62 protein-coding genes, 1 riboswitch and 1 other annotated feature (1 of these 64 running past the window's edge) are annotated in these 57,671 nt (G+C 29.2%); of the genes, 15 read left to right on the top strand and 47 right to left on the bottom strand.

Annotated elements, in window-relative coordinates; all coding sequences use genetic code 11:
* From asnB to J2Z42_RS02905, 5 genes are all read right to left on the bottom strand, one after another.
* Positions 1-265, bottom strand: partial view of an asparagine synthase B gene (gene asnB, locus J2Z42_RS02925; RefSeq protein ID WP_209700876.1) — the beginning only. It extends 1,325 nt beyond the left edge of the window; the window shows 265 of its 1,590 coding nt (coding positions 1-265); its start codon is at positions 263-265; its stop codon lies beyond the left edge, outside the window.
* A 47-nt stretch (positions 266-312) separates the two neighbouring features.
* Positions 313-598 (bottom strand) — a binding site (T-box leader).
* A gap of 126 nt (positions 599-724) precedes the next feature.
* Complete coding sequence (locus J2Z42_RS02920) at positions 725-1,528, bottom strand: MBL fold metallo-hydrolase (protein WP_209700875.1); 804 nt, start codon at positions 1,526-1,528, stop codon at positions 725-727.
* 142 nt (positions 1,529-1,670) lie between these two features.
* Entirely contained in the window at positions 1,671-1,991 is a 321-nt protein-coding gene (locus J2Z42_RS02915) for a DUF960 family protein (protein ID WP_209700874.1), read from the bottom strand.
* Between the two features lie 262 nt (positions 1,992-2,253).
* Positions 2,254-2,589 carry a branched-chain amino acid transporter permease gene (locus J2Z42_RS02910; RefSeq protein WP_209700873.1) on the bottom strand — a complete coding sequence of 112 codons (336 nt, stop codon included), beginning with the start codon at positions 2,587-2,589 and terminating at the stop codon, positions 2,254-2,256.
* The gene (locus J2Z42_RS02905) at positions 2,579-3,298 is read right to left on the bottom strand and encodes an AzlC family ABC transporter permease (protein WP_209700872.1); all 720 of its coding nucleotides are present in this window, start codon (positions 3,296-3,298) and stop codon (positions 2,579-2,581) included. The genes J2Z42_RS02910 and J2Z42_RS02905 overlap by 11 nt, the downstream gene beginning before the upstream one ends.
* Before the next feature lie 164 nt (positions 3,299-3,462).
* Between J2Z42_RS02905 and J2Z42_RS02900 the strand changes: the two genes are divergently transcribed.
* Together J2Z42_RS02900 and J2Z42_RS02895 are read left to right on the top strand one after the other, a co-directional pair.
* On the top strand, positions 3,463-3,963 hold the full coding sequence (locus J2Z42_RS02900; RefSeq protein WP_209700871.1) for a GNAT family N-acetyltransferase: 501 nt from the start codon (positions 3,463-3,465) through the stop codon (positions 3,961-3,963).
* A 236-nt stretch (positions 3,964-4,199) separates the two neighbouring features.
* Positions 4,200-6,701 carry a Ryanodine receptor Ryr gene (locus J2Z42_RS02895; RefSeq protein WP_209701042.1) on the top strand — a complete coding sequence of 834 codons (2,502 nt, stop codon included), beginning with the start codon at positions 4,200-4,202 and terminating at the stop codon, positions 6,699-6,701.
* Between the two features lie 123 nt (positions 6,702-6,824).
* Here the strand turns inward: J2Z42_RS02895 and J2Z42_RS02890 are convergent, their stop codons facing one another.
* From J2Z42_RS02890 to J2Z42_RS02835, 13 genes are all read right to left on the bottom strand, one after another.
* Positions 6,825-7,235: an arsenate reductase/protein-tyrosine-phosphatase family protein gene (locus J2Z42_RS02890; RefSeq protein WP_209700870.1), complete on the bottom strand. Its 411-nt coding sequence runs from the start codon at positions 7,233-7,235 to the stop codon at positions 6,825-6,827.
* Positions 7,232-8,287: an ACR3 family arsenite efflux transporter gene (arsB, locus tag J2Z42_RS02885; protein WP_281063516.1), complete on the bottom strand. Its 1,056-nt coding sequence runs from the start codon at positions 8,285-8,287 to the stop codon at positions 7,232-7,234. Before arsB ends, J2Z42_RS02890 begins: the two co-directional genes overlap by 4 nt.
* 12 nt (positions 8,288-8,299) lie before the next feature.
* Complete coding sequence (locus J2Z42_RS02880; protein ID WP_342589990.1) at positions 8,300-8,680, bottom strand: ArsR/SmtB family transcription factor; 381 nt, start codon at positions 8,678-8,680, stop codon at positions 8,300-8,302.
* A 209-nt stretch (positions 8,681-8,889) separates the two neighbouring features.
* The gene (locus tag J2Z42_RS02875; protein WP_209700868.1) at positions 8,890-9,129 is read right to left on the bottom strand and encodes an ATP-binding protein; all 240 of its coding nucleotides are present in this window, start codon (positions 9,127-9,129) and stop codon (positions 8,890-8,892) included.
* Between the two features lie 51 nt (positions 9,130-9,180).
* The gene (locus J2Z42_RS02870; RefSeq protein WP_209700867.1) at positions 9,181-10,149 is read right to left on the bottom strand and encodes a permease; all 969 of its coding nucleotides are present in this window, start codon (positions 10,147-10,149) and stop codon (positions 9,181-9,183) included.
* Between the two features lie 111 nt (positions 10,150-10,260).
* A complete protein-coding gene (locus J2Z42_RS02865; RefSeq protein ID WP_209700866.1) occupies positions 10,261-10,500 on the bottom strand; it encodes a thioredoxin family protein in 240 nt (79 codons plus the stop codon).
* 30 nt (positions 10,501-10,530) lie between these two features.
* A complete protein-coding gene (locus tag J2Z42_RS02860; RefSeq protein ID WP_209700865.1) occupies positions 10,531-10,824 on the bottom strand; it encodes an ArsR/SmtB family transcription factor in 294 nt (97 codons plus the stop codon).
* Positions 10,825-11,137: 313 nt separating this feature from the next.
* Positions 11,138-12,994, bottom strand: a complete 1,857-nt coding sequence (locus tag J2Z42_RS02855; RefSeq protein ID WP_209700864.1) for an ABC transporter ATP-binding protein — start codon at positions 12,992-12,994, stop codon at positions 11,138-11,140.
* Positions 12,991-15,216 carry an ABC transporter ATP-binding protein gene (locus tag J2Z42_RS02850; RefSeq protein WP_209700863.1) on the bottom strand — a complete coding sequence of 742 codons (2,226 nt, stop codon included), beginning with the start codon at positions 15,214-15,216 and terminating at the stop codon, positions 12,991-12,993. Before J2Z42_RS02850 ends, J2Z42_RS02855 begins: the two co-directional genes overlap by 4 nt.
* 150 nt (positions 15,217-15,366) lie before the next feature.
* Positions 15,367-15,501, bottom strand: coding sequence for a hypothetical protein (locus tag J2Z42_RS14610; RefSeq protein ID WP_281063515.1), 135 nt, complete (start codon positions 15,499-15,501; stop codon positions 15,367-15,369).
* Positions 15,502-16,584: 1,083 nt separating this feature from the next.
* Entirely contained in the window at positions 16,585-17,937 is a 1,353-nt protein-coding gene (locus tag J2Z42_RS02845) for a gluconate:H+ symporter (protein ID WP_209700862.1), read from the bottom strand.
* A 56-nt stretch (positions 17,938-17,993) separates the two neighbouring features.
* Positions 17,994-19,964, bottom strand: a complete 1,971-nt coding sequence (locus J2Z42_RS02840) for a YjhG/YagF family D-xylonate dehydratase (RefSeq protein WP_209700861.1) — start codon at positions 19,962-19,964, stop codon at positions 17,994-17,996.
* 169 nt (positions 19,965-20,133) lie between these two features.
* Entirely contained in the window at positions 20,134-21,039 is a 906-nt protein-coding gene (locus tag J2Z42_RS02835; RefSeq protein WP_209700860.1) for a dihydrodipicolinate synthase family protein, read from the bottom strand.
* Positions 21,040-21,297: 258 nt separating this feature from the next.
* On the opposite strand from J2Z42_RS02835, the gene J2Z42_RS02830 reads away from it, so the two are divergent.
* Positions 21,298-22,047, top strand: coding sequence for an IclR family transcriptional regulator (locus J2Z42_RS02830; RefSeq protein WP_209700859.1), 750 nt, complete (start codon positions 21,298-21,300; stop codon positions 22,045-22,047).
* A gap of 149 nt (positions 22,048-22,196) precedes the next feature.
* Here the strand turns inward: J2Z42_RS02830 and J2Z42_RS14390 are convergent, their stop codons facing one another.
* On the bottom strand, positions 22,197-22,391 hold the full coding sequence (locus J2Z42_RS14390) for a hypothetical protein (RefSeq protein ID WP_245331464.1): 195 nt from the start codon (positions 22,389-22,391) through the stop codon (positions 22,197-22,199).
* 3 nt (positions 22,392-22,394) lie between these two features.
* Positions 22,395-22,595 (bottom strand): hypothetical protein, encoded by a 201-nt coding sequence (locus tag J2Z42_RS14385; RefSeq protein WP_245331463.1) that lies wholly within the window; start codon positions 22,593-22,595, stop codon positions 22,395-22,397.
* A 207-nt stretch (positions 22,596-22,802) separates the two neighbouring features.
* Between J2Z42_RS14385 and J2Z42_RS02820 the strand changes: the two genes are divergently transcribed.
* Positions 22,803-22,901, top strand: a complete 99-nt coding sequence (locus J2Z42_RS02820) for a putative holin-like toxin (protein ID WP_017752159.1) — start codon at positions 22,803-22,805, stop codon at positions 22,899-22,901.
* Positions 22,902-23,206: 305 nt separating this feature from the next.
* On the opposite strand, the gene J2Z42_RS02815 is transcribed toward J2Z42_RS02820, so the two are convergent.
* From J2Z42_RS02815 to J2Z42_RS02750, 13 genes are all read right to left on the bottom strand, one after another.
* Positions 23,207-24,262 carry a hypothetical protein gene (locus J2Z42_RS02815; protein ID WP_209700858.1) on the bottom strand — a complete coding sequence of 352 codons (1,056 nt, stop codon included), beginning with the start codon at positions 24,260-24,262 and terminating at the stop codon, positions 23,207-23,209.
* Positions 24,263-24,349: 87 nt separating this feature from the next.
* On the bottom strand, positions 24,350-24,622 hold the full coding sequence (locus J2Z42_RS02810; RefSeq protein ID WP_245331462.1) for a hypothetical protein: 273 nt from the start codon (positions 24,620-24,622) through the stop codon (positions 24,350-24,352).
* A 148-nt stretch (positions 24,623-24,770) separates the two neighbouring features.
* Complete coding sequence (locus J2Z42_RS02800; protein ID WP_209700856.1) at positions 24,771-25,265, bottom strand: JAB domain-containing protein; 495 nt, start codon at positions 25,263-25,265, stop codon at positions 24,771-24,773.
* 7 nt (positions 25,266-25,272) lie between these two features.
* Positions 25,273-25,590 carry a dynein light chain family protein gene (locus tag J2Z42_RS02795; RefSeq protein ID WP_209700855.1) on the bottom strand — a complete coding sequence of 106 codons (318 nt, stop codon included), beginning with the start codon at positions 25,588-25,590 and terminating at the stop codon, positions 25,273-25,275.
* Between the two features lie 134 nt (positions 25,591-25,724).
* Entirely contained in the window at positions 25,725-26,126 is a 402-nt protein-coding gene (locus J2Z42_RS02790; RefSeq protein WP_209700854.1) for a hypothetical protein, read from the bottom strand.
* Positions 26,127-26,269: 143 nt separating this feature from the next.
* Positions 26,270-27,049: a hypothetical protein gene (locus tag J2Z42_RS02785; RefSeq protein WP_209700853.1), complete on the bottom strand. Its 780-nt coding sequence runs from the start codon at positions 27,047-27,049 to the stop codon at positions 26,270-26,272.
* Positions 27,050-27,141: 92 nt separating this feature from the next.
* The gene (locus J2Z42_RS14380; RefSeq protein ID WP_245331461.1) at positions 27,142-27,624 is read right to left on the bottom strand and encodes a hypothetical protein; all 483 of its coding nucleotides are present in this window, start codon (positions 27,622-27,624) and stop codon (positions 27,142-27,144) included.
* 815 nt (positions 27,625-28,439) lie between these two features.
* Entirely contained in the window at positions 28,440-28,919 is a 480-nt protein-coding gene (gene rlmH, locus J2Z42_RS02775) for a 23S rRNA (pseudouridine(1915)-N(3))-methyltransferase RlmH (protein ID WP_209700852.1), read from the bottom strand.
* Between the two features lie 93 nt (positions 28,920-29,012).
* Positions 29,013-29,339, bottom strand: a complete 327-nt coding sequence (locus tag J2Z42_RS02770; RefSeq protein WP_209700851.1) for a hypothetical protein — start codon at positions 29,337-29,339, stop codon at positions 29,013-29,015.
* A gap of 98 nt (positions 29,340-29,437) precedes the next feature.
* Positions 29,438-30,610: a YibE/F family protein gene (locus J2Z42_RS02765; protein ID WP_245331460.1), complete on the bottom strand. Its 1,173-nt coding sequence runs from the start codon at positions 30,608-30,610 to the stop codon at positions 29,438-29,440.
* Between the two features lie 217 nt (positions 30,611-30,827).
* Entirely contained in the window at positions 30,828-33,056 is a 2,229-nt protein-coding gene (gene clpA / locus J2Z42_RS02760) for an ATP-dependent Clp protease ATP-binding subunit ClpA (RefSeq protein ID WP_209700850.1), read from the bottom strand.
* 2 nt (positions 33,057-33,058) lie between these two features.
* On the bottom strand, positions 33,059-33,358 hold the full coding sequence (locus J2Z42_RS02755) for an ATP-dependent Clp protease adaptor ClpS (RefSeq protein ID WP_209700849.1): 300 nt from the start codon (positions 33,356-33,358) through the stop codon (positions 33,059-33,061).
* Positions 33,359-33,489: 131 nt separating this feature from the next.
* A complete protein-coding gene (locus J2Z42_RS02750; RefSeq protein ID WP_342589989.1) occupies positions 33,490-35,208 on the bottom strand; it encodes a methyl-accepting chemotaxis protein in 1,719 nt (572 codons plus the stop codon).
* A 390-nt stretch (positions 35,209-35,598) separates the two neighbouring features.
* Positions 35,599-35,677, top strand: a riboswitch (ZMP/ZTP riboswitch).
* Between the two features lie 52 nt (positions 35,678-35,729).
* On the opposite strand from J2Z42_RS02750, the gene J2Z42_RS02745 reads away from it, so the two are divergent.
* Positions 35,730-36,902 (top strand): phosphoribosylaminoimidazolecarboxamide formyltransferase, encoded by a 1,173-nt coding sequence (locus J2Z42_RS02745; RefSeq protein ID WP_209700847.1) that lies wholly within the window; start codon positions 35,730-35,732, stop codon positions 36,900-36,902.
* 191 nt (positions 36,903-37,093) lie between these two features.
* On the opposite strand, the gene J2Z42_RS02740 is transcribed toward J2Z42_RS02745, so the two are convergent.
* Positions 37,094-37,399 (bottom strand): hypothetical protein, encoded by a 306-nt coding sequence (locus tag J2Z42_RS02740; protein WP_209700846.1) that lies wholly within the window; start codon positions 37,397-37,399, stop codon positions 37,094-37,096.
* A 291-nt stretch (positions 37,400-37,690) separates the two neighbouring features.
* Here J2Z42_RS02740 and J2Z42_RS02735 point away from each other — a divergent pair, with 291 nt between their 5' ends.
* The 5 genes from J2Z42_RS02735 (at position 37,691) to J2Z42_RS02715 (ending at position 40,531) form a co-directional block, all read left to right on the top strand.
* Positions 37,691-37,837, top strand: a complete 147-nt coding sequence (locus J2Z42_RS02735) for an aspartyl-phosphate phosphatase Spo0E family protein (RefSeq protein WP_209700845.1) — start codon at positions 37,691-37,693, stop codon at positions 37,835-37,837.
* 148 nt (positions 37,838-37,985) lie between these two features.
* Complete coding sequence (locus tag J2Z42_RS02730; protein WP_209700844.1) at positions 37,986-38,129, top strand: AgrD family cyclic lactone autoinducer peptide; 144 nt, start codon at positions 37,986-37,988, stop codon at positions 38,127-38,129.
* A gap of 114 nt (positions 38,130-38,243) precedes the next feature.
* Complete coding sequence (locus tag J2Z42_RS02725) at positions 38,244-39,572, top strand: sensor histidine kinase (RefSeq protein WP_209700843.1); 1,329 nt, start codon at positions 38,244-38,246, stop codon at positions 39,570-39,572.
* Positions 39,569-40,120: an accessory gene regulator B family protein gene (locus J2Z42_RS02720; RefSeq protein ID WP_209700842.1), complete on the top strand. Its 552-nt coding sequence runs from the start codon at positions 39,569-39,571 to the stop codon at positions 40,118-40,120. Before J2Z42_RS02725 ends, J2Z42_RS02720 begins: the two co-directional genes overlap by 4 nt.
* A gap of 273 nt (positions 40,121-40,393) precedes the next feature.
* Positions 40,394-40,531 carry an NADPH-dependent FMN reductase family protein gene (locus tag J2Z42_RS02715; protein WP_209700841.1) on the top strand — a complete coding sequence of 46 codons (138 nt, stop codon included), beginning with the start codon at positions 40,394-40,396 and terminating at the stop codon, positions 40,529-40,531.
* 36 nt (positions 40,532-40,567) lie between these two features.
* On the opposite strand, the gene J2Z42_RS14375 is transcribed toward J2Z42_RS02715, so the two are convergent.
* Positions 40,568-40,846, bottom strand: a complete 279-nt coding sequence (locus J2Z42_RS14375; protein ID WP_342589988.1) for an integrase core domain-containing protein — start codon at positions 40,844-40,846, stop codon at positions 40,568-40,570.
* A gap of 334 nt (positions 40,847-41,180) precedes the next feature.
* A complete protein-coding gene (locus J2Z42_RS02705; protein ID WP_209700840.1) occupies positions 41,181-41,465 on the bottom strand; it encodes a transposase in 285 nt (94 codons plus the stop codon).
* A 493-nt stretch (positions 41,466-41,958) separates the two neighbouring features.
* On the opposite strand from J2Z42_RS02705, the gene J2Z42_RS02700 reads away from it, so the two are divergent.
* Positions 41,959-42,675, top strand: coding sequence for a TerC family protein (locus J2Z42_RS02700; protein WP_209700839.1), 717 nt, complete (start codon positions 41,959-41,961; stop codon positions 42,673-42,675).
* Between the two features lie 100 nt (positions 42,676-42,775).
* Here the strand turns inward: J2Z42_RS02700 and J2Z42_RS02695 are convergent, their stop codons facing one another.
* From J2Z42_RS02695 to J2Z42_RS02680, 4 genes are all read right to left on the bottom strand, one after another.
* Complete coding sequence (locus tag J2Z42_RS02695; RefSeq protein ID WP_209700838.1) at positions 42,776-43,630, bottom strand: DegV family protein; 855 nt, start codon at positions 43,628-43,630, stop codon at positions 42,776-42,778.
* A gap of 159 nt (positions 43,631-43,789) precedes the next feature.
* Positions 43,790-44,563 carry a hypothetical protein gene (locus tag J2Z42_RS02690; protein ID WP_209700837.1) on the bottom strand — a complete coding sequence of 258 codons (774 nt, stop codon included), beginning with the start codon at positions 44,561-44,563 and terminating at the stop codon, positions 43,790-43,792.
* Positions 44,563-45,258: an ABC transporter ATP-binding protein gene (locus J2Z42_RS02685; protein WP_209700836.1), complete on the bottom strand. Its 696-nt coding sequence runs from the start codon at positions 45,256-45,258 to the stop codon at positions 44,563-44,565. Before J2Z42_RS02685 ends, J2Z42_RS02690 begins: the two co-directional genes overlap by 1 nt.
* Positions 45,259-45,648: a GntR family transcriptional regulator gene (locus tag J2Z42_RS02680; RefSeq protein ID WP_209700835.1), complete on the bottom strand. Its 390-nt coding sequence runs from the start codon at positions 45,646-45,648 to the stop codon at positions 45,259-45,261.
* A 230-nt stretch (positions 45,649-45,878) separates the two neighbouring features.
* Between J2Z42_RS02680 and J2Z42_RS02675 the strand changes: the two genes are divergently transcribed.
* The gene (locus J2Z42_RS02675) at positions 45,879-46,898 is read left to right on the top strand and encodes an AI-2E family transporter (RefSeq protein WP_209700834.1); all 1,020 of its coding nucleotides are present in this window, start codon (positions 45,879-45,881) and stop codon (positions 46,896-46,898) included.
* A gap of 58 nt (positions 46,899-46,956) precedes the next feature.
* On the opposite strand, the gene J2Z42_RS02670 is transcribed toward J2Z42_RS02675, so the two are convergent.
* Complete coding sequence (locus J2Z42_RS02670) at positions 46,957-47,217, bottom strand: hypothetical protein (RefSeq protein ID WP_209700833.1); 261 nt, start codon at positions 47,215-47,217, stop codon at positions 46,957-46,959.
* A 211-nt stretch (positions 47,218-47,428) separates the two neighbouring features.
* Between J2Z42_RS02670 and J2Z42_RS02665 the strand changes: the two genes are divergently transcribed.
* Positions 47,429-48,616, top strand: a complete 1,188-nt coding sequence (locus J2Z42_RS02665) for a pyridoxal phosphate-dependent aminotransferase (protein ID WP_209700832.1) — start codon at positions 47,429-47,431, stop codon at positions 48,614-48,616.
* Between the two features lie 70 nt (positions 48,617-48,686).
* Here the strand turns inward: J2Z42_RS02665 and J2Z42_RS02660 are convergent, their stop codons facing one another.
* From J2Z42_RS02660 to J2Z42_RS02640, 5 genes are all read right to left on the bottom strand, one after another.
* On the bottom strand, positions 48,687-50,567 hold the full coding sequence (locus J2Z42_RS02660; RefSeq protein WP_209701038.1) for an LTA synthase family protein: 1,881 nt from the start codon (positions 50,565-50,567) through the stop codon (positions 48,687-48,689).
* Between the two features lie 143 nt (positions 50,568-50,710).
* Entirely contained in the window at positions 50,711-52,231 is a 1,521-nt protein-coding gene (locus J2Z42_RS02655) for a HAMP domain-containing sensor histidine kinase (RefSeq protein WP_245331459.1), read from the bottom strand.
* Positions 52,232-52,262: 31 nt separating this feature from the next.
* A complete protein-coding gene (locus J2Z42_RS02650; protein WP_209700831.1) occupies positions 52,263-52,943 on the bottom strand; it encodes a response regulator transcription factor in 681 nt (226 codons plus the stop codon).
* Positions 52,944-53,077: 134 nt separating this feature from the next.
* On the bottom strand, positions 53,078-53,530 hold the full coding sequence (locus J2Z42_RS02645) for an MBL fold metallo-hydrolase (RefSeq protein ID WP_209700830.1): 453 nt from the start codon (positions 53,528-53,530) through the stop codon (positions 53,078-53,080).
* A gap of 120 nt (positions 53,531-53,650) precedes the next feature.
* Positions 53,651-55,837 carry a methyl-accepting chemotaxis protein gene (locus J2Z42_RS02640; protein WP_209700829.1) on the bottom strand — a complete coding sequence of 729 codons (2,187 nt, stop codon included), beginning with the start codon at positions 55,835-55,837 and terminating at the stop codon, positions 53,651-53,653.
* A gap of 240 nt (positions 55,838-56,077) precedes the next feature.
* Between J2Z42_RS02640 and J2Z42_RS02635 the strand changes: the two genes are divergently transcribed.
* Both J2Z42_RS02635 and J2Z42_RS02630 read left to right on the top strand, forming a co-directional pair.
* Positions 56,078-56,461: a NusG domain II-containing protein gene (locus tag J2Z42_RS02635; protein WP_209700828.1), complete on the top strand. Its 384-nt coding sequence runs from the start codon at positions 56,078-56,080 to the stop codon at positions 56,459-56,461.
* A gap of 13 nt (positions 56,462-56,474) precedes the next feature.
* A complete protein-coding gene (locus tag J2Z42_RS02630; protein WP_209700827.1) occupies positions 56,475-56,987 on the top strand; it encodes a Gx transporter family protein in 513 nt (170 codons plus the stop codon).
* A gap of 83 nt (positions 56,988-57,070) precedes the next feature.
* Here J2Z42_RS02630 and J2Z42_RS02625 read toward each other — a convergent pair whose 3' ends face one another.
* Positions 57,071-57,562, bottom strand: coding sequence for a 4Fe-4S binding protein (locus J2Z42_RS02625; protein ID WP_439897307.1), 492 nt, complete (start codon positions 57,560-57,562; stop codon positions 57,071-57,073).
* Positions 57,563-57,671: the final 109 nt, after the last annotated feature.

Here is a 57,671-nt window from a genome sequence, read left to right as displayed (position 1 = left end):
TATGTCCTTTTTTTATTAGTTCTTTTTTTATTTCACGAAAGCCATAAATTTCACCATTACAGATGGCTGCATCTGTTTTCCTTGTAAATGGCTGCATTCCGCTAAAACTTAAATCCATAATGGAAAGTCTTTGAAATCCCAAAATACCAGATGGCAAAGTAAGAATTTCAGTCATATCCGGTCCTCTAGACTCAGTTCTCTGAAGTGCCCCTGCAAATTTTTCATGTTTCATATCTGTTCCTGTATAACACATAATTGTACACATATTAATATTCCTCCTTAGGCATAAAAGCAGCGTCAATTCATCTTTAATAATAGGACGAATTGACGCTTTTATCCGTGGTGCCACCTAATTTACCATATCATAATCATATTGGTCTCTTTCCAGCTACTACTGGTATCCAAATAACGCATGGAATACGACGCTCCTACTTTACCTGAGCCTGTCTCAAACAATTAGTTTAAATTACAGATCTGCAAATATTTCAGTTTGCAACTCCGGAGTGTTATTCAAAAAAACTCTGCCGTCGGGTTCACACTGTCCCCAGCTCACTTTTGGTGAAATATTTTTTTTACTTGTCTCCATTATCGCTTTTCTTTGATGAATTTAATTCTAAACTGTATATGTGTATTTGTCAAGAATTTTTTATTCTTTTTATTAAATTTTCACTAACTGCATACTCATATTGGCAATTTTAAAATATTTGTGCATAATTGCAGCAGCTTATAACTTTATAATATCCAGGTCGTCAGGGACAATAATATTTCCTTTGAAAGATTTTCTGCCTTCCTCTGTATACAATTTTTTCCTATTTGATATATTTTTATCTTCAGTATGATACATAATTATATTTTTTACATTTAATTTAGATGCATTTTCGCATGCGTCCTTGACTGTAGCATGGTGTTTTTCATATGGTTTAAAAATATCTTTTTGTGAATATAAGCAAAAAGCTTCATGAAGAAGGTAGTCTGCATTGCTAGCATACTTAAATAATTCATCTCTATATGGCTCGTCACCTAAAAAAGTCAGCTTTTTCCCATTTGTAAGAGTCATGCTAAAACCAAATTGAAGCTGTTTTGTACTCTTAATATCAAAAGTCTCTATATTCCAGTCTAATACAGTAAACTTACCTCCATCATAAATTTCATTAAACATTATTCTATTTCCAATATATTTTGTAAATTTTTTTTGTAATAGTAAATTTGCTATAGTATTTATTACCTCAATATTTTCCTTATTGCAATAAATTGTTAGGTTGTCATTGTATTTCCCATCTATGATTCGCTGTGCAACCGCACGAATAATCCATACAATACCAGTAATATGATCATTATGTCTATGAGATATAAAAACATTGTGAATTTCACTAATACTTATATGTAATTTTTCAAGATTTGAAAGTATAGTATTTCCTCCGCCTGTATCTACTAAAAAATGTTCCTGGCCATTTGAAATGGTAAAACAAGTATTATAGCATTTTGTAACCATAGCGCAGCCTGTACCTAAAATATTAATTGTCTCCATAGTAACCCTCCAAATATATGCAGTATATTATTTTAATGACTAAGTTGTCTTTATTTTATCACATATTGCCATTCTATAATAACTCTACTATTATAAACAAGACATGATAGCCGTATTATCAGCCATCATGTTCTGTGCTTTTTTAGTATTCAGAAGCTTCCATCATTATGGTGTGCTTTGAGTCATCTATGACATATATCTTTGAATTGACTGGATTATTTACTTTTATAAATATTTTTTCTTTATATTCATGCTGTTCTTGAAAATGAACTATCTTCTGGTTATAAAATTCATTAAGTTCTCTAGTATTTTCTATTTCCTTTAATTCAAATACCTGTAGATAATCCAAATGGAAATTATCTTTTGATTTTAATCTATCAATTATATTCCATATTTCCATCTGTATTTTTTTATTTATATTTTTCCGTATTCCTATTGTTATATATCTTTTATTATCAAACATATATAATAACCCCTTTTCCTTAAAACTGAACTAGAGGAATATTTTTTAGTCTATCTATATAAATATATTCTTATAAATTTTATTTGATATCTTTTAATTCTACTTTAATTTAATTTATTTTTAGATTGTTTTTGTTTCATTAATTCAACAGGCAAAGCCTATAGTATTCTAAATACAAAAATGCCGTAAAATTCAAGTGAATAATACGACATTTTACAAACTATTCAATTTAGATTATTTTTCCATATAGCCATCATAGTAATTACACAAATATCAACTGTACTTCAATCATGTATACAATTGTTCCACCTATTATGCTGATCAGATTATTATGCTTCCATATATGCAAGACCGCTACTGTTATAATTCCAATTGCTTCAGGGATTCCAAATGGAAATGAATATAATTTAACATTTCTTAAGCAATAAATTATGAGCATAGCCATTACTGCAGGAGGCAAATAATTACCTATGTACACTACATATTTAGGCGTGGCTTTTTTATTTCCAAATAAAATAAATGGTGCTACTCTTATACCAAATGTAACAGCTCCCATAACTAGAATAGCAATTAGAGTATAACTATTATTAACATGCATTATTAACATCTCCCTTACTTTCCCTGCAATTTTTCCTTTCTATTTGTTTCGAAAAAATCATCAAATTTATAACTATAAGTACCATTGATGGCAAAACTAAATTATTAGGTCCAAAAATTGAAAGAGAGACAATAGTTGATAAAATGCCAATTATAACAGGAATATGAGTTTTATATGAAGACCACTGCTCAATAAAAATAACTACAAACAAGGCTGTCATTGCAAAATCAATTCCTTTTGTGTTGAATTTAATAAGCGAACCAAGAGCAGATCCAATGATTGTTCCAATTATCCAATACATCTGATTCAAAAATGATATACAAAATAGAAATAATTTATTATTAACTCCTTCAGGTGCTTTTACAGAACATAATAACGAGTAAGTTTCATCAGTAAGAGAATAGATCATGTATGTTTTCTTCTTCCCCATACTTTTAAACTTATCTATGAAAGATAGACCATAAAATAAATGTCTAATGTTTACAAACAAAGTCATAAGTGCTATTTCAATAAGACCTGCCCCACCTGTTAATAAATTAATAGCTATAAACTGCATGGAACCTGCGTATACAACTATACTTATTAAAATTGCCCATAACAAATTGTATCCTGATTTTTCAAATAGCAGCCCAAAAGCCATACCAACTGAAATATACCCCAGCATAACTGGTATTGTATTTGGGAATGCTGCTTTAATAGCTTTTTCCATATGAATGCCCCCTTTATTACTTGTAAAAATTTATTTAAAGTTGTAAATATACAAATCTTTATTATAATTAAGATAAAGTTTTTAATTTCAATTCAATCTATTTTTGAAATCTAGATGTATAATTAGATCATAATATTTATTAATCTATAAGGGAAGTGTAAAAAATGGAAAAAATAAAAACAAAAGATCCAAGATTTATGATCAGATTTGCTACTTCAGAAGATGCAGGCTTGGTTTTAGAGTATATGAGAAAGCTCGGAACATATCAAAAAATGCTTGATAAAATTACTGCAACAGAAGAAGGGATACATAAGCTTTTGTCAGAGAATAAGGGAGAAGTGATTTTTGGAGACTACGATGGAGAAACAGTGGCTTTCATTTATTTCTTTAATAATTCATCAGCATTTATAGGACAAACTGGCATTTATATAGATGGTTTTTTTGTAGAAGAAAATATGAGATTCAAAGGGCTAGGAAAAATTATGATGGCCTTTATGTCTAAACTTGCAATTGAACGAGGATGTAAGAGAGTGGAATGGGGATGTTTGGATTGGAATGAATCATCTGTTAGGTTTTATAAAAATATAGGTGCTGTTGGCGTAGATACAATGACTATATATAGACTAGCTCCCGATAAGCTGAAAGAAATAGCAGACAAATTTTAGCCTTCTTATGCCATATATTTTGATCTAATTTATATTCTTTCCCATCTATTATAAATTTTGATTTACTTGAATATCCTGTCTCGTCTTTGAACCAGTTTGTTGTCTTAAAAGCAGCCGTTTGCTCTTTTAAAGTAAATAAATTAAGAAGTGAAAATCTATATAAAATTTAAAAAATTGGAGTTATAATATAATTATTATTTTTATATATATTAGTAGGAAAAGGAATGATTAAAATTATGCTAATCAATGATTTCAATATTGTTGTATCTGGTGATGTATGTGTCAATTTATTATTTTGGAAAATCAACAACGAATGTATGAGCGACTTAAGCTGGCAGCATTATCCTCATATATGCAGCAGATTAAGTGAGGGGGAAGCTTTGCTTCTTGCAAAGCTTGTAGCCCTATCTACAGGTGCAAATGTTGTTTCACCCGAAGTAAACTGTAACAAAGATCATCTTCCCGAAGGTCTTTTAAAATCCACCATAGAATTGGGACTCTTTTCTTCAACATCTGATGGAAAAAATAAGAACAGAACATATAGAGTAAAAACATTTCTTGGCTTTACAGAAATACTTTTTGGGAGTCCAAAATTATTTTCTGTTATAAATGATAATAAAAATGCTGATCTGGTTATACTGGACGATGAAAATAATGGTTTCAACAACAATGAAGATTTCTGGCCTTCAGCTTTAAAAGAACCTGACAGTCATCCCACAATTATATATAAAATGGACAATCCATCAAACTCCACTAAGCTCTGGAAGCATCTAGAGAAATTCCATATGAAAAATACTTTAATAGTTATAAATGGAGATGACTTGCGTTCCAAAGAAGTTAATATAAGCAAGAATCTTTCCTGGGAAAAAACGGCACTGGACTTTGTATGGCAGATAAAAAATAATCCAAGCCTTACTTTCTTATCAAAATGCAGCCAACTTATTGTTCCATTGGGTTTGGAAGGTGCTATTTATTATAGAAATGACGGAAAAACTAAATCCAAACTGTATTTTTTGACATACGCATTTGAGGGGGATTTAATAAAACAGGTCAACGGCAAGATGTACGGACTCACTTCCTGTTTTGTCGCTGGATTGTCAAAATCCATAGTTTTGGGAAAGCTTAAAAATAAATCTATGGACGAATCCATTGATGATGGTATACGAGAGGGAATTGTAGCCACACAAAAATATTTCAGACATGGTTTTGGCAAAAATATTGTTGAAGATATTTTCCCAAATTCTTCTATTTTCAGTGAAGGAGAAAATGAATTTATATATAAAAAATATATACAGGATGTTGAAATACCTAATTTAAATGATCCTAAACATCAGTCCTCCTGGTATATTATAAAAGACAAAAGCTCTACTAATCTTGTTCAAATAGCTTACGATATCGTTAAAAATGGAGAAGAAAGTGCTCTTAAATACATACCAATAGCTCAATTTGGAAAACTCAAAACCGTTGACAGGGATGAATTTGAAGCTTACAAGAGTATTAAAAACCTCATGTCGGAATACATTCTCTCAAAAAATGTAGTTCGTCCTCTCTGTATTGCCGTATTTGGAACACCTGGTTCAGGGAAATCCTTTGGAGTAACCGAAGTTGCTTCTTGTGTAGCTCCAAATCTTATAGAAAAGCTGGATTTTAATCTGTCCCAGTTTCAAACATTGTCGGATTTAATTATAAGCTTCCACAAAATAAGGGACATTTCTCTTATTGGTAAAATTCCTCTGGTATTTTTCGATGAATTTGATTCAACTTTTGAGAAAAAGCTTGGCTGGTTGAAGTACTTTCTGGCTCCTATGCAGGACGGTATATTCAGGGAAGATAATTCAATCCACCCTATCGGAAAAGCCATCTTTGTATTCGCAGGAGGAACCAGCAGTACATTTGAAGAATTTTGCGGAGAAAACATAACAGATGAAACTGAATATAAAAAATTTAGCAGAGAATTTCAAAGTGTAAAAGGTCCTGATTTTATAAGCAGATTAAGAGGATACGTAAATATTCTAGGACTCAATCAGACAGATGGACAGAATGATCAATTATTCATCATCCGAAGGGCAATGCTTCTAAGAACACTTATGGAACGTAAAGTACCTCATCTTATAAATGAAAGAGGAGAAGCTCAAATAGATAGAGGCGTGTTAAGGGCACTTTTGAAAATCAGCAGCTACAAACATGAATCAAGATCCATGGAAGCAATATTGGAAATGAGCAGATTGACAAATTCAAAAAAATGGGAGCAGTCTTACCTTCCACCTAAAGATCAATTAAGACTCCATGTTGACGAGGATGAGTTTTACCGTCATTTAATGAGAGAGGAATTTTTTAATGAGAAAATCGATGAAATTTCCAAAGCTTTTAATTATAACTACATATTAATATCGAAAGCTACTGATGATGTTAGTCTTAATCCTGAAGAGTATTGGAACAGAGTGGATGATGAGCAAAAGAATTATATTAGAAATAATATAATTCATATTCCTAATATGCTATACAAGATTAACTACGATTTGATCTCGGTTTCTAAGATAAATAGTTATGAAATAATTGAATTTACAGAAAAGGAATTGTTAACTCTAGCTGGATATGAAGAAAAATATTTGCTAGGGAAAATAGCTGATTCTGCTCCTCAAACATTATCTCAAGACCAAATATTAGAATTTATCAAATGCTGGCCGAAAATACTTGCAAACTCAAACTTAAAATTAAAAAAGAATTTTGGATTTTAACATCAACATAATTAATTTTATATAGAAGATTTAACAATAACTTTTCATGCATAAATATACAAATGTTTATTATAATTAAGATAAAGCTTTGATTTCAAAAATTAGATAATAAATATCCACCAGCTAAATTGGTGGATATTTATTTTTAATTCGTCTAGCTAAATCTTTAACTTTTTCTTCAATAATTTTTGCTGTTTTTATAAATTCTTCATCACTTTTTCCTGTAGGATCATCTAATCCCCAATCTTCTGTATACTTTGCAGGTAAGAAAGGACATACTACATTACAGCCCATTTTTACAGCTATATCAATACTCGGAATATCCTTTAGTAATTTTGACTTCTGTGTTTCATTCATATCAACATTATATAGATTTTTTATAATTCTTACTGCATCTTGATTTATTGTATCTCTTAACTCTGTTCCAGCAGAATAAGCTTCAAAGGTATCACCTGCAAATAACTTGGAAAGAGCTTCTGCCATTTGAGACCTGCAAGAATTGTGTACACATATAAATGCTACTCTAGGTTTCATAACTCCCTTCCTCCGTTATTAAAATATTTTTTTCGAAAGTAGAGTGCTACATTTACAAGGCCTATCATAACAGGTACCTCAACTAACGGACCTATAACAGCTGTAAATGCTTCTTTTGATTCTATTCCAAATACTGCAACTGCAACAGCTATTGCAAGTTCAAAATTGTTACTCGCTGCAGTAAATGAAAGTGTAGTTGTTTTTTTATAATCTATACCCGATTTATAACTTATAAAAAATGATACTGAAAACATTATTACAAAGTACACTAAAAGCGGAACTGCAATTCTTACAACATCCATTGGAAGTTCAACTATATATTTGCCCTTGTAAGTAAACATAATTATTATAGTAAAGAGTAAAGCAATTAATGCTAGAGGGCTTATTTTAGGCACAAACTTTTTAATATACCAATCTGTTCCCATTTTAGGTTCTAAAATTAACCTTGTAAGAAGTCCTGCTGCAAAAGGGATACCCAGATAAATTGCCACAGAACCAGCTACTTTTCCCATAGAAATATCAACCTTATAACCAGTAAGTCCAAATACTGTTGGCAGAACAGTTATAAATATATAGCAATAGACTGAGTAAAAAACAACCTGAAAAATTGAATTAAAAGCCACAAGAGCAGCGGCATATTCTGTATCTCCATCAGCTAAACCATTCCAAACAATAACCATAGCAATACATCTTGCAAGTCCAATTAATATAAGTCCCGTCATAAATGCTGGATACGACTTTAAAAAAATAACTGCAATTATAAACATTAAAATAGGTCCCACAATCCAATTTTGTAAAAGTGATAATCCTAAAACCTTTGGATTTTTAAAAACTTTGCCAAGCTCCTTATAGTTAACTTTAGCAAGTGGTGGATAAAGCATAACTATAAGACCTATTGCCATAGGTATAGATGTTGTTCCTACAGATAAGTTTGATAGTGTATTAGAAAGACCTGGTGCAGCCCATCCTAAAATTATGCCAATTGCCATTGCTGTAAAAATCCATACCGTTAAATAACGATCAAGCCAAGATAATTTAGATATTTTATTCAATTTAATTTCCTCCTAATCCTTACACTTATTAAAACATATTTTGCCTTCTTTTAAGTCATCACAACCAAGTCCACTTTCTTTATACTTTTTTAGTCTCCATAAATCTTTTTTACACTGCTCTAAGTTAATCGCATGTTTTCTTATGATTTCATCTATAAATGGAAACGCCTTAATAGTATCCTTATTTATTTTGTAATATACATACTTATTTACCTTATAGTAATCAACAATTTTAGCAGCTGTAAGCTTTGTTAAGTGGCGTGAAGCATTAGATTGACTTATATCAAGCACAGCTTCTATTTCACAAACGCACATTTCACCATCTTTGAGTAAATTTAATATTCTCATGCGTGTTTCATCTGATAATGCTTTCATCACTTGTATTAAATCCACGTTATCACTCCTCATATGAATATATTCAATTATAATCATATGACATTTAGATTAAATTTGCAACCTTAAAAATTAATATTTTTATTGCAGTATTATTATTTCTATTTAATTAGTGAAAATACTAATTTTTTAGCATACATATTAAATTTTATATATAAAAAACGCACACTTCTAAAATTAATTAGTCATGTACGTTTTTCTAATTTTATTTAACTATTACAACAGCCACAGGCACAATTATCAGTTTGTCCATTATCACCTACATATTGAATAGCTCCAGAAGGACATAATGATTGGCAGCCTTTACAGCCTTGAACACAACCTTCTGGAAAAACTACTACTGGTCTGTTCCCTTCCTTTTTATACACTTCGTGTTTACACTTGTTAAAGCAAGCTCCACACTCTTTACAAATCTCATAATCAATAACAGGGTACCATTTTTCTGACATATAAAAACCTCCTAAAAATTTCTGAATTGTACTTTATCTATATAATGCAATTTACGATATTATAAAATTAAACACATACCCAGTGAATATAATTCCTAATCCTACAACAAAATAAAATACTGCTAATAGTTTAGGCTTTAGAACTCTTCTTAAGAGAATTCCTTCTGGCAGGCTAAGACCTGTTACAGCCATCATAAATGCTAGAGAAGTACCCATTGAAACACCTGCTCTTGTAAGTTCACTAACTAATGGTATTACGCCAGCTGCATTAGAATATAATGGAATTCCTATTACTACAGCTACAAATACTGCAAATGGATTATCTTTTCCTGCATATTTTGCAAGTGCACCTGCTGGAATCCATCCATGCATAATCCCGCCTATAGCAATACCTATTACTACATATATCCATATTTTCTTTATTAAATCCTTTGTAAAAGTCCATGAATCCAATAATCTTTCTTTGAGCGTTGGTTCAGCAATTTCTACATCTGAACCCATCTGCATTTCATAAACATAACTTTCTACATGTTTCTCCATTTTTAATTTTCCTATTATTATTCCACTTACAATAGCTATTATTTCTCCAGATATAACATACATTACAGCTATTTTAAATCCAAATAAACCATAAAGAAGTCCTAATGCAACTTCATTTACCATTGGTGCAGCTATAAGAAAAGAAAATGTAACTCCAAGTGGTACCCCTGCCTCTACAAATCCAATAAATAAAGGTACTGCAGAACAAGAACAAAATGGAGTAACAATTCCAAGTAAAGCAGCAAGAATATGACCTATAAATGTACTTCCTTTGCTTTTAGCAAGGATTTTTCTGGTTTTTTCTGGTGGAAAAAAACTCCTTATGAATGTAATGGCATAAATTATTATCAGTAATAAGATAAATATTTTTATAGTATCAAATACAAAAAAATTAAGAGCGCTTCCAAGTTTACTCTCTTTAGCAATGCTAAAGACATTATAAATAAGGAAATCCGCAAAAATTTGTATAGGTGTAAACATATTAATCCTCCATTCAATGCATAACTTTATAATTAAATACTTATATAGTGTTTTAACTTAAAGGACTCTATTTCTAAATAAATATAGAATTAAGTCCATTTAATAGTTTTTTTATTTTTCATCATTAATGTATTTTTTAATTTCGTCAACAGTACAGACCTTACCAAACATCTTAACTTTTTCATTAATAACTATAGCAGGAGTTCTCATAATTCCATATTTCATAATTTCTTTAATATCTTCTACTTTTGTGATTTTTGCATCTGCATTAAGCTCTTTAATAGCTTCCTTTGCATTTGCTTCAAGCTTCTTACAATTTGAACATCCTGTTCCTAAAATTTTTATTTCCATGGTTTTGTCCTCCTAAAATTTATAATATTTTTATTTAGAATTATCAGTAAAACTCACAACAAACTTATCCACATTATCAATGATATTTTTGATTTCATCACTGCTAAGTCTATAGTGCATATTCATGCCTACTTTTTCACACGATAAAATACCCGCTTCTTTAAGTATTTTTAGATGCTGAGATAAATTAGCTTGACTAAATTCTATATCTTCATTTAATTTACATACACATTTTGGTCCATTATATAAGAATTTAACTATTTTATATCTTATAGGATGACCTAAAGCTTTAAAAACTTTAACGCTTAATTCTTCTTTATCCATCATTATCCTCCTAATTTATAAGTATATAATTAAATGCTTATATGATTAATATACTACTTATTATTATAAAATGTCAATATAATTTTTTAACGGCTAACCCAAAAATGGAAAGCTAAGATACATAATATTAAGCTTTCAACATTTCAATGAATTTTATAAACGCACTTGTAGCAATACTATCCTTAAATAAATTTCCCCTATAGCAGACTGTTTAGTTATTTAACTGTCTGCTATAAGAGGAATATATCATTTTATCTACACCAGCGGCTTATTTAACATATAAAATACAAGGACACAAAATGTAGTATAAAAATTAAACTACTGCTAAATCTTCAAATTGACTATTATAGAGATTAGAATAGAAACCTTTTTTCTTGAGCAATTCCTCATGGGTCCCTTGTTCCACAATATCTCCATTATCCATTACAAGTATTAGATCAGCATCTTTTATTGTAGACAACCTATGTGCAATAATAAAACTTGTACGATTCTTCATAAGGTTATCCATGGCTTTTTTTATCATAACCTCAGTACGCGTATCTACAGAACTTGTTGCTTCATCAAGAATTAAAATTTTGGGATTTGCAAGTATTGCTCTTGCAATTGTAATAAGTTGTTTTTGGCCTTGTGACACATTAGAAGCTTCCTCGTTTAAAATCATATCATACCCTCCTGGAAGTGTACGTACAAAACCTTCAACATGTGCTGCTCTTGCTGCTACTTTAACTTCTTCATCAGAAGCATCAAGTTTTCCATATCTTATATTTTCAAATATACTTCCATTATATAGCCATGTATCTTGAAGAACCATTCCAAATATTGATCTTAAATCCTTTCTCTTAAAATCCTTTATATCATGACCATCTACAAGAATTCGGCCACTATTTACATCATAAAAACGCATTAAAAGTTTTACCATAGTAGTCTTTCCCGCACCTGTTGGTCCAACAATAGCAATTTTTTGACCTGGTTTTACCTTAGTTGAAAAATCATTGATTACAATTTTTTCAGGATTGTATCCAAAATGAACATGTTTAAACTCAACATAACCTTTTACTTTTTGAAGGTCTACAAAATAATCATCATTTTCCGAGATTTCTTCTTCCTCTTCCAAAAATTCAAATACACGTTCAGATGAAGCAGCTGTTTGCTGAAGTATATTTGATATATTGGCTATCTGAGTAATTGGCTGTGTAAATGATCTTACATATTGTATAAATGCTTGAATATCTCCAACTTCAATAGCTTTCTTTACTGCAAGCCATCCTCCAAGCACACATACTCCTACATATCCAAGATTACTTACAAAGTTCATAATTGGCATTATCATTCCAGACAAAAACTGTGACTTCCAGGCTGATTTATAAAGTGTATTATTTAATTTATCAAACTTTTCAACACTGTCTTTCTCACCATTAAAAGCCCTCATAACTATGTGTCCACCATACATTTCCTCTATATGCCCATTTACATGGCCCAGATAATCCTGCTGCTCCTTAAAATATTTTTGGGATTGTTTTACTATAAGCATAATCATCCCAAAGGATAGTGGAATTATACAAAGTGCTGTAAGCGTCATGGTGAAACTTATACTAAACATCATAATAAGTACTCCCACCACAGTTGTAACTGAAGTTATAATTTGTGTTAAACTCTGATTTAAAGTTTGACTTATTGTATCAACATCATTTGTGACACGTGACAGTACTTCACCATGATTTGTAGTATCAAAATATTTAAGCGGCATTTTATTTATTTTCTCTGAGATCTCTTTTCTCATCTTATAACTTACTTTCATAGAGACTCCCGACATTATCCAGCCTTGAATATAGCTAAAAAGTGAACTTATAAGATATAAGAAAACAAGCAAAACTATTATTTTTCCAATATAATTGAAATCTATTCCACTGCCATTTCCAGAAATCTTACCCATAATTCCCTCAAACAACTTGGTTGTAGCATTACCTAATATTTTAGGACCTACTATGGAGAATACCGAACTTGCAGCTGCAAATATGAGAACAACAATAATAGATAGTCTATACTCACTCATGTACCTTATGAGTTTTTTCATTGTATTTTTAAAATCATTTGCTTTTTCGCCGCCTTGCATCATAGCACCTGGTCCATGATGCATTTTACTTCTACTTACTTTATGCTTATCACTCATGCCAATTCCTCCTTTGAAAATTGTGACATTGCAATTTCCTGGTAAATGCTGCAACTTTTCATAAGTTCTTTATGAGTTCCACTTCCAACTATATGTCCATCATCAAGAACTATTATTTGATCAGCATCCATAATTGTTGAAATACGCTGTGCCACAATAAGAAATGTGCTTGAGGAAGTTTCTTTTCTAAGAGCCTTTCTAAGTGCAGCATCTGTTTTAAAATCAAGAGCTGAAAAACTATCATCAAACATATAAATTTCAGGTTTTTTCACAAGAGCACGCGCAATGGAAAGCCTTTGCTTTTGTCCTCCTGAAACATTCGATCCACCTTGAGAAATTTTAGTTTTAAATTTTTCAGATTTTTGCTCTATAAAATCAATAGATTGTGAAATTTTTGCAGCATTCAAAGCATCTTTTTCACTTGCATTTTTATTGGCATATTTAAGATTGGACTCAATTGTTCCGCTAAATAAATAACCCTTTTGAGGAACATATCCAATTTTGTCCCTAAGTTCATATTGAGATACATTTTTTACATTTACACCATCTACCAATACATCCCCATCTGTTACATCGTAAAAACGCATAATCAAATTTACTAAAGTAGTTTTACCTGAACCAGTAGATCCTATAAATGCTGTTGTCTTATGCGATGATGCTTTAAAACTAATACCTTTAAGCGCATATTCAGAAGCTCCTGGATACTTAAATGAAACATTTTTAAATTCAACTACTCCACATTTGCTTTTATCAAAACTTTCAGGATTTTGTTTATCTAGAATTGACAAATCAGTTTCAAGTACTTCACTAATACGTGCAGCAGAAACAGATGCCCTTGGTACAAGTATAAACATTACAGCTAACATCAAAAATGCCATTATTATCTGCATTGCATATTGCATAAATGCCATCATATCGCCTACCTGCATAGTTGAATCTGCAACTTGATGTGCTCCAACCCATACTATAAGCAAGGTAATTCCATTCATTATAAGCATCATAGATGGCATCATAGATACCATTACACGATTTACAAATAAATTTGTTTTTGTGACATCCCTATTTGCCTTATCAAAACGCTTTTCTTCAAATTCCTGCGTATTGAAAGCTCTTATTACCATCATACCTGAGAGACTTTCACGTGTTACAAGATTAAGTTTATCTATAAGCTTTTGTATTATTTTAAATTTTGGGATTGCAATTGCAAATACCACTAAAATTAATCCTAACAAAACTATAATTGCAAGTGCTATAATCCATGACATCGAGGGGCTTTTTCCCATAGCTCTTATTACACCTCCAATTCCCATGATAGGTGCATAAAATATCATTCTTATCATAATTACCATTAGCATTTGTATTTGAGTAACATCATTTGTACTCCTTGTTATAAGTGATGCCGTTGAAAATTTATCAAATTCCGTATTTGAGAAATTTTCAACTTTTTCAAATATATTCTTACGCAGATTTTTTGCAAGGCCTGCTGCTGTTCTAGATGCTAAAAATCCAACCGCAACAGTACATATGCCTCCAAGTAAAGATACCAAAAGCATGATTATTCCAGTTTTCATTATATATCCACTTTGTACTTTGTCAGTATTCATTCCAAGTGCCTTATACTCTGATTTAATTAAAGGTGTTGCAGATTGAGTAATCATACTTTCACCTAAACCTGAATTTTTTTTATTCATTTCATCAATTAACTTAGACCTTTGAACATCAGGCATTTTTGTAAGCATAGCAAACAAATCTGCTTTTGCTGGTATCTTCATTCCATTAAAATTAATTACTCCATTTTTTGCACTTGATTTAATCTTTTCAACTCCTGAAACATCAAGTATTGCCTTCCCCATTATTGAATTCAATTTGTCTGCTTCAGTTTTATCAATATTTTTAAGTACAAAAATTGATTCATTTTTTAAAACAGGGTACTTTTTTAAATAACTATCATAGTCTTTGTTTGATTTATCTACAAGTATATAATCTTGCGACACTTCATTTTTGTCACTTTCATTCATAAACATTTGTATTTTATTCATCTTACTTTGTCTCAATGCTTCTGGAACTGCATTTGCAACACCACCTTGTTGTATACCTTTATTTACAATGTTGGATGTATAATCTGGCAATGCAAGATCACACATAGCTTGCACAAATAAAAGCAGTATTGCAGCAAAAATCATTAAAGTAAATGGCTTTAAATGTTTTAATAACTTGATCATTATTATTCTCCTTACATTTAGATTGAAAAATATTTCGTATAAAAATATTTCGTATACGAACTCTAATATATGAAACATTTTACTCTAAAAAATTTTCTTAATCAACACATTTCTATTAAATTATTGTAAATAACATTGATGTGAAATTTTTTATATAATATGACTTTGCAATTTGCTTATACAAAGATTATGTTCCTTCAATTTATAATTTAATTTGAGAACTTCATCTATACTATTTAATTTAGCTGTTTGATTTAAGTAATCAAATATTTTAGGCAAATTCATAACTCTTCCCCCTTAAAAATTAAATTAATTTACTTGACACGAGACTCCTTTTATGATAATATTAAAATGATTTGTTATATATTTATATATAATTGAATATTATATCACGTTTATAGATAAATACAAGAGGACAACATATATTTTGTTATCTTTTTTATGGTAATATATTAAGTTGAATAAAACTTACTTTCTGAAATTATAAAATCTATATGATTAAATAGCCGCTATCCTAATTACTGAGGTAGCGGCTATTTAGCATAAAAATTTTTCTATATTTAATTTTAGGTTTAATCATTTGTATTACAAGCGTAAAAACGTTGTAAAATTTTTAAATAATACACCGTTTAAGTAAATCATTTACTTTTTAATCGTTACGTTAAATAAGAATATTGTGTGCCTTATGCTGTACTATCTTACCATATAAATGGAAATAAGCAATAAGTATTCTTACGATAATTCTCAAATTCTTCTTTGAATTGTTCTTTTAGTGCTTTTTCCTCAATTTTTATTCTAATTCCATAACATACTATGCAAATAATTAAGACTATTATAGGTGCAAATATATTTCTCAATGAAAATGCTATTCCTAAAAGACAAGGTTTCTTATATATTTGTTTACTTCTGAACTTCTTAAATAATAACTTACATAAATACTTAAGCAATATCCAAGACTTCCACTCCAATCGTATAAATTATGCTTGTACACAACAAATTACTATTGCAATATATGATAATAAATTTATGACTATTTGCTTTTTTATATTTTTCTAATATATAATATATTAGTAACCAAATTATAATACATAAATCCAAATCAATAATAAGTTTTAATATATTAAATTGTTCACTAAAAATATCATAATGAAAATTAAACAACTTAAATATAAGTAGATTATATCATTTTATACAATTCAAGAAAAGTTTTACTGTATAAATCTTTTTATCTTGACTTGTTTTATTTTTTGACATAAAAATGCTCCCTTCCAAGTAAGCAAATTTTTATTATTTCACTTGTCTACCTAGAAGGAAGCATTTCAAAGCTAATGCCACAGCCCAATTTATATATCATTTATATTTTATTTATTACACAAACGCATTCAATATCAATATAAATATTAATCCTGTCACAGATAAAACTGTTGACATCAATGTCCATGTAGCAAAAGTTTCTTTCATACTAAAACCAAAATACTCTTTTACTATCCAAAAGCTCGCATCGTTTACATGAGAACATATAGCACTTCCACATCCCGTTGCAAGTGTTATAAGTGCTAAATTAGCATCACCATAACTAGCAATTATAGGAATAACAAGACCAGATGTCGACAGTGCTGCAACTGTTGCAGAACCCAGAGCAATACGTAAAATTGCTGCAACTATCCATGCTAGTAGTATAGGTGAGATGGAAGTTCCATTAAAAAGAGAAGCTATATACTTACCTACACCCCCATCTATAAGAACTTGTTTAAAAGCACCTCCACCACCAATAATTAAAATCATCATTCCAATTGACGCAGCTGCTGCCGTACAAGTATCTCCTAATTTTTTTACTGGGATTTTTCTCTTTATTCCCATTGTATAAATTGCAAACACAAGAGATATAAGCATTGCGGTATCTGGATTACCTATAAAGCTTACTATTGTAAAAAATGAATTTTTCTTTATTCCGGCTGTTTCTTGTATCATTGAGAGTATCGTAGATATCATCATCAAGATAACAGGAAACATTGCTGTTAATAAGCTAACAGCAAAACTTGGCGTATCTTCCAATTTAAATACTTTTTGTTGACCTATAGCATCAATACTTCCACCATCTTTTATAAAAGCACTTGGTATAATTTTTTTGTCTATCTTAGTAAATATAAGTCCTGATATAATAACAGTTGGTATTGCTATGATAATGCCGTACACCAATACCTTTCCTATATCTGCTCCATATGCTCCTGCTATTACTGTTGGACCCGGATGTGGAGGTAAGAAACAATGTGTCACAAGTAGAGATGCAAGCATAGGAATTCCTAAATTTATTGGAGAAATTTTTAATTCCCTCGCAATAGAAAATATAATTGGAAGTAATAAAACCAACCCTACTTCAAAAAACATTGCTATACCAACAACAAAAGAAGCTATTATAACAGCTATTTGAATTCTTTTCACACCAAATTTATTGATTAACGTCATTGCAATACGATGTGCTCCACCTGAATCAGCAATTAACCTACCAAGCATAGCACCAAGACCAAATATTAAAGCTATGTGCCCCAATGTGCTGCCCATACCAGATTCAATTGTTGAAACAATTTTTCCAAGTTGCATTCCAAGTCCAATTGCCACAACAAAAGAAACAATCAACAATGAAAGAAATGTGTTTAATTTAAATTTAGAAATTAATACAATTAATAATAATACACCAAGTCCTACTATAAACAAAGGCATAACATATTCCTCCTGACTATTTAGTTTTCATAATTCTTTATAAATTTTAATAATTATTATTTGTCTAATGCTTTTTTCCCTGCTTCGATTACTTCAATAATTTTATCTACGTCGTATACACTACCTCTCCATGTTCCACCACTCACAGATTGAAGTGCAGCCCACAATTTTGTATCATCAGGAAGATCAGGATCAGCTTTAAGATCTGGATGCGGCTCACGTGATTTTAAAACTTTCGCTCCTTCTTCATATGAAATCTTATTGTCTTCGGTTCCTATAAAATTTATAGATCCTTCGAGCTTGTTTGTATCAACTATGATTTCAACAATATCATTATTCCTCAATTTTCCAATAGGTCCACCTGCCAATGCTTCAGGTCCTATATGTCCGAAACATGCACCTGTTGAAACACCTGAAAAACGTGCATCTGTAATCAATGATACATGCTTACCAAATGGTAGATGTTTAAGTGCAGAAGTCAACTGATATGTTTCTTCCATTCCTGTTCCCATAGGGCCTCCACCCATGACAACCATTATATCTCCTGCTTTTATCTTTCCACCTTCTTTAAGTGCTTTGATAGCAGCCTTTTCTGATGTGAAAACCTTAACTTTTCCAGTATGTCTAAATACACCATCGTCATCTATAACTGAAGGGTCAATAGCTGTTGATTTTACTACAGATCCTTCTGGAGCAATATTTCCCACAGGGAAAGTTACTGTTGATGTAAGTCCTCTCTTTTTAGCCTGTTGTGGACTCATTATAATTTCATCAGGACTGATTCCATCTATTTCTAATAAACGTTTTCTACAACTCGAACGTCTTTCCGACTTTTCCCACCAATCAAGATTTTCACCAAGAGTTTGCCCTGTAACAGTAACAACATCTTCATGAAGTAATCCAAGCTTTCTTAAATGTAACATAACTTCTGGAACTCCTCCAGCCAAAAATGCACTAACTGTCGGATAATTAACCGGTCCTATAGGAAGAACACTTACAAGACGTGGTACTTTCTTGTTTATTCTTGCCCAATCTTCTACAGTAGGTACTTTACAATTAGCAGCATATGCAATTGCTGGAAGATGTAGAAGTAAATTTGTAGATCCACCGAATGCAGCATGTACGACCATTGCATTTTCTATGGCTTTATCTGTAATAATATCTTTTACTGTTATTCCTTCTTTCACCATGTCTAAAACTGCTTTTGCAGACTGAGTTGCAACGTGTTCCCATATACGCTGGCCTGATGGTGCTAAGGCAGAATGAGGAAGTGCTATTCCAAGAGCTTCAGAAATAACCTGTGATGTTCCAGCAGTACCAAGGAATTGGCATCCACCTCCTGCAGAAGCACATGCGTTGCATCCAAATCTACATGCATCTTCAAGAGAAAGTTCATCGTTTGCAAATCTTACACCAATTGTTTGTACTGTTCCTGCATCTTCACCTTCTGTAGGTTGCAAAGTTGCTCCACCTGGAACAATTATAATAGGTAAGTCATGCATAGATGCAAGTGCTATCATCATTGCAGGAAGTCCTTTATCACATGATGCCACTCCAATTATTGCACGTCGGGTTGGAAGTGATCTTATAAGACGTCTAAATACAGTAGCTGCATCATTACGATAAGGCAAAGAATCAAACATTCCTGTTGTGCCTTGGCTTCTTCCATCACATGGATCTGTTACATATGCAGCATAAGGAACTCCTCCAAGTTCTTTAATCTCCCTAGCCGCTGCTCTCATCTGCACTCCAAGTTCAAAATGTCCAGTGTGCAATCCTACAGCAATAGAAGTACCGTCATTATCACGTATTCCTCCCTGAGTGCTAAGTATAAGCACATCACCGCCTAAAAGTTTATTGGGGTTCCAGCCCATGCCAGCATTTAAAGTCATTCCAAATATATTTCCACTTGGTAAATTTCTAAGCAATTCAGGTGTGAGTGGAAGTGATCCTTCTGGTCCTTCTGAATGAGTTTCAATCTTATATAAAGATTCATCTTCTTTACTGTAAATTGATTTTAACGACATAATTAATCCCTCTCATCTTATAGTTTTATATTATTTGTAATAATTGTTTTATATATCAATATTTAATGATATAATATATTGAAGTCATCATTTACTGATATCGATATTTTGGTAAAAACATTCTATATGTCATAAAGTGATGGCCTTTTTGTTTTACAACTAAAATATATTATTTTAGAGTTATACTGTCTATCTGTTTAATAAGTTTCTCAATCAAACCAGTTTGCTTTTCGTCAGCCTGCAAAAGAGGAGTCTTACAATAATCATTCATATCAACACCTTTTAATATCATTGCCTTTTTTATGATTGGAATGAAACATTCACTTACATCGTATAGTTTAGCCATTTCATCGATACAATTTTGGATTTTTGATACCTTATTTAAATCTTTTTCATTAAATGAATCTACCCAGTCTGAAAATACTTTTGGATAAACATTTGAAAGTGCGCCAATACAACCATTTCCACCTGAAATAACATTACGTGAAAAATTTTCATCAAATCCTGAATATATCTCAAAATTAGGGAATTCGTTTTCTACTGTTTTAATTAACTTCCTTGTGTGAGACATTTCAGAAACTGTATCTTTGTATCCAACTATATTATTGTGTTTTCTAAGTAATTTCAAAGTAAGCTCAGGTGACAAATCATGTCCTGTTCTGTCAGGGAAATTATACAAATAAATATTCCCTTTCACAGCATTAGCTATTTCGTCATAATAATATTCCAGACTATCATCATTTAATTTGAAATAATATGGACTTATAATTATAATGTCTTTTGCACCATTATTAATAGCATAATTTGAAAGTTCTATTGTATCTTCAACTGTTATACAGCCAGTTCCAATAATAACTTTAGTCCTTTCATTAGCATATGGAATTATGATGTCTATCAATCGTTTTCTTTGTTCCATGGACATTGCATAAAATTCACCTGCACTACCCATGATAAGCATTCCATCGATACCTGCATTTATAAGATGGTCATAAATATTTTTATTCGCTTGAACATCTAAATTGCCATTTGAATCAAATGCAGTAACAACAGGTGTTATAAATTTAGCTTTTTTCATATATAATCTCTCCTTTAATATAAAGTAAAAAATAAAATACTATCTTTATTCGTATATACGAATATGATTTGTTTATACAAACTTCATACTTAAATCATATCATAATTTTTTGCTATGTCAATATACTATTTTATTTTTATATAAAATAATAATTTACACATCTATATTTCAAGTACATATTGAATAGTTTAAATAAAATACTTATAATTATTTCTATAAATAGATTTTCATAAAAAATTTGAATGGCAGGTGTAAAATATGGAACATAAACCCACACAAAGAGTATTAAATATATTAAATCTCTTGTCTACAAATCCAAATGGACTTACATTGACAGAGATTTCTGAAACACTCGATATACCAAAAAGTACCATTTATCCAATTATGCAGACTATGCTTGAATCCAATTTTGTATCAATTGAGAAGGGAACTTTAAAATATTCAATTGGAATTTCTGCATTTAGAATAGGTTCATCTTACTCAAGAAACAAATATATACTTGATTTCATACAAAAAGTTATGAAAAACATTGTAAATAATATAAATGAAACATGTCAGATGGGTATACTTGATGGGAACAACGTTCTATATATATTAAAAGAAGATCCTAAAAAAGATATGGATATACGACTAATTTCATACATAGGTAAACGAATACCAGCTTACTGTACGGCTCTTGGAAAGGCAATACTTGCCCAGTATGATATCGAAAAAATAAAATCACTCTATCCTAACGGACTTAAGCCTATAACAAAGAATACTATAACAGACTTCCATACTTTAAAAAAACAGTTAGACATTATACGGAAAACTAATGTTGCAAAAGAATATGAGGAAGTTACCGAATTCATATGCTGTTATGCTGTACCCATACAACTAAAAAACAACACAACCGCTGCACTTAGTATAAGTATCCCAACTTTTCGAATCAACAAAGAAAAAGAAAAATTAGCAATTCAACTATTGTTAGATGCTAAGGATCAGATTCAAAATTCCAATATTGACTGAATGTAATATTACATATACAAAAATGATCATATGATGATTTAAGCCTGTGAAAAAAATATATAAATTAAATAAAAGTTATAGACCAACTATAAAAAGTCAACAAAAATTCAATAGTAATTTTAGCTTAAAAAATAGCATGGAAAATACATTTATATTCTCACCTTAACCACTGCAAATACAGCAGTTAAGGTTTTAGAATATAAAAATATACTCAAAGCACATTCGTTTTTGCACACTATACAAATGCTTTCTAAAGTATTTTCTCCTATAGGTTGTTCATCAATCCACTCTGGAACTGTTTCTAAGAGTCCATTGTCTTCTGGATTTAGTCCTATTTTCTTCAAGTCTCATACATTCTTTCCATCTTCCGGATATACAATTATGCCGCAGTCTCTTAGTGAAAATTCCTTGATTATTCTCCCCTCTGGCTTACCTATGTTGTTATAAAAATTTTTAAAATACTCTTCAATTTCCTGAATTACTTTTTTGTTTATTTTTGATTTCTCCTTTAACAGTTCAATATCTCTTAATGTTTTGATAATCCTCATTTTTATCATCCTCCAAATATAAAAATAAAGCATTCATTGACTCTACATCAACAAATGCTTTTCTTTTTTATAATATATATTTGAAATCAACAGATAATGCTAACTATAGAATTATCCTGCTAGACATGCTATAATTTATTAGTACAATTGAATACGTTGCATGTGGGCTACTGGTATCACTCATCCCTGTTGAAGGGAGGTGATGCAATGAGTAATGACATCTTAATGTTACTTTTTGAAGCAGGATTATTCCTCATTTCACTGTTAACATTTATAGTTTTACTTATTAAAGAAATAAAAAAATAGTAGCCCCGACTCGCAATTGGACGCTACTATTTTTTATTTAATAAACATAGTAATACCAGTTGCCTAAGCAACTAGATTGTATACTACAGGATGTTGACCGCATCCTGTTTTTATTTTCTCTCTTTGTATTTATATTATAACACATTTTATAATTTAAAATCATATTTTTATAAAAATTTTCGTGCAAATTAACTTCCACCAAATCTCTCAAATCCGCTCATATAAACCTATTATACAAAAAGCTACCTTATTTATGGTACGGTTCTCCGTATCGGTTGTAATGGATAATCTTTTTAATTTAATTCTTATTTTTCAAAGTTTTTATTATGAAAGCTTTGTGATATTGCATTACTACGAAAACATATCCTATCATTAATTTCTCTTAGTATTTGCTTAATATCTAACGTCTTTGGCGGTAACGGATTAGCAAACGAATGATTTTCCCAAAACATACTAGGTTTGCCATCTTCTTCAATGTAATTTTGAAAATAATTTTGACTTACAAATTGATTCCATCCTTCTCTTTCTTGACCGAAACTCTTTAGCCATACCTCTACAGTAGGCATTTTAAATATATTTTCCCATCTTTTTTTAATTTTATCTTCATTTTTCTTGAATATTTTTTCATTAGTTGTTCTAAGTATATTTTTTAGTCCATTATTCTCGAACCAACAGTAAATTGCCCACAAAGTCAAATCCCAATAATCCCATTCGGCATTTCTTCTATTTCTTTTATTTTTATCATTTTCATTATTTAGAGGATTACTACTTCTTGCTTTATTAAAGTTGCAAGGAACTGGAATAATATTGCCAATAGTATGGTTAAGACGCAAAAAAGCATTCATTTCGTTTGGTAATTTTTCGCCTTTATTAATTCTATCACTAACATAATATAACCAATAATCTCTATTATTGCACCCAATCCATGGTTTAGGAATGCTGCTGTCATCTAAAGATTCATTTCTTATAAATTCTTTAAATGTAGTAAATGCACTGGTCATTGTATCAGCACGATATTCTATAACTTTATCTTTTTCTTTGCTTTTTAAACAAAACTTATATGGACTATAACCTCCGTTAAATTGAGGCATAATTTCATAGTCGTATAGATATGAATAAGCTTGCTTAGCTATTATTATGCTTCTTAAAGAGACATCACAATCTATATTTCCATTAAACATTTTGTAGATTCTCAATTTCTCTATTTCATTCATTGATTTAATATCAACTAAAAATTCATAAGAAAGTAATTCATCAATAATACTATATAGTGCTGTTGTCTTTATATCTTCTATATCCAAGGAATATATTTTTTTATCTATTTTTTCTTTCATGGAAGCTATCATTTCATCTTTTTTCATCTTAAATTTCTCCATTAAATGTCCGTTATTTTAAATTAAGTATAACATAAATTATAAGAATACTATCCATTTGAACTCTATTAATTATTAAATACATATCCTAATATCCACAGGATTTATCATCATAACACTCCTAGCAACAAAATAAGAAGGAGAACCGCCGCCTTTTTCTGGGCTTAGTTCTCCTCCATTATTTAGATACATTATTAAGTTTTCATTTATATTTAGCTCTATTGAGTCTATATCCCTATCTTTATTAATAGTTATTTTTGAAATTAGCATATGCAGTAATCTTTTCTGTTGTTCTCTTGTAGTTTGCTCTGAAAGCATTTTACCAAAGGTCGAAAGTATGCTCTTCACAAACTTATATGAAACCTCCTGAAAACCATCCTCTAATGTATTGCTCTTTAGTTTATTTTATTACTAACATATTCCACATTTCTATTTGAATTTCCTCATCTATATTCTCATGTATTCCTCTAGTTATATATCTTTCGTTATTAAACATTTATAATAACCCCTTTTCTTTAAAACTATAGTATTGTCTATCTCCTATGATTATGTGATCTATAACATTGATACCTATGATATTTCCACACTTTTTTAATCTTTCTGTTATATTAATATCTTCATTAGATGGCTCCGAATCCCCTGACGGATGATTATGAAAAAGCATTATGGAAGCTGCATTGCTAAGAATTGCAGCTTTGAACACTTCTCTTGGATGAACAATAGAAAAATTAAGACTACCTACAGAAACAATATTAATCAAAGTAGGCTTGCTTTTAGTATCCAGACAACATATCATGAACTTTTCTCTGTCTACATTTTCAAGGAACATCCTCCCCAGTTTTTCTGCATCCTTTGGTGATTTTATAATTCTTATATCAAATAATATATTCTTCTCCCTTACCATTTTTATTGAAACTATGCCTATTCTTTTGCGGGGAACATTTTCAACCTTATCTATATTAGATATATTTTTATCAATTTTATTTAACATCTTTCGGCTATCCTTTGTCATGGCTTTTAGATTGTTTCTGATTCAATAATTCGTTCAAATTTTTTATGAATTCCTTTGAAAATACCGAATTATCTATAGCTTGCTTTATTAATTCAATTAGTTCTTCTTCCGTTACATCCAGTGACCTTGGAATATATCTTTGCAGTGATATTATTGTATCTTTGTACAGACTGAATCTTATTTCTTCCCTGTCCTTGGCTTTTACAAATATCCTTTCAATACAATATGTGTATTCTTCACCTGACATCTTCCCCTGACTGAATATCCGGCAGTATTTAGTATCCTTTATTACTTTTCTAGCCATATATTACTCCCCTTTTCATTTATTAATGTGAAAGTCCTAATTACCTCTATATTGGCAATTAAGGCTTTTTAACTTCTTATTTTTAAATATAAAAATAAACACCTAATCCATTTTTTACATTTTAGATTAGGTGTTTATCTGCTATCTTCTATCCACTTTTTAACTTCATTATCCAGATTATTTTTCAATAGAAATATGCTCAAAGCATATTCATTGTTGCATACTATACAAATACTTTCTAAAGCATTTTTTCCTATAAGTTGTTCATCAATCCATTCTGGTATTGCTCCTAAAAGTCCGTTGCCTTCTGGATTCAACCCTATTTCCTCCAAATTCCATACATTGTCTTCATCTTCCAGGTACACAATTATGCCACAGTCTTTTAGTGAAAAATCATTGATTGTCTTTCCCTCTGGCTTACCTATGTTGTTATAAAGATTTTTAAAATACTCCTCAATCTCAATCAACACCTCTTTGTTTATTTGTGATTTCTCCTTTAGTAATTCAATGTCTTTTAGTGTTTTTATAATCCTCATATTATCATCCTCCAAATATAAAAATAAAACCTCTATTGAAATTAAAATCAACAGAAGCTTTTTCCTCTTTGTAATATATATTGTAAGAAGAATTTAATACAAATATTTTAAAAATTTAATATTAATTTATTCTATTTAGATATTTATTTTATAATTTTAATATTTTCCATAACACAATCTACTCCATCAGGAAGATTTAAATATCCATTCTTATCTAATTTATATTCTTTCCCATCTATTATAAATCTTGACTTACTTGAATAACCTATCTCATCTTTGAACCAGTTAGCTGTTTTAAAGGCAGCCGTTTGGTCTTTTATCTGATATTCTGGATATATCTGACCACCATCTGTTAAATAAAATTTATTAGATTTTTCGCCATATTTAATTTCAAACCACCCTGGCTTAATTCCAAAATTGTTTAATATTTTTTTATTTTCACTATCACTAGAATCTATACTTGCACAAAGAGCCGTTTTATCATCTGCAAGTTCTGATATAAGTCTAAATTTCTCATCTAGTTCACGTTCATCTGATTGTTGTAACCCACAATTTTTATAATATGTTTGCGTATGTAGGAAAGTACCATCTTCACTTGTAAGCACAACTATTTTACCAGAATCCGTCTTAAATTTATAATAAGAACCTTTACTGATATCAAGTACATTATTATTTGCTACCAGTTCTTTTAATGGTTTACCATTTGTTTCTGTAGCAGACGAAAGTGTCTTTTGATTTAAACTATACTGTTTTGCTATATTGCTAATGGAAATGCTGTCCGATGAATTGTTAGAATATAATATATTTAATTTTTTGATAGAGGCATCCATTTTAAGTTGCATTAATTCAATTTTCCAATTAGTAAAATTGTTATATGAATTTTTATTAAATAATGGATACATATAATTATTTAGTTTAAACATAAATGTTCCTCCCTCTATAAATTTATTTTTCTGTTTATTATAAAGAATGTATAGTTATAAAAATATATTCTATTAAAAAATAAATTTATAAATTACTTAGGTAATACAGGATATACATAATTAAATGTAACTTCAGGTGTAAATTCCATATATTTTGATACATTTCCTTCAAGTTTATATGTCCATAAACTTTTTAAAGGTTTTTTATCATAAACAGATACATTATTTTCATTAGTTGAGTACCTATATATAGGTATCCATGAATAATCACTATCTAATTTAATACTTATTTGATCATTTGATATATCACTAATTCTTGGATAAGTTGAAGAAACAGAATAAACTACAGCTTTGTCAGAAACAGAATCAATATTTCTAAGATCATAAGTATCCTGTACAGAATCTGATTCCGTTGTCAATGTTAATGGATTTATAGGATGATACGTATAACTGTCTATTGTATAATCAGGTGTACCTATAAAAAATCTATAGTCTCCTATTCTTGAAGTAGAATATACTTTAATATAATAATTACCCGATTTTGGAATATTTACTTTGAATGGAGTAGCCCCCATAACTGAAAAATCTTTTAAATTTTGAATTCTAGAGATAAGATTCAAATTTTCATCGTAGACTTCAAAATAGCCCGTACCATCAAGGTCTGTACTATTAATACCTAGTACAGTATTACTATCAGCAGGTAAATAAACCTTGTACCAATCTTGATCTGTAGTGTCTTTAATATTTCCAACTACAACATTCTGACCATAATACTGTCCATTAATTGGACTAGAATAATCCTCATTATTGCTTTGTATTTTTTGGGCTTAGCTAGATAAGTCATTAGGTTCAGTTTCATTTATTGTAGCAGCGAAAGACGTACTACCAAATAAAAGAACAAAACTTACAGTTAATATAGTAATTAAAAATTTTTTCATATAGAACATTCCTTTCATATTTTACATTAATATAACTATACATCCAATTATAGTATCGTATTTATTAGATAAATCTTAATACATATTTGTTATTTATTACTTATGCTTAATAAATATTCCAATTTTTTCATTAGCCATTACTAATAAGTTTTTTAGATTATACGCTAGCTTTTCTAAATAGTATTCTCATAAAAAAAATCTCAAAAAAATAGTAGCTCCTACCGGCAAGTGGTTGCTACTATTTAATACTTATAGTAATACCAGTTGCCTAAGCAACTAGATTGTATACTACAGGATGTTGACCGCATCCTGTTTTTATTTTCTCTCTTTGTATTTATATTATAACACATTTTATAATTTAAAATCATATTTTTATAAAAATTTTCGTGCAAATTAACTTCCACCAAATCTCTCAAATCCGCTCATATAAACCTATTATACAAAAAGCTACCTTATTTATGGTACGGTTCACCTTTCATTATCTTAAACCCTCTATAAATTTGCTCTAGAAGTATCACCCTAAATAATTGATGTGGAAATGTCATCTTTGAAAAACAAAGTTTGTAATTAGCTCTATTTAGAATTTCCCTGGAAATACCAAGTGAACCTCCTATAACAAAAGCCAAATTGCTGTTTCCTCTAAGTCCTAGATTTCCAATAAAATCAGAGAACTCATTTGAAGTTAGCATATTTCCTTTTAAATCTAAAGCTATTACATACATGCTGTCATTTATATGTTTTAATATTCTTTCTCCTTCTTTTTCTTTAATAATATTTTCATCTTTCTCTGAAGCATTTTCAGGAGTTTTTTCGTCCTGAAGTTCTACTATATTTAACTTGCAATATCTTGAAAGTCTTTTAGAGTATTCACCTATTGCCTCTTTTAAATATTTCTCTTTTATTTTACCCACTGTAATTAATGTTATATTCATAGAACCAATTTTTCCTCCAAATATCCATATACTATTTATCTTTTAAAAAATAGCCATTACTCAAATTAATGGCTATTTTATTTATACAAATAACTATTTGTTTATATCCTCGTCTGAATCCAGTGCATCCTTTATAGAATCGAGTACAGTTTTCATAGTTTTATTAGCTAGATCTTCTATTTCATTCATGACTTCCGCCTTAGTTTTTAATTTAGTTATATAAACATCTATTTCTCCATTATATAAATTTTTTGTAGTTTTAACTATTGAATACTCAATATCATTTTCATTTAAAACCACTGTATCTCCTAATCTAAAGTTTAAATACAAAGGATCATTAGATTTTATACTTTTATACAATTTTTTAGATTCATCTGCAGGTTCATCTGTAACAATATAAAAATTCACTGTAGTATCCACTTATCTTATCCCCCTAATTATACTTATTTTTATCATAAAAATAGATTCATCCAATTTCAGTATATTTATTTTAGGTATAAGTGTTACTAAATTATAAACTATTTTTTCGATTTTCTGTTTAGAGAAAGAATATTTTCAAATTTATTATATAATGCATCAATCTTATTCTGTGCTTCCTCTTTAGTATAATCCTCTTTCTTTTTCCTCGTCATCAAAAAAGCTGCGGCAAAAGAAGTAATTGGAATTGTAAAAATAAGTCCTATGCTTCCTGAAAGGGCCTTAAGTACTTCCGCTGCTATTATATCTTGATTTATAGCATTAGATATTGATGAAGTATACGCAGACGATGCTATCATTATCATAAGATACATGGCACCTCCAACATAAGCTAGTATAAGTGTATTAGACATACTTCCCATAATATCCTTTCCTACATTCATTCCAGACTTAAAGAGTTCCTTCATATTCATGTCATGTTTTGCAAACTTAATTTCACTTATAGAAGACGCAATAGATACACCAGTATCCATAACAGCACCTAGAGCTCCCATTATTATCTCTGCAAATAAAAGTCCTGAAAAATTAAAATTCGAATTTTTTACTGTATAAATTATAGTCTGCATTTCATCATCAGTTAATCCTGTTATCCTAAGTATTTTATTTGAAATAATCGCTATAACTCCTGCAATTATAACTCCACCGCATGTACCTATTATTGCCGCTAATGTCTTATTATTTTTTCCGCTTATTATGGTTAAATTTATTACAGTAAGTAAAATACACAGTGCAACAGAAACTGTTATAGGATTAAATCCATTCATTATAAGTGGAATTAGTATCTTTATTATGCAAAACCCAGTTATTGCAAGAGTTATAACTGATTTTAATCCTTTTAAGCCTCCAATTATAATAAGTAATAATATAAATACCGCTCCAAGTTCATAAAGATATTTATACCTTACAATTTCGTATATATATGCAGTCTTTGAATCTCCAGACTTATAATGATCCAAATTTACAAGGACATCGTCTCCTACCCTTGCAAAATTTTGAGTATTGCTACTTTCATCATTTATATTTCCATTAACAGAATTTTGTACAGTTATTATTTTTCCTTTCATGGTGCCTGATGTTATCTTAACATCTACATATGAGTATCTTATAGAATTTTTATTTGTAGAATTAGCTGCATTTTTCATTTTGATTACTTTTCCATGAACTGCATTATTTCCAGAATTAGAACTCAATCCCGTTTTTAATATAAATCCCAAAAGAACAATCACTAAAAATATAAGAATAATTTCTTCACTTTTCTTATTTATCTTAAATATTTTACATCACCTTCTCAATTTCAATTCATTCTCATTAAATATTATTATTTTATCTTCATAAGTTCAATAAACATTCTGTTAAATTTATATGTACAATTAAACAATTGATCAAGCCATGCTGTTAAACTGCAGCATAACTTGATCAATACTATGATAGTTATTTAAATTCTATTTTACCATCTTTCACATCTATAACAGTTACTGCATTTTCTGTATTTTCATCAAATAATACTTTATCTACAAAATAAGGCTTTATTTCATGATCTACTATTCTTATTATTTCCCTTGCACCATATTCTTCAGACATTCCCTTTTGTGCAAGAAAATCATAACATTCATCTGTAAGATGAATCTTTATGTTTTTTGCTGAAAGCTTTTTCTCAAATTCACCTATAACTTTTTCAGCTACTAAAATTGCCATATTTTTATCCATAGAATTAAATATTATTATATCATCCAGCCTATTTCTAAACTCAGGTGAAAATGTCCTTTCCACTGCACTATCTATGGCGTCCTTCTCCATAACTCTATTTCCAAAACCCATAAGTGACTTTCCAACTGATCTTGCACCAGCATTTGAAGTCATTATAAGTATTACATTTTTAAAATCTGTCTTTCTTCCAGTATTGTCTGTAAGTGTAGCATAATCCATTAACTGAAGAAGTACATTCAATACATCCGGGTGAGCCTTTTCAATTTCATCCAGAAGAAGAACACAATATGGAGTTTTTTTAACTGAATCTGTTAAAAGTCCACCCTCCTCATATCCTACATATCCAGGAGGAGAACCTATAAGCCTTGCTACAGTATGTTTTTCCTGATATTCACTCATGTCAAACCTTATAAGAGGAATACCCATATTCTCTGCAAGTTGTTTTGTTATTTCTGTTTTTCCAACTCCTGTAGGACCTACAAAAAGTAAATTTGCTATTGTCTTATTTTCTTCATTAAAACCAGCTCTTGACCTCTTTATAGCTCTTACCACTGACTCTATTGCCGTATCCTGACCAAATATCTTGCTTTCAAGCACAGATATCAAATTTTTAAGTACATTAGTTTCATCTTTAGATATACTTTCTTCAGGAATTTTAGCCATTGATGAAATAGTTTTTTCTATATTTTCCCTGGAAATAAATATATTGTCTTCATTTTTTGAATGAAGTCTCATATATGCTGCTGTCTCATCAATTACATCAATAGCTTTGTCTGGCAGATATCTATCATTTATATATTTAGACGAAAGTTCAACAGCTTCCTTTAGTGCTCCATCACTGTATGTAACATTATGGAATTTTTCATATTGTCCCTTAATACCCTCTAATATCTTATAAGTATCTTCCATAGAAGGTTCTGGAACCTCTATTTTTTGGAATCTTCTAGAAAGAGCTCTATCCTTTTCAAATATCTTTTTATATTCATCGTAAGTGGTTGATCCTATGAATTTAATCTTTCCGCTTGTCAAAAATGGCTTCAATATATTGGCAGCATCAAGAGAATTTCTGGACACAGATCCTGCACCTACTATTGTATGTATTTCATCTATGTATACTATTGGTTTATCTTCTTTTTCTATAGTTTTAAGTATATTTTTTATCCTTTCTTCAAAATCTCCTCTATATTTAGTTCCCGCAAGCATAGATCCCATATTTAAAGAATATATCTTGCTGTTTTTAAGTCTATATGGTACTTTATCTTCTGAAATCAAACTGGCAAGTCCTTCCGTAATAGCAGTTTTCCCAACGCCAGGATCACCAACATGAATTGGATTGTTTTTAGTTCTTCTAGTTAAAACCTGCATGGTTCTATCCAGTATATCTTCTCTTCCAATCAAAGGATCAATCTTACCATCTTTTGCTTTCTTAGTTAGTTCCTCTGCAAAATCACTTAGCTTAACTTTTGTATTTTGCGGACTGCTTTCAAAAACATTGCTTGATTCATTTTCTTCATCATATTCATTACTTTTCTGAGATATTCCATGTGTTATATAATTTAATATATCTATTCTTTTTATTCCCTGCTTTTTAAGAAAATAACTGGCAAAGCTCTTTTCCTCATCATATATGGAGATAAAAATATCTCCCAATTTTATAACTTGTTTCTCTGCTGCAAGTACATGTTCTCCTGCTGAAGTCAGCATATTCTGCAGTGATATGGTTTCAACAGGTTCTACATTTTCATTTATAGATATATGATCATTAAAATATTGTATTAAATCCTTTTTTACATCCTGGACATTTCCACCGCATCCTTCTATAATATCTATTCCTTCAAGAAAAAACAATGAGGCATATAGAATATGTTCCGGCGTAAAATATTCATGTTTGCAATATTTTGCTTCATCATAAGCAGCATTTATAATCTCATTTACTATCTTATCCAGTTTCATAGTTATTCCTCTTCCATGCTAAATTTTAGTGGAAAGCCACTATTTTTTGCCATGCCTGTTGCCTGAATCATCTTTGTTGCGGCTATATCATAAGGATACACTCCTGCAACTCCAATACCTTTTCTATGTACATCATACATTATCTTAGTTGCTTCCAATTCTTCTTTTCTAAATATTTTCATTAAAATTTCAACTACAAAATCCATTGTAGTATAATCATCGTTATAAATAACAACTTTATATAACTTAGGTTTTTTTACTTCCAATTTATTTTCTATGTTTTCCATAACTTTCAAACTCATTTAGAACAACTCCACAATAATTTTATTTAGAAATATTTTAGCACAATTTTCACTAAAAGTGTAGAAAAAAAGACACCTACAAAAATATATGCGTGTCTTTTCAATAACTTATTCATTCAATCTATATATCTCTATATTTTAAATTTATTAACCATATCCACAAGCCTTTCAGCAAGTTCTGACTGACTTTGTGAAGAAGTTGACACATCTTGTGATGCCTTAGTAACTTCTTCAACCCCGCCAAGTATTTCCTCTGAGTTTGAAGCTCCTTCTTCAGCTGTAGATGCAGCACTTTGAATTGCATTATTTATCTGTGATATCAATTCACTCATATGATTTGACGAATCATCAATTTCTCTAGAAATACTATTTACAAATTCAGCATCTTTTTCATATTGAATTCCAACTTCCATCATAAATTGATAATCAGGTTTTACACTTGATACTATATAATCAAGAATCTGCTTACTGCTTTCAGACATATTCTTAAAAGCATTTTCTACTTTAAGAACCATTTTATTAATATTTTCAACTGCTGCAGATGATTGTTCAGCTAGTTTCTTAACTTCATCTGAAACTACTGAAAATCCTTTTCCATCTTCGCCTGCTCTTGCAGCCTCAATAGCTGCATTTAATGCTAAAAGGTTAGTCTGTTCTGCTATATCTCCAATAGATGCTGCCATAATTTTAACTTCAGATACAATCTTTCCGTCTTCAATAGCTTTTATAATATTATTTCTCTTTTCTTCATATATCTCATCACTTTGTTTCATACTTTTAGATGCCTTATTTTTTACATTCACAGCACGATTTTTTATTTCAGAAGAAGACTTTGTTGATTTGTCAGCTTTACCAGAAAGTTCATTTGTACTTGCTTTTATCTCTTCGGATGATGCACTGATTTCTTCTGAAACACTACTTAAGTTTTGGGAACCATTAGCTATCTGTTCTGTAGATTCTTTTACAGATAACATCATAGATGAAATTTCCTGGGTTGTAGCTGATAATTCTTCACTTGAAGCACTTATTTCCTCCGTATCATGAATAATTTCTAAAATTAACTTTTTTATATTTTCATTAGCTTTGTTAAGTTCTTGAGCTATCATGCCAATTTCATCTCTGCTAGAAACTTCTATAGATTTTGTTAAATCACCTTTGCTTAAAGCATTTGCATAAAATAAAATTTTATTAACTTCTTTTGAAATAACTGATGCAATTTTATTTCCTAGAAGCATAGCTGCAATTGCTCCTATAATAATAATTAAAATTATTATATACATAGAACTTTTATATGTATTATAATTGTTTTCGTTGTTCCTATCAGCATTTCCAGACTCTATTTTTATTAACTTTTGAGTAGTTTCAGTTAATTTGTTTCTGTAAGAAGCAGCCTTTTTATTCAAAACCATAGCATCATCATATTTACTATTCTTCATTAGATCAACAATATTATCACATATCTTTCTCCAGCTAATAAGTTGACTACTTAAATTATCTGCTAAAGCCCTCTGGTCAGAATTTAAATTTTCCTGTTTATATGTATTTAATATCTTTGTGTTCTTATCTCTAAGATCATTCATCTTATTTAATGTATCTTGAACGCCATTACTATCTCTACTTTCAACTAAATTTATTAAATCCAATCTTAAAATCATTGAATTGGCATTGAATTCATCAAGATTTTTTATAGTCTGTAAATTGTTATTATATAACATATTAGAGCCTGAATCTATTCTTTCCATATTAACAATGCCAACGATACCCACTATTACTATAAACATGGCTATAAATAAAAAGCCCATGATCTGTTTTTTCTTTATCTTTAAATTATTAAACCAGTTCAAAACCATTTCCCCCTTTAGTTTGTAAAATATTAATGCATAAAATATTTTTATATCTAACAAAAAAATACAACAATCAATTAAAACTAACTGTTGTTGGGCTGCACTATTTAATAGTTACTTTTTTAGCATACTATCTAATTGTTTTAATGTCAATATAAACCTAATTATCATTCATGGCAAACCTCCTTTAATTATAGATTTGGCTGACTGGACCACTTCTATTTTATCAATGAAGCAAAATCATTCTTTAAAAATTGAATAATATGGTGTATTATGTAAATAGCGGAATTTAATATGATATAGTAAATACCATATAACTGTGAATTGATGAATATTTATATACTTAGTAGAAAAATGGTAATTTGACAAATGTATATAGCAATGATATTTTATACATATAGGTTATACAACTGACGGAAGTGGAATAAACCACATGAAGTATAACAAGAATGAGCCGACCGTCTGGGCAAAAGAGTCCAGATAGTGGGTTCTTTTTTTATTGCTTAAGTAAGGAGTGTAAATGTTAAATGAAAGAATTAAAATTAAAGTATGGATGTAATTCAAATCAAAAACCAGCTAGAATTTTTATGAAGAATGATGAACTACCTATAAAAGTTCTGAATGGAAACCCAGGGTATATTAACTTATTAGATGCATTTAACAGTTGGCAACTTGTAAAAGAACTAAAAGAAGCTACTGGACTAGCAGCTGCAGCTTCTTTTAAACATGTTAGCCCTGCTGGGGCAGCTGTAGCTGTTCCATTAACTGAAACATTAAAAAAGATGTATTTTGTTGAAGATGTAGATTTATCTGACATTGCTACTGCATATATAAGAGCAAGAGGTGCAGATAGAATGTCATCTTATGGTGATTTTGTAGCTTTATCTGATGAATGTGATGAGCAAACAGCAGAATTTTTATCACATGAAGTTTCAGATGGAATAATTGCACCATCTTATTGCGAAGCAGCTTTAGAAATATTGAAAAATAAAAGAAAAGGTAATTATTTAGTAATACAAATGGATATAAGCTATATCCCAGAAGAAATAGAGACAAAACAGGTTTATGGAGTAACATTTGAACAAAAACGTAACGATGTTAAAATAACAAAAGATATATTTAATAATATACCAACAAAAAATAAAACAATACCTGATAGTGCTAAAAGAGATTTAATTATATCTTTAATTACATTAAAATATACACAATCAAATTCTGTATGCTATGTGAAGGATGGGCAAGCAATTGGAATCGGTGCAGGACAACAATCTAGAGTTCATTGTACTAGATTAGCTGGAAATAAAGCTGATGTATGGTTTTTAAGACAAAATCCTAAAGTTATGAATCTTCCTTTTAAAGAAGAAATGAAACGAACTGATAGAGATAACGCTATAGATGTTTATATTTCAGATGATTATATGGATATATTATCCGATGGTCAATGGGAAGATATTTTTACTGAAAAACCATATCCATTAACCAAAGGAGAAATGAACGAATGGTTAGAGAAATTAACAGGTGTAGCTTTAGGTTCAGATGCATTTTTCCCATTTGGTGATAACATAGAACGTGCTAAAAAAAGTGGAGTTTCTTATATAGCTCAAGCAGGTGGCTCTATAAGAGATGATAATGTAGTGGAAGTATGTGACAAATATGATATAGCTATGACATTTACAGGAATTCGTCTTTTTCATCATTAAGGTAATATGAAATACAAGAAATTACTGCAAGGTGTACTGTCAGAGAATAGGTATACTGTTGTTACATAATCTTTTTTAAAACGTAATAGTATTTAACTAAAGCGATAAATTCCAATTTGTTTAATTAAATAATAAAAAAATATTACGTAAAATTAATCTCCACCCTTTAGATCAAAGGGTGGAGGCAAGGTTTAAATCCCCATTTTTTTATATAATTTGTTCAATTTTATTTCATGTTCCTCTGTAAATTCATAAGGTTTTTGGTAATTTTCCGGTTTAAATATTACTTCAGATACCTGTTTTATATGCCTTTTCCCTGTATGTCTATCAAGTGATAAATATATTAAAAGATTTACCACTCTGGCTATATCATATAGTGCAGATTCCTCATTTTTATAAAGATTTCCTTTCATGAGCATATTCTTATAATCATACATAAAATCTTCATTTGAAGACGTATAAAAACTTCCCATACTACCTCTGTTTTGTCTTGTCATAGTCTCAACTCCTTTCTAATAAGTATATTTAAAGTATAATTCAGTTTTAAAAATACAAATTAGACTTATTATTTGGTTATAATTCGGGTTAGAATTTGGCTATTATTATGGGTTAAAATTTTAAATATGAAATAAAAGTAATATATTAAAAAATCATTTATTAGATTCTCTTCAAAATTACAGTTATTGATCTAAAAACATACAGATTAATATTTGAATAATTTACTTTTATGTTATACAATATAAAAATTAGTAAAAAAATATCAATAAATTAAGGATATGTGTATGTATATGAATGAAACTATAGAAGAATTAAGAGATAAATTAAATAAAATGTTAGATTCAAATGAATATACAAGAGAAGAAATATTAAAAACAAGCGTTCAATTGGACAAGCTAATTGTATTTTATTACAAATCACCAAAGAATAAAGTCTAATTTTATAATAAAATATATTTTCAATTATAATTAATTTTTTTACATATTGTGCAGGAAAAAACAAACTATTATAGAATATATAAAATAATGTAATTAATTACAAAGTATTTAATTACAAAAAAATATAATTTTATAGGAGGTTGTCAAAATGAAAATTTCTAAGAATTATTTACTAAAGAAAGCTATGAAAATGGTAGGTTCTTTATCCCTACTTTTAGCAGCATTGGTCATAGTACCAACATCAACACTAGGTGGATATCAGCCAAAATGTCCTGATGAGCTTTTAAAGTAATAAAACTAGAATATTTTTCACAGAGACTATAGAAGAAAAGTGTTATAAAAAGATTTAAACTATGTGTACTTGTTATAGTCTTTGTGAAGAATTTGGAGATAAAGGAGACAATATATGAATGCTCTAAGAGAAATCATATTGGATTGTATTGAATCTCTTCTTTTTTTAGGGATTTTTGAAGCATTGTACAACGAAAAAAAATTTATAGTGCAAAACAAATTGAGATCAATTTTGTTTTGCATAATATTTGTTTTTGTAACTTACTGGAGCACATTTAATCTGCCTAATGCATATCATTCGTTATTTATATCAGTATTTGATATTTTATTATTAGCGTATATTACAAGAATAAAAATATTTACTTCAGCAATTATATTTTCTTTCTTTATTATAATGCTTTCTGTTACAGAATATTCTACTCAAACCATTGAAATGTTCTTATTTAATATAGATTTAAATCAAATTTTTTTAGATCTAAGATACTTGCTAACTTTTTTAATAGCTTCTAAAATGTTACAGATACTTATTGTATTACTGCTTTTTAAATTTAGTAAATATTTTGCTAAATTTAAATTATTTCAACAAGAAAGTACTCTTTTTTCTAATTTGATAATTCAAGCTGGAATATTAAGTCTTTTTATATTTAGTGTCAATTACGGTATTTTTAATATAAAAAATACTGAGGTATTTAATATACTTATTTTTATTTTATATTTTATACTTTTAATAATAGAATTTAAAGAATTAAGAGAATGGGGAAGAATTAAAAATATAGAATCTGGTTATAAAATTCAAGGAAATCAAATTAAAAATATGCAGGAAATAATCAGCATAATCAGGCAGGAAAAGCATGACTTTGCCAATCATGTTAATGTTATATGGGGTTTGTGTCTGTTAAATAAGCCAAATACTGTTGAAAGAATAAAAAATTATGTAACTGGAATTTCAGATGACATACATTCAGCATTTAAATTTTTTAATACTGGAAATGAATATTTAGATGGATTATTATCTATAAAAAATAATTATGCTGTGAAAAATAATATAGATTTTAATATCACAATTGATGAACCATTTAGCTCAATTAAAATTAAAGAAAATGAATTAATAAGTATTATCAGTAATCTTGTAGATAATGCATTTGAAGCATTTAAACTTAAATCTAACATTGAAAATAAAAAAATATCTATTAATACTTTTATTAAAGATAAAAACTTTTATATTGAAATATCTAATAATGGAGACATGATTCCTGAGAATATTCAGGAGAAAATTTTTAATAAGGGATTTTCTACAAAAACTAAAGAATCAGATGACCATGGATTTGGTCTATATATTACTAAACAATTAATTAACCAAAACAATGGGTACATAACTCTAGAAAGTAAATCAGAGATAACTAAATTCTTGATTAAATTTGAAACGGAGGAGATGAATATATGAATAAATTTATAACCTGTTTGGTAAAAAAAATTTCTGAATCCAATCCTCAATTTTCAAATTTAGAATTAAAAAAAATGGAATATGGATTAGTCTGTACTTTTGATGAAATTACAAAGTTTGTTCCATATTTTTTTATATTTTGGCTGTTCTCTCTTCAAAAATATTATCTGGTTGCTCTTATGTTTTTTTGTCCTATAAGGTTATTTTCAGGCGGATATCATGCAAAAACTTACTGGGGATGTTTTTTTATTAGTTTTATTATATTTGGAATAATAATTATATTAGGTAAATACATATCAATTGCTAAGAACCTCTTAATAATACTAACAGTTGCTTCTCTTGTACTTATTTGTATTTTTTCTCCTGTAGATAATATCAACAAAAGAATAAAAAGCCAAGAACGAAGATTAAAGCTCAAGCATCTTTCTATAATAGTTACCCTATTATTAAGTATAGCCTGTTATTTCATCCCAAACAAATTTTTAAACACTGCTGTAATCTCAATTGTTAGTGCAACAATAATGATGATGATTGGAAAAATAGAGTAAACAAGGCAGACTTTAAAAAAAGCTGCCTTGTTTACTCTGTTACTTTTAGATATATTTTTTTATTTTTAAATACAGCTTCAAAATTGTCTACTCTAACTTTAGAAAAATCCATGAGTTCTAAATTTATAGGCTTTTCATTCCTTTAAACCTTAAAGGTAAGCAAAATATTATATTGTCTTGAAATTAATGGTATAATTTAGTTGACACTTGTGAATTTCTGCATCATAGCAATATTAATTGTATAAACATTAATCTGTATCGGGAGAGATAATCTTGAAAACTTTAATAATTTATGAATCCATACATCATGGTAATACTGAAAGGATAGGGAAAAAACTAGCAGAAATATTAAATGCTGATATGGTTAAAGCAAATTGGTACTATGTCAAGAAAAAGTACAAATTAAAATGAGAAAATTCTAAGTAAGTTCCATATTTTAACTTGCTGTTAGCATACTAATTCTTTGAGATTTTTTATATGCTTTTCAAATTGATTTGGTGACATATAGTTGCAATGACTATGAATTCTTGTAGTATTATAAAATGTTTCAATATATTCAAATACAAGAATATAAGCATGGCGGTAATTTCTAATTCTAAAACGGTTTATCCATTCACATTTAATAATTGCGTGGAAAGATTCTATACATGCATTATCCCAAGGAAAGGCTTTCTTGGGATAACTAAGTATCATTTTTGAAGCAGCTTTTCTATATTCTTTTGACACATATTGACTGCGTTTGGCTCAGATGCATTAAATTGCTCATTTAAGATATTTTCAAGTTCACTGCTGAAATCAGAATTCTTTGTAGTAATAATATAAGGTTTTATATATTGGGCTTTAATTCCAAGCTATTTCATATATTTTCCAACAGTGCGTTCTGATATTTTTTCCTCTACAATCTTTTTCCTCTTCTGCTGATTTGAGGGTAATCGATACAGCCATGAATTGTAACCTGAACGTGAAACGCCTAATATATGAAGCATTCCACTGACAGAAACCCGGCGCTTCTCCTTGATGTCTTCACATTTATTTTGGACTTCAAGATAGATTGTTTCTGTCACTTTTTCAGAATGCTTATAGCTTTTTTTAATACATCAAGAGCATCATTTGTATCACGAAGTTTACGTTTTAATTGTGCAATCTCCTTTTGTTCATCACTAGAGTAATTACCTGAACCACGAACCTGAATACCATTTTCGCTTTTAGAGTCTCTAATCCACTTTGACATGGTGCTACCACCTATATCAAGGTTTTTAGCACAACCTCTTACTCCAAGTTCTTTATGATCCATATAATATTTTACAGCATCTTCTTTAAACTGTTTGTCATGTTGTTTTCTCATGATTAAGTTCCTCCATCTTTTATATTTATTCTAATACTTGTCAGGAACTTTCTCAATTTCACTTGTATTATTTTTATTCTAGCATCACATTTGCTCTATATTTAAAAGTGCTATAGCATATCCCGTATACATATTTTTGATTGATGATTTTTGCTATAAACTCTATACTGATAAAAGAAAAAAAATTGTGTTTTTGATTATTTACTCAAATAGCACTAATGCATACTATAAAGAGTTATAAATGGAATGAACATATCATATAAAATTAGAAGGATACAAATTCCAATGCATCAAAAATAAATTTTAGTACTTTTTAATTTTTTTTACTATAAATATAGTGTAGATATGTTAATTAATCTGGTGTTAAAAACCATATATAATATAATAAATAACTGTATTATAAGATAATATACTTTATATTTTAATAAATTTATGATAAAATAATATATGTCTTTTAAGAAAATCAAATTATATATGGAAAGGAGATAAATATATGGAAAACTTGACCGCTTTCATAATACAAGCTCTTCAAATAACCCTCTTAGATGTAGTATTAAGTGGTGACAATATAGGAGTTATTGCACTGGCAACCAGAAAGTTACCCGAAAAATATGCCAGATCTGCATCTTTGATAGGAGTATTTGCTGCTGTACTATTAAGAATTATATTTGCATGTCTTGTAACTTACATTTTAATGATAGATTGGCTTCCAATAAGGCTTATAGGTGGTATTATATTGATAAAAATCACTTTTGATTTTATAAAGCCAGAATCAAAAGAAGATGATATAAACATACATACTTCAAATAAATTTATGGGAGCAGTAATCAGCATAGTCGCAGCAGATGCTACTATGAGTCTGGACAATGTACTTGCAATAGCAAGTCTTGCAGATGGAAATGACCTGTTGATAATATTTGGATTAATTCTAAATATACCAATTATATTCTTTGGAAGTCAGTTTGTAGCAAATCTCATGAAAAAATATCCTATAGTAACATACATAGGTGCTGCCATACTCGCCCATACATCTTTCAAATTGCTTTTCGAAGATAATTTAACTAGAAATTTGTTTTCTCCTGTTATAGTAAACATAATATCTTATGGTGCAGCAGTTTTAACTATAGTATACGGATTATATATAATAAAAAAACCTACTTTATATTCTTTCAAAAAGTACAAAGAATACAAAAATGAAGATTCCAAATAAATATAATTAACTCTAAATTAAAATAATAGTAATCCTATTTATTTAAACCTAATTTTCACAGGATTACTATTATTCTATGTATTATAATATATTTTTTAAATTAATCATTTTCCTCAAAGATTACAAGCCCAACGAGACCAGGGCCACTGTGTACTCCTGCCACTGGACTTATCGAACCACAAAATTTAGATATAGTTACATTTTTATGTCTTTTTAACTCATCAAACATTTTCTTGGTATCTTCAAGACAGTAACCATGAACCATATATAACTGGCACTTTTTTTGGTCAAAAATTTTATTGGCTATCTCTATCATTCTGCTAAGAGATTTTTTTCTTCCCCTTACCTTATCATATGTATAATACTTACCATCGTCGTTATCTATTGCTACAATAGGTTTTATATTTAAAAGTTCTCCTATAGTACCTGCTACTTTTCCTATTCTTCCACCTTTTTTTAAATATTCCAGAGTTCCTACTATAAAAAATAAATTAACTCTACTTTTTATATCCGGTATTTTTTTTACTATATCCCTAAAAGCCATACCTCTCTTTATAAGCTTTCCACATTCCATAACTATTATTCCTTCTCCTATTGATATGGATTTGGAATCAAATATATAAGTTGATATTTTAGGATGATTTTCAGCTACAAGCTTCACCCCATTATAAAATCCCGTAAGACCACTTGATAATGTCACAACTATAGCATGCGTATATCCTTGATCTTCAAGTGAATTAAATGTATTTTCCATTTCATCCACTGCTGGCATGGAGGATGTTGGTATTTCTTTATCTAAATTTTCATAAACATATTCTGGAGTTATATTTATTCTGTCTTTATATTCCCTATCTTTATATATTATTCTGTAATGCATTACATTTATATTGTATTCTTTTATAATATCATCTGGTAAATCACATGTAGAATCAGTTAGCAAAGCTATCTTTTCCAAAATTATTCCTCCTTGAAACCGCAAGTTGTCTTTTATTAAAACACCGTTATATAAACATTATTATAAGCATTTTTGAATTATATATCAACATGGCTACATTATATAATTTAAATTAAAATCCCATCCTTAAAAAATAAAAGGATGGGTCAATATTATAAATTATAAATCCAATTTGTTTTCTATTAAATAAGACGCTGCGTAAAACATACCTGCCATAAAGGCTATTGCTAAAATTACTACTGCTATATTTATATTAACTATAGAATTTGCATACTCAATAGCATTTCTTCCGGAACTTGCATGTAACACAAAGCTTTGTGGAAAAATGTTTGCTAAACTATCTGCCAGTTTGCTTTGAATAATGACTAATATTACAAATATAACAAAACTTCCAAATTTACCAAGCTTTCTATTCTTAATTGCTACTTTACTTAAAGTTATTGCCAGATAAACTGTAAGTAAAAATAATATATAGCTTACCAAGCTCCCCAAAATTATAAATATTAAAAAACTAATACTGGTATTTTTGATAACAAAATTAAATACTTCTCTAGTATTAAGTACAAATCCTGATGTAACTTTCAACAATTCAACCCACAAAAACGTTATAATAATCATAGTAACAGCTACTATAAGACATTGAAGAATGGAAGTTATAATTTTGCTGGCAAGTATTGAATATCCGCTTTTAGGTAATGTAAAAAGAAGATATCCGCTGTCTTCATATATATCCCTACTGAATACTTTTAAATTCCATATAATAGTTACAACTGATGCTGCAAAACTTATCAAAAGACTCACACTAAATATAGCATCACTTTTCCATACCCCTATTCGTGTACACAGTGCAAGATTCAAAAGCAGTACAGAACAAACCATTATCAAAAAATCTTTATAATATGACATAAGATCATATTTTACCAATTTAAACATTACTTAAATACCTCCCTGTATAGCTCATCTATGGACATTCCTTTTTCCATTCTCAGCTCTTCTGCATCACCTGACAGAATTATTTTACCATCCGATATAAATGCTACATCATTGAATAATCTTTCTATATCACTTACTAAATGTGTAGTAATAAGTATAGAACTATCTTCACTGTAATTATCAAGTATAACATCAAGTATTTTTTCCCTTGTAGTTGGATCTACTCCTCCCAAAGGTTCATCCAGTATATACAATTTTGCATTTCTTGAAAGTACTAATGTCAAATATAATTTTTCACTCATTCCTTTTGAAAGTGTTTTTACCTTGCTATTTATATCTAAATCCATAAATTCAAGAAGTTTTAAAGATTTCTCATAGTCAAAATCCTTATACATATCATTGAAAAAATCCAGTGCATTTTTTATTTTCATCCACTTGAACAAATAATCCTTGTCAGGGAGATAAGATACTTCCCCTTTTGTGATAACTCCAGGTTTATTTCCATCTATAAGTATCTCTCCAGATGTCTGCTTTAATATACCTGCAGCAATTTTTAAAAATGTAGTCTTGCCACTTCCATTAGGTCCCAAAAGTCCCGTTATCTTTCCTTTCTTTATTTCCAGATCAATCCCGTTTAGAGCTTTTTTCTTAAAATATGTCTTTTTAAGATTTGAACTTTTTAGCAATATGTCCATCTATATTTCCCCCTCCTCTTTTACATTTACATTGTCTACTTTTCGTTGAATTATTTCAATTATTTGAGAATTTGAAAAGCCCAAACTTTTCATTCCGCCTATAAAGTTTGTTATGATCTGTTCCGCCATTTGATCTTTCAATTTTTTTACCATTTTTATATCCTCCTTGACAAAATTTCCAGTTCCCCTTTGAGTATAAGTTATTCCTTCTCTCTCCAGTTCCTGATAAGTCCTTTGTATTGTGTTAGGATTTACTTTAAGTTTTACAGACATTTCCCTTATAGACGGAAGCTTATCACCTGGCATTATTTTGCTGGATATTATTCTTCTTTTTATTATATTCATTATTTGTATATAAATTGGTACGTTTTGGTCAAATTCTACACTCATAAATACACCTCCATTTGTTGTAATTTAAAATATATATCAATTTGTTTTTTAAAAAATTGAATTACTGTGTTATATATATAGTACAGTATATATGTATAATAGTCAATAGTTTAATATTTTATAACTATTTTTCTTTTTCTCTTGAAATCTTTACAATTTACTTATTATAATATCTTTATAAGTGTTATTATTTATATAAATACACAATTAAAAATCGAAAGGGGCTACTTATGAATTTTTTCATAAACTTTTTTTCCAAGGATTCTACAAAAAGAGTTTTATTATTTACAGCGATTATAGTATTTTTTTATAAATTTCAATCCATATTTGATCTATTCTTATTGACTTTTTTATTTTCATACATAATGAACAGTCTTCATGGGTTAATTTTAAGTAGATTTAAAACTGTAACACATACTAAAGAAAACATTGTGACTATAATACTGTATATATTATTATTTTCATTTATAGTATTCGTGATTGTAAAATATATTCCTAAACTCGTAATTCAAACAAAATCTCTTATAGATTATTTTTCTGGATTTCAATCTTCTCAGGGTTCCAATTCAGATATAGTTCAAAAATATTTATCAAGTGCTTTAAGCCAGATAGATATAAAAAGTTATATAAAATCAGGATTTACAGTATCACTGGAGCTCGCCTCTGATGTAGGAAAATGGAGTATAAATATATTTATATCAATTATGTTAAGTTTATTTTTTATGCTTGAAAAAAAAGATATATTTAAGTTTATAAGAAAATTTAAATACAGCAAGGTATCCAGCATATATAATTATCTTGTATTCTTTGGCAAAAATTTTCTTAATTCTTTTGGTAAGGTAATTCAAGCACAGCTCTTAATAGCCTGCGTAAATACTGTTTTATCGGTAATAACTTTGTCTATACTTGGTTTCCCTCAGCTTTTAACTCTGGGTTTCATGATATTTGTACTCAGCCTTATACCTGTTGCAGGAGTTATAATATCTCTAATTCCTCTATGCCTGGTAGCTTTCAACATAGGTGGTTTGACTAAAGTCTTATATGTACTTATCATGGTTGCTGTAATACATTGTATAGAAAGTTACATATTAAACCCAAAGCTTATGTCTTCAAAAGTAAAAATACCAATATTCTTTACCTTTGTAGTATTGATAGTTTCTGAACATTTGATGGGTATGTGGGGTCTCTTGATTGGAATTCCATTATTTATGTTTATTCTGGATTTATTAGATGTAAAAATTCATAGTTAAATTTTAAAAAGGATGCAGAAATTAAAATACTCTCTGCATCCTTTTTATGTAATTCCATTTACTTAGACACTTCATCATAATCTACATCTATAACCTTTTTACCTGAAAAATCATGGTAACTTTCTTTATATGGCTGTTCATATTTTTTTCTTTTATTAACCTTTTTCCTGCCCTTGAAATAGTTTATACACTTTAAAGCAATAAAAATTATAACTCCTGCCATTACAGCTAAAGGCAGAACTTTTATAAATATAAAAATTGCAATTACAGCAATTCCTGCTTTCCATATTATAGATAAATCTTTACTTGCAAAATTCATATTCAAAACCTCCCTGTATTAAATTATGAATTAATCATAACACAATTTTAAATAAAATGGTATACAATAACTTATAATAAAGTATTAATAATTTATTAATTTTTAGACCAATACCACCTTAAAATATATCAATGGTGGTTCTTTTTTTATTCATGAATTTATGGCACAATTAATTTAACATATAAAAGCTTTAAAACTAGGAGGGTAAAAATTGAATTTTTCAAATAGAATTTTAGGTATGGATTTTTCACCTATAAGGAAACTTACTCCATATGCAAAAGAGGCACAAAATAATGGTATAAAAGTATATCACTTAAATATAGGTCAACCTGATGTTAAAACACCTGATACATTTTTTCAGGGTGTAACAAACTATAATGAAAAAATAGTCAAATATTCTGATTCACAGGGTATAGATGTATTGATAGAAAGTTTTATACAATCGTTATCAGATTCAAATATATATTTTGATAAAAATGAATTAATGATAACTCATGGTGGAAGTGAAGCAATCCAATTTGCAATTATGGCCACCTGTGATCCTGGAGATGAAGTACTGTGCCCTGAACCTTTCTATTCAAATTACAGCAGTTTTGCAAAAATATCAGGGGCAAGAATAGTTCCTGTTCAAACAAAGATAGAAAATGATTTTCATCTTCCAGATAAGTCAGAAATAGAAGAAAAAATCACAGATAGAACAAAATGTATACTTATATCAAATCCATGTAATCCTACAGGAACAGTTTATTCTTATGATGAACTTAAAATGCTTGGAGACATAGCAATGAAGCATGATTTGTTCATCATATCAGACGAAGTATACAGGCAATTTATTTTTGACAATATTCCTTATAATTCGTGTATGCACTTAACTAATATACTTGACAGGGTTATTCTTATAGATAGTATATCAAAACATTATAGTGCCTGTGGTGCCAGAATAGGTCTTGTTGCTTCAAAAAATAAAGATCTTATGCATCAAATATTAAAATTATGTCAATCAAGATTATGCGTTTCCACAATAGAACAATTTGCAGCTTCAAATTTAATAAATACAATGAACAGTTACATTACAGAAGTCAAAATGGAGTATAAAAAAAGAAGAGATGTAATGTATAACAAGCTATCCAATATACCTGGAATTATATGCAGCAAGCCTAAGGGCGCTTTTTATATGCTCGCAAAGCTTCCTATAGATGATTCTGACAAATTTGCCAAATGGCTTCTTACAGATTTTTCTTATAACAAAGAAACTCTAATGTTTGCTCCAGGTTCAGGTTTTTATGCAACTCCGGGACTCGGGAAAAATGAAGCTAGATTTTCCTATTGTACCAACATTGAAGATATTGAAAATTCAATGATAATTTTAGAAAAAGCACTGGAATCATATAATAAATAAAAATCCATATAAAATAAAAGATACTATCAATGGAATTTTAATTTGATAGTATCTTTTTTATAACTGACTTTTAGTTGCCATTCAAAAAATTTTTCAATAGATTATGATTCAATAAATCATCAGAATACTCAAGTTCCTCATTGGCTTTATTTTTTTCTTTCTTCAACTCTTCAGTTTCATTTACAACTTTTCCAGTAGCCAGGTCATAGTAGGTATTGGTCCATGACACGTATAAATTCTTGCCGTCTATAAAAGAACCATTTCTAAATACAACATTCTGATTTGTACTATTTAACATATCCTTACCAAACATATATTGATTTTTGATTCCCATGAGATTTGCAAGTGTAGGATATAAATCCATCTGACCTGTATAACTATGGTTCACTACATTTGAATTATAATTGTCTGGAAAATGCATTATAAGTGGAACCTTTTGATACGTAAACCAGTTATAGTCATTGGCATTGCTTACATTTTCAAATTTATACAATTCATTGATTTTATCTTTAGGTATAGCAAAATGATCTCCATATAAAGCTATTACTGAATTTTGCATTATACCTTCTTTTTCAAGATTATCCAAGAATGTACCAAGCTGTGCATCTGTATAATGTATAGCTTTAAGATAGTTGCCCATAAAAGTTCCTTCATACTCACCTGTATCAAAATCTCCATACTTGCTCACTGCATCATATGGATAATGGCTTGTCAACGTTACTAAAAAAGAATAATATGGTTGTTTAAAATTCTTTATTTTTTCAATAGATTGATTTAAGAATGACTTATCACTAAGCCCAAGTCCTATTTCCTCATTTATATTAAAGCTATGCTGTCCATAAAAGTCGTCAAACCCTTCGGCCTTATACATTACATTCCTATTCCAGAAACCCTCTGAATTTCCATGAAGTGCAGCTGTATAATAATTCTTGCTTTTCAAAGCGTTTGCTAGAGAATTGTATGTATTTCCACTGTAGGTATAATAAGCTGCGCCTGATTGTGCTGGATACAGCGAATTATTTGACATAAATTCTGCATCTGATGTAGTTCCTCCTGCAACCTGATAAAAATAATTATCAAAATACATACTCTTCTTAATCCATCTATTTAAGTTTGGAGTTATTTCCTGTCCATTAACCTGCTTATTTATTACAAATTGTTGAAGTGCCTCCACCTGTATTACTATTAAATTCTTTCCAGAATATTTTCCTTGAAGTTTTACCTGTCCACTATTTTCAGTATTATTTTGTAGATACTTCTTAATTTCATCCTGCTTATCTTGCGGCAGCTTTTTAGCATTTTTAATATTTGTGCTCACAAAATTATATGCATCTACCACATGGAAATCTATATTTCCTATCATCTTCGTAAGGTATATTCTATTACTCATTGAGCTTAAAAGAGTTGGCTGCTCTTTAGACACTGTATATAAAGTTTGTGCATTAAGCCCTATACCTATTGCAAATACTACTGCAAAAGTAAGTAACCTTTTTGATAATGGTAAATAATTTTGCTTTATTCTCTTATAGTTTTTCTTAAATGGAATAAATGCAATTATATCCAATATATAAAATAAGTCTTTAAACCTAAATAAACTCGTTACACTATCTGATACTCCTGCAAGCAGCTTAGCATTTTTTACAGATGCCAGTGTAGTTATATCCTTAAAATACCTGTAATACATAACATCAGTAATAAGTATACAGCTTATTACTATATCTGCAATATATAAAAAGCTAATTCTTGATTTTTCTTTAAGTATTAATGAAACCCCTATTAATACGAGTATGCATCCTATTATAGGTAGTTTCACCATTACATATAAATAATCTGGTGAAATTGATTTTGAATATTCATATAATTTTATATAGATCAAAATGAAAAATAAAATAATATCTAAATTATTAAATAAGAGATTAAATAAAAAATGGAATATTTTTTTTTCTTTCATTAATTTCATTGCCTTTATTGCTTTCATTTTTTCTCCTCTTCCCTAACCCAACTAAACTTATAATTGCTAGAATAAATATTACATTATCAAAGTGGCACTTACATGACAAATTTATGAATAAATTGTTAACATAAACTTTACATCTAAATAATATTCATTTCAAAATAAAACTTTACTCCATTTTCTGTATTCTTAACACCATACTTACATTTATGAAGTGTTAAAATATTTTTAACTATTGCAAGTCCTAAACCTGTGCCACCAAATTTTCTATTTCTAGATTTATCTATTCTATAAAAATTACTCCATATTTTGCTAATCTCATATTCTGGTATTGATTTACCTGTATTTTCTACAGATATTATTATTTTATCATTCATCTTTTTAGTTGAAAATATTATATCTCCTCCAATTTCCGTATACCTGATAGCATTTGTTAAAAAGTTATTAATAACCTGCTCAATCATATCCCAGTCAGCATAAACTTTAATATTACTTAATATGTTTGTTTTTAAATTAATATTTTTATTTTCTATAATTACCGCAAAACGCTTTATTACTGAATATATAAGTTTATCTATAAAAAATTCCTCTTTACTTAATTTAAAAACTCCTGATTCAAGATGGGATAAATTTAACATGTCAGTAACTAAATCAGCCATTTTTTTGCTTTCATCTATTATTATGTCAATGTAATAATCTTTTTTATCGGAATCAAATACTCCATCTTTAAGACCTTCTGCATAACCCCCTATAAGGTTTATAGGTGTCTTAAGTTCATGAGAAATTGCATTTACAAAACTCTTCCTTGTCTTTTCAATTTTTCTTTCTCTTTCTATATCATATTCCAACTTTTTGTTGGCTTCTTTTAGTGAAGTAAGTGCATTATCTAAATTGTCGGATAGAAAATTAAGAGTATTTGCTAGATTTCCAATTTCATCTTCTGTCTCCACATTACATTTTTCTGAAAAATTGAGTGAAGCCATTTTTTTTGCAGTACTATTAATTTTAACTAATGGCTTTGAAACCATATTGGTATATACTAAAGATAATATTATAATAAGAACAATAGCCCCTATATAAAAATATACATAGAAATCTTTTATAACTAAAGAAGCTTCATCAACTGGCTGAAGAGATGTTATCGCAAATATAATTTCTTTCTTTTTTCTGTCAGGAACTGCACTCAGTATATTTTTTGTTCCATTAATTGTCATATCTGTAACAACAGTAACTGGCTTGTTTTCTTTTTTCATTTCATTCAACAAGTTAGAATTCATACTCCATTCTATTATTACATTATTTATTATTTTTACTCTGATAGCATCATAAGTCCTACTATTATAGTTGGTTATAAATTTTATTTTCCCATTATCATCCATTATTACGATCTTTGAGTTATTATTTTCTTCAAAGTTTCTCATAAGATCAGTTATTTTATCGTCATCTTTCGTCTTATTATAAATTTGTTGAAATTTTTGAACTTTATTCTCCAAATAATTCTTTTTTTGGTTTATGTAAAATTTTCCAAAAAATAAAGACTGAAAAACCAATGTACTGCTTATGAATACAGTAAAAACTACTGCTGTTACTATAAATAATTTCCATGTTATATTCTTCCTTATTTTTAGAACAAGTTTATTTTCCAGTATTATATTTTTCATTTTTATTATTACCTCAGATATATTGATTTATTTATTGCAGCTGATTTTTTATTCCAAATTTATAACCCAATCCACGTACAGTAGATATTAAATATGCCCTTTCACCTAATTTTTCTCTAAGCCTTTTTATGTGAGTATCAACTGTCCTTAAGTCTCCATAGTAATCCAATCCCCATACAGCATCTAAAATTTTTTCTCTTGTTAAAACTATATCCTTATTTTTTATAAGATAACATAAAAGCTCAAATTCTTTTGGAGAAAGGTATATATCATGTTCATCTATTTTCACTTCATGAGCTTCTTCATTTATACAAAGTCCATCATAATTATTATTATGTTTGTCATCTGAATAGGTTCTCTTCAGGAGGGCCTTTATTCTAGCCACGAGTATATTTGGACTTACAGGCTTGGTCACATAGCTATCTGTTCCCAATTTAAATCCAAGCAGCTGATCTTCATCCTCCGCCCTTGCTGTAAGCATTATTATAGGTACATCTGAAATTTCCCTTAATTTTCTACATGTAGTCCATCCATCCATTATAGGCATCATTATGTCCAGGACTACTAAATCGATTTTATTTTTTTCAAATTTTTCTAAAGCATCTTTTCCATTCTCAGCCAGAATAACTCCTAGCCCCTCTTTTTTTAAATATGCCTCCATAAGCAATCTCATTCTATCCTCATCATCAACCATTAAAATAGTTCTATCCATTAATATTTCTCCTTATATACTATACTAGAAAAATTATACCACAAATTTTAAAATGTTTATAAAAATACCGCGTAAATCTGCCTACGCGGTATTTTTAATTTAAATTTTACATTATACTTTTACATTAATTCTATTTATATAAATACAAAGCTATCATTGACTATATAGGACATACTTCCCGGTAAATGTCCCGGAATTACAAAAGATCTTACCTTTATACTTCCCAAATCAATTATATCACCATCTTTAATTTTTTCATATTCCATATTATTTCTTTTATCAAGATCTTCCAATAATTTTTGTGATCTCTTTGAAGACAGATCATCTGACATATATATTCTAGCATTTTTAAATACTTTAATTCCACCTATATGTTGAAATTTTGGAGAAGTTAAAAATACGTTCGAAATAGACTCAGGTTTTACATTTACCTTCCTAAGTTCCCTATTAATAATTAACGGTATAAATCCTGAATTAAAACATATAGTAATTCTTCCATCAGAATAGATAAAAAAATTTGATATAAGAGTTTTAACAACAAAAATATTTCCAGTTATTTTTTTGGTTCTGTTCAATCTAAATAGCATATTAAACTCCCTATTTTTAATCTTTATTATAAATTAAAGTTTAAAATTATATTCTTATTGTATAATCTCCATATTTTTATCAAAATATACATCAGTAAAAATTAATGCCAGTATTTTTATTTATTTGCCACTTGAAATCTGAAAAGCTCCAACCATTTCCTGTAGATTATCGGATGAATATTCAAGATTGTCTGTTATTCTCTTTAATCTTACAGTTTCACCTAAAATATTTTCGAGTAAATTTAAAGATTCTTCACTTGTACTTGCTCCTTTTTCAGTTCTTCTGCTTATTTCATCTGCAGATTTATTTATACCAACTACCATATTGTCTATATCTTGACTCTCCTTATTAGTTATTTGAAATATGGTTTCCATCTTTTGATTTACATCCTTTATGTTATTTACGATATATTTAAAAGAGCCTATGGTATTTTTAACATTTCCTGTAGAATCTTCAACCTTGAGATCAATTCTATTTATTTCATCAAAAGTATTTTTAATTCCACTTTGAATATTAAAAACCAGATTGCCTATGGATTTAGTTGCTTCTTCTGTCTGAACAGATAATTTTGATATCTCACTTGCAACTACTCCAAAGCCTTTTCCTGCCTCACCAGCTCTAGCTGCCTCTATAGTTGCATTTAACGCTAGAAGCTGAGTCTGACCGCTTATGCTGCTTATAGTCGTAACTGCCTCTGTTATTGAATTTGAATGATTCTGAAGTGTTGTTATTATCTCAATCGTTGACTTCATGGTTTTCTGCAAATCATTTATAGAATCAAGCAAATTATTAGAATACTCATTTGCTTTAAATGCACGATCACTTGTATCTTCAACTCTATCCGTTACTTCATTAATTAAAGTTCCCATTTCCTGTATAGATGCCGACAAGTTATTGAAATGTTCTTTTGTTCCCTGAAATACATCATTTTGCTTCTTCGAAACATCCACTAACCCACTAACAGTTTTAGCTACTGTTTTCATACCTTCTTTTATATTGTTTGTCAAATTAGAAACTACTTCAATAGAACTTTTAGATGTCTTTGATGAAACATCAACTCTTTTTATCATTGACATCTGGTTGTTTATAAACTTGTTAAACCACTTTGATAGCTCGCCAATTTCATCGTAAGAAAGTTTATCTACCCTTTTTGTAAGATCTCCTTCACCTTCTGCCAGTGTATGAAGTATATCTACTGTTCTATTAAGCGGTTTTACAATTAATTTTTTACATGCATTATAACTTACAAAAGTAATTATAGCCCATGCTAATATAGAACTTAAAATTCCCATATCTGATTTAAAATAATAAACAAGGCTGTTTAATAAGGTCACTATAGCTGCAGTAATTGATACTATGACCGGTATTTTTAAATTTATACTCTTAAAATTATATATTTCAGCAATATCTCCTTCACACATCATACCCCAAGTTTCATCACTGTATGGTGGATTTATAGTCGTTCCCTTTCCTCCTACTAATATATGTCGGTAATCTGGATAGCCTGGCCAACTGTCTAAATTTTCTCCATTTTTAATAGTATTTCTTACTCCCTGATGAAGCTCACCGGTTGCAGGATCAGTAAATATTATTTCAAACTCGGTATGTTTTTTTATCTTAACAATTCCCCATTTAGAAGTACTTACTCCGTCCTTAAGATTTTCACCTTTAGTAAAAGTATTATCCTCAAATCTGCTCCTTGATATAGCTGTCCCCGGCAATATATCCCTATCTGTCTTTATCATAAACAGATAGTTGTCACCTGAATCCTTATATATATGTGTATCTTCATCCTGAATTACATTGCTCATATCATCATTAAGTACTCTTCCAAGAAATATCCTTCTATCTCCGCATGAATTAGTATATGGTATAGAAAAAAGTAAGGTTACCTCATCTGCAAATCTCTTTTTGGATAAATCTATATCAAGTGTATTTTTATCTTCATAGGGACCGTACATTAATTTTTCATCATTCATTCCCTTTTTATAATTAGGGAAATTGCTCATATCAATTCCACTATGCTTACTGCAAGTAGATTGAATTACTATTCCATTGTCATCTAATATTAAAAATTCGCAAAAATCTTCATATTGATTTAATTTTTTTCCCAGTTCGTGCAATAAATTTTTATCATCTTCATCAAAATTTTTTATAATATTGCTGGTATTCTCAAGCTGCATCCACTTGTCCCTAAACCAATTTTCAAGTGCCTTTTTTCTACCCTTTGATATGCCCTCAAATACTTTCTCTGATTGATTTTTAATTCTTCTATTCAATACGTGCATGAATTCAACTTTTGTCATAAATAAAATCGCCCCCATTATATACAATAAAATATATTTATTTTTATTATACATTATAATATTACCAGTATTCTATATTTATATAAAAATTTCTTTAATTTTCTATATAAATATTACTAAGTCGGCATTCTAAATGAATAATTTTTATAAATATAAAAATTAATTACATAAATTGACCTATTTGATTTCATGTAGTAAAATTTTACTTGAATATCAAATAATTAATATAAGGTGATACATATGAAAAAAGCAGATAAAATTATTGCTATAATTATAGTACTACTTGTCATAATAAGCACTGTCGGATTATTTGCATATAAAAATCATTCAAATACTTCTGATAAAATAGCAACTATAAAACAAAATGGCAAAATAATTAAAACTATTGATTTAAATAACGTAAGTGGAACTCAGGAATTTACTATAAAGTATAATGGCATACATTATAATAAAATAAAAGTAGAAAAAGGTAAAATTGCTATTATAGATGCAGATTGTCCTGATAAAGTATGTGTAAAAACCGGTTGGCTGTCAGAAACAGGTCAAAGTTCTGTCTGTCTTCCTCATAAACTTATAGTTTCGATAGAAGGTAAAAATTCAAAATATGACGATATTACAAGATAGGGATGGTCTTTCTATGTATAAAACAAAAAAAATGATTTTTGTAAGTTTTTTAACAGCCATGGCTTTGGTCATATATGTTTTAGAAGCCCAGATTCCTATTTTATTCCCCGGTATAAAACTTGGACTTGCCAATATGATCTCACTAGCAGCTTTAATACTGATAGGATGGAAAGAAGCTCTCATAATCATGTTTCTCAGAACTCTTCTTGGTTCGATGTTTTCAGGCAGTATGTCGGCTTTCATGTTCAGCCTGGCTGGAGGAATTTTCAGCAACATAGTTATGATTTTGCTATATAAACTTCTTAAGGACTCAATAAGTTTATGGTCAGTAAGCATATGCGGGGCAATATTTCATAATATAGGACAATTACTGGTAGCTTCTTTTGTAATTCAGGATTTGAGAGTGTACGTTTATCTGCCCATACTTTTAATTTCATCTATAGTTACAGGATACTTTATAGGATTATGTACAAAATTTTTAATTGACCATCTAAAAAAAATACCTATGTTCAAAGAAATACTATAATTAAAAATTAATCATCAAAAAAAAATTCCTGGAGGATTCCCAGGAATTTTTTTAACTCTTAATTATTAATTATTAACTCTCAACTAATTTGCCGCAGCTTCTTGTTTACTTATTTCGTGATCATTTAATTTTAACAAAATTTCATTAATTGCACCTGTTGGACATTTAGTCAAACATTTCTCTTCAGAACACTCATTTATACAAATATGAGCATCAACTACTGCTAAATTATTCTCAACCTTAATTGCATTATGATCACAATTTCTAGCACACAGTCCACATCCAAGGCATCCTACAGTGCAGGCTTTACGTACTTTAACACCTTTATCCTTAGAATTACATACTACTTCAACCTTGGCTCCTAAAGGAATAAGTGAAATTACACTCTTTGGACATGCTTTTTCGCAAGTTCCACAGCCTGTACATAAATCTGTATCTATTACAGGTATTCCATTACTTCCCATAGTCATTGCACCAAAAGGACAGTTCTTAACACATGTGCCAAAACCTAAACATCCATATTCACATGTTTTAGGTCCACCAAAAAGAAGATTTGCTGCATAGCAGTCCTGCACTCCTTTATATTCATAAGTATATTCGGAAACCCTTAGGCCTCCATTTATCTTAATCCCGAAGGGTGCTTTTTGATTATTCCCCCCAGAATTTCAAACAAAAACTAAAATA

It is taken from the genome of Clostridium algifaecis, assembly GCF_017874415.1.
Taxonomy (GTDB): domain Bacteria; phylum Bacillota; class Clostridia; order Clostridiales; family Clostridiaceae; genus Clostridium_B; species Clostridium_B algifaecis.
Note: the sequence above shows the minus strand (reverse complement) of the source record. Positions and strands in the feature narration are given on the sequence as shown.

Coding starts and splice junctions, on each gene's coding strand:
- J2Z42_RS02920 (WP_209700875.1), bottom strand. CDS start 1,528: ATGGAGACAATTAATATTTTAGGTACAGGCTGCGCTATGGTTACAAAA.
- J2Z42_RS02915 (WP_209700874.1), bottom strand. CDS start 1,991: ATGTTTGATAATAAAAGATATATAACAATAGGAATACGGAAAAATATA.
- J2Z42_RS02910 (WP_209700873.1), bottom strand. CDS start 2,589: ATGCATGTTAATAATAGTTATACTCTAATTGCTATTCTAGTTATGGGA.
- J2Z42_RS02905 (WP_209700872.1), bottom strand. CDS start 3,298: ATGGAAAAAGCTATTAAAGCAGCATTCCCAAATACAATACCAGTTATG.
- J2Z42_RS02900 (WP_209700871.1), top strand. CDS start 3,463: ATGGAAAAAATAAAAACAAAAGATCCAAGATTTATGATCAGATTTGCT.
- J2Z42_RS02895 (WP_209701042.1), top strand. CDS start 4,200: ATGCTAATCAATGATTTCAATATTGTTGTATCTGGTGATGTATGTGTC.
- J2Z42_RS02890 (WP_209700870.1), bottom strand. CDS start 7,235: ATGAAACCTAGAGTAGCATTTATATGTGTACACAATTCTTGCAGGTCT.
- J2Z42_RS02875 (WP_209700868.1), bottom strand. CDS start 9,129: ATGTCAGAAAAATGGTACCCTGTTATTGATTATGAGATTTGTAAAGAG.
- J2Z42_RS02870 (WP_209700867.1), bottom strand. CDS start 10,149: ATGTTTACACCTATACAAATTTTTGCGGATTTCCTTATTTATAATGTC.
- J2Z42_RS02865 (WP_209700866.1), bottom strand. CDS start 10,500: ATGGAAATAAAAATTTTAGGAACAGGATGTTCAAATTGTAAGAAGCTT.
- J2Z42_RS02860 (WP_209700865.1), bottom strand. CDS start 10,824: ATGGATAAAGAAGAATTAAGCGTTAAAGTTTTTAAAGCTTTAGGTCAT.
- J2Z42_RS02855 (WP_209700864.1), bottom strand. CDS start 12,994: ATGAGTGATAAGCATAAAGTAAGTAGAAGTAAAATGCATCATGGACCA.
- J2Z42_RS02850 (WP_209700863.1), bottom strand. CDS start 15,216: ATGATCAAGTTATTAAAACATTTAAAGCCATTTACTTTAATGATTTTT.
- J2Z42_RS14610 (WP_281063515.1), bottom strand. CDS start 15,501: ATGAATTTGCCTAAAATATTTGATTACTTAAATCAAACAGCTAAATTA.
- J2Z42_RS02845 (WP_209700862.1), bottom strand. CDS start 17,937: ATGCCTTTGTTTATAGTAGGACTTGGTGTATTATTATTAATTGTATTA.
- J2Z42_RS02840 (WP_209700861.1), bottom strand. CDS start 19,964: ATGTCGTTAAAATCAATTTACAGTAAAGAAGATGAATCTTTATATAAG.
- J2Z42_RS02835 (WP_209700860.1), bottom strand. CDS start 21,039: ATGAAAAAAGCTAAATTTATAACACCTGTTGTTACTGCATTTGATTCA.
- J2Z42_RS02830 (WP_209700859.1), top strand. CDS start 21,298: ATGGAACATAAACCCACACAAAGAGTATTAAATATATTAAATCTCTTG.
- J2Z42_RS14385 (WP_245331463.1), bottom strand. CDS start 22,595: ATGAGGATTATCAAAACATTAAGAGATATTGAACTGTTAAAGGAGAAA.
- J2Z42_RS02820 (WP_017752159.1), top strand. CDS start 22,803: ATGAGTAATGACATCTTAATGTTACTTTTTGAAGCAGGATTATTCCTC.
- J2Z42_RS02815 (WP_209700858.1), bottom strand. CDS start 24,262: ATGAAAAAAGATGAAATGATAGCTTCCATGAAAGAAAAAATAGATAAA.
- J2Z42_RS02800 (WP_209700856.1), bottom strand. CDS start 25,265: ATGTTAAATAAAATTGATAAAAATATATCTAATATAGATAAGGTTGAA.
- J2Z42_RS02795 (WP_209700855.1), bottom strand. CDS start 25,590: ATGGCTAGAAAAGTAATAAAGGATACTAAATACTGCCGGATATTCAGT.
- J2Z42_RS02790 (WP_209700854.1), bottom strand. CDS start 26,126: ATGAGGATTATAAAAACACTAAAAGACATTGAATTACTAAAGGAGAAA.
- J2Z42_RS02785 (WP_209700853.1), bottom strand. CDS start 27,049: ATGTTTAAACTAAATAATTATATGTATCCATTATTTAATAAAAATTCA.
- J2Z42_RS14380 (WP_245331461.1), bottom strand. CDS start 27,624: ATGGGGGCTACTCCATTCAAAGTAAATATTCCAAAATCGGGTAATTAT.
- rlmH (WP_209700852.1), bottom strand. CDS start 28,919: ATGAATATAACATTAATTACAGTGGGTAAAATAAAAGAGAAATATTTA.
- clpA (WP_209700850.1), bottom strand. CDS start 33,056: ATGAAACTGGATAAGATAGTAAATGAGATTATAAATGCTGCTTATGAT.
- J2Z42_RS02755 (WP_209700849.1), bottom strand. CDS start 33,358: ATGAGTTTGAAAGTTATGGAAAACATAGAAAATAAATTGGAAGTAAAA.
- J2Z42_RS02750 (WP_342589989.1), bottom strand. CDS start 35,208: ATGGTTTTGAACTGGTTTAATAATTTAAAGATAAAGAAAAAACAGATC.
- J2Z42_RS02745 (WP_209700847.1), top strand. CDS start 35,730: ATGAAAGAATTAAAATTAAAGTATGGATGTAATTCAAATCAAAAACCA.
- J2Z42_RS02740 (WP_209700846.1), bottom strand. CDS start 37,399: ATGACAAGACAAAACAGAGGTAGTATGGGAAGTTTTTATACGTCTTCA.
- J2Z42_RS02735 (WP_209700845.1), top strand. CDS start 37,691: ATGAATGAAACTATAGAAGAATTAAGAGATAAATTAAATAAAATGTTA.
- J2Z42_RS02730 (WP_209700844.1), top strand. CDS start 37,986: ATGAAAATTTCTAAGAATTATTTACTAAAGAAAGCTATGAAAATGGTA.
- J2Z42_RS02725 (WP_209700843.1), top strand. CDS start 38,244: ATGAATGCTCTAAGAGAAATCATATTGGATTGTATTGAATCTCTTCTT.
- J2Z42_RS02720 (WP_209700842.1), top strand. CDS start 39,569: ATGAATAAATTTATAACCTGTTTGGTAAAAAAAATTTCTGAATCCAAT.
- J2Z42_RS02705 (WP_209700840.1), bottom strand. CDS start 41,465: ATGAGAAAACAACATGACAAACAGTTTAAAGAAGATGCTGTAAAATAT.
- J2Z42_RS02700 (WP_209700839.1), top strand. CDS start 41,959: ATGGAAAACTTGACCGCTTTCATAATACAAGCTCTTCAAATAACCCTC.
- J2Z42_RS02690 (WP_209700837.1), bottom strand. CDS start 44,563: ATGTTTAAATTGGTAAAATATGATCTTATGTCATATTATAAAGATTTT.
- J2Z42_RS02685 (WP_209700836.1), bottom strand. CDS start 45,258: ATGGACATATTGCTAAAAAGTTCAAATCTTAAAAAGACATATTTTAAG.
- J2Z42_RS02680 (WP_209700835.1), bottom strand. CDS start 45,648: ATGAGTGTAGAATTTGACCAAAACGTACCAATTTATATACAAATAATG.
- J2Z42_RS02675 (WP_209700834.1), top strand. CDS start 45,879: ATGAATTTTTTCATAAACTTTTTTTCCAAGGATTCTACAAAAAGAGTT.
- J2Z42_RS02670 (WP_209700833.1), bottom strand. CDS start 47,217: ATGAATTTTGCAAGTAAAGATTTATCTATAATATGGAAAGCAGGAATT.
- J2Z42_RS02660 (WP_209701038.1), bottom strand. CDS start 50,567: ATGAAAGAAAAAAAAATATTCCATTTTTTATTTAATCTCTTATTTAAT.
- J2Z42_RS02655 (WP_245331459.1), bottom strand. CDS start 52,231: ATGAAAAATATAATACTGGAAAATAAACTTGTTCTAAAAATAAGGAAG.
- J2Z42_RS02650 (WP_209700831.1), bottom strand. CDS start 52,943: ATGGATAGAACTATTTTAATGGTTGATGATGAGGATAGAATGAGATTG.
- J2Z42_RS02645 (WP_209700830.1), bottom strand. CDS start 53,530: ATGCTATTTAGATTGAACAGAACCAAAAAAATAACTGGAAATATTTTT.
- J2Z42_RS02640 (WP_209700829.1), bottom strand. CDS start 55,837: ATGACAAAAGTTGAATTCATGCACGTATTGAATAGAAGAATTAAAAAT.
- J2Z42_RS02635 (WP_209700828.1), top strand. CDS start 56,078: ATGAAAAAAGCAGATAAAATTATTGCTATAATTATAGTACTACTTGTC.
- J2Z42_RS02630 (WP_209700827.1), top strand. CDS start 56,475: ATGTATAAAACAAAAAAAATGATTTTTGTAAGTTTTTTAACAGCCATG.